Source organism: Microbulbifer echini (assembly GCF_041447225.1).
Taxonomy (GTDB): Bacteria; Pseudomonadota; Gammaproteobacteria; order Pseudomonadales; family Cellvibrionaceae; genus Microbulbifer; species Microbulbifer echini.
The window spans coordinates 57,672-115,342 of record NZ_JBGMEL010000008.1 but is presented as its reverse complement, the minus strand read 5'-3'; the positions used below and the strand labels follow the sequence as shown (position 1 = coordinate 115,342).

Here is a 57,671-nt window from a genome sequence, read left to right as displayed (position 1 = left end):
ATTTTTTTAAAGCCCGATGACGGAGAGTATTTGGTAGAACCAAATGGCAGATAACAGTTTTCCCTTAAACAGAGATCGGTTTCTGGCGCTGACTGCCCTGAGCTTCGCTGTGTTTTTGGTGGCAAACGACCTTACAGTTTTTCCTGCTGCCATTCCTACCATTGAGCTGGAATTCAACTCCACTATCACAAGAGTCCAGTGGATTATCAACGGATACATACTGGTTTTTGGCGTTTTGATTATCATGGGCGGGCGCCTGGCGGATATCTATGGACGTCGACGTATTTTTTTCATTGGCGCGGTAATTTTTGCCTTCTTTTCTTTGCTTGCTGCACTGGCCATTGATCTGTGGATGCTGTTAGTGGCCCGGGCTTTGATGGGAGTCGGTGGGGCTCTGATGTGGCCGGCGATACTGGGAATGGTTTATGGCCTGATACCAAAAGAGCAGTCCGGACTTGCCGGTGGTCTGATTTTAGGTGTCTGTGGAGTCTCGGATGCCATTGGTCCGATACTTGGGGGATTCTTAACCGAGTATGCAAGTTGGCGATGGATATTCCTGCTCGATGTCGTGGTCGCCGCTCTCGTGTGTTTCGCGTGCTGGGGAGCCGTCGCTGATGATCGGCCTGAGAATATTAGCGAGCATATTGATTACTTAGGGGTGACAACACTGGCCATATCTCTATTTAGCTTGTTAGTGGCCTTAGATCTTGCTGTCGAGATTGGCTTTAAAAGCCCCCTAGTCGTTATCTTGTTTATTGTGACTCTGCTTTTTTTAGGCGGATTTCTTATGGTTGAGCGGAACGTTGGCAGTGATGCATTAATTCCCGAAGATGTTGCGAAAAATAGATGGCTCATTGCCGCGTGCATAGTGACCCTGCTGCTCTCTGTAGTCTACTTTTCCATGCTTTTATATATTCCTGTATTTCTTTATAAGGTACGTGGATATTCTCCGACATTTGCCGGTATAGGGTTAATGCCAATGATGATTACCTATGGTCTGGTTTCCTACATTTCTGGCAGGCTCTATGAGAAGCTGGGAGCCAAGGTGATTATTGCTGCAGGTTCGCTTTGTATCTGTGTAGGAATGTTTATGCTGTCTCATATCAATGAAAATACGAGTTTCCAGGAATTGATACCGGGGCTGTTAGTGGTTGGAGCTGGAATTGGGTTTGCCTTCTCCACAGTGACCACCGCTGCAATTACAAATGTAGCTTCAGCTAGATCGAGTCTGGCTGGCGGTATTATCTATATGTTCCAGATTGCCGGTGGCGCACTGGGTCTTGGAATGAATACCACAGTAATAGCGATGTCTCCGGACCTTTCAGTCGGGATAGATCGCGCATTTACGATTAATGCCTACCTGGCTTTGATTGCATTGGTGATATCTGTTTTTTTCGATGACAGGAAGGTATCTAATGCTCAATCTTAGGTCTACATCATTTAGTGAATAGATTGTTGGCCGTGGGTTTTTATGCAATCAATAGATTTTTTTTCAGTATGGTTATATTAAACGGCGGCACTAATATAAACTGAGGCTGGCCAACACTATAGTTATGAGAATGATCATTTTTCCTTTTGGCAAGTGGTGGGGAGAGAAGGATAGATTGGCCTATGAGTATAAGTATGCTGGCAAATTATTCCCTCGAAACGCTAGGGGCTAAGTTTTGCATTGATAATAGCTGGCCCCTTATGGTTAGCGCTTTGGATTCTATGCCAGACAAAAAATATTATAACACCATGGATTATGGTGCTGCAGACGGTGGCACTTCTCTGGAGCTATGGCGGCGAGTATTTCAAAAACTGGGACATAAAGATATATATCATATAGCTAATGATTTGCCAGCTAGTGATTTAATGATGTTGTCTAAAAATTTAAATCGATTGAGTTCAGAATTTGAAAGCCTGGTGGTATTTATGCAGCCAGGAAGTTTTTATAAGCACGTAGCCCCGCGTGCGTCCCTTAATCTTGGGCTGGCTGCCACCACGATGCACTGGCTATCCAGGATGCCAGGAAAGCTTACGGAGCATATACAGGCAAACAAGGTTGATGGCATACAGCGTAAAGCCTTCAGGAAGCAATCGCTCAATGATTTTAATCGTTTGCTTGACCTAAGAGCCTGGGAGTTTGAGGTGGGCGGCCAATTTATTCTAGTGGACCTGGCACAGGATGAGGCTGGTCATTTACTTGGGAATAATGATAAAGATCGAGACATGTTTGATACCTTGTTTGATATTTGGACAGAGCTTTATAAAGCTGGGGAAATATCAAAAGGGGTATTTGATAACGCAGCTTTTCAAAACTACTACCGTACAGAGGAGGATGTTTGGCAGGTATTGAATATGCCACATCACAGGGAATCCTGGACCGTGCAAGAAATGTCAACAAAGATAACCTCATGTCCATATCGTAGTAAATTTGATTTGGATGGTAATGCCTCTGAGTTTTCTGAGGGTCTCATGAAAACCATACGGAGTTGGAGTGAGCAGACATTCCGAACATCAATCATTGAACATGGTGAAAATCTTGCTGCGATTAATAGACTATTTGAAGAGTTACAAAAGCGTATTTTAGGCGACCCTTATAAATACAGTATGGATTACGTGCACCACTATATTCGTTTGATACGCCGCTAACGTGATAGGGCTAACATGAGTATAGATTTATTGTCGATTGATATGTCTTGTGGAACAATCCACTTTGCTTGCACTAAAAAAAGTTCACTTCCAGCCAATGGTGGCTTGAGAGTATTAACGTACCAAAAAGATACATATGCTGCAGAGGAAGCTTGTCAATTAGCCGAGCAAATGCAGATTAAGCATAAAACTTACCATACGGGATTTCGCGGCGGAAAAATTGTTGCAAATGTCAGCAGCTTATCTCAAGCGGCTTTTGATGAAGTGATTACTACGGCGGCAGTAGAACTTAATAAGAGAAAAGGGGATTTTTTTACTGGCGCAGACCTCAATTTTGGTGATGTTCAAGTTATGCAGCTTGAAGAAAAAACGCAGTATGTTTTAGCGGCATTGGGTTCAAAGGTGCATTATGCGGAAGCAACTGCATCCGGTGTTATAGGTGCTATTGCTGCTGGAAAGTCTGCGCTTAATATTCAAAGTGCAAAAGTTTTAGTACATGGTGCAGGTGCCGTTGGGAGTAGAGTAGTTAAGAGATTGATTAAGATGGGGGAGGGAGTATCTGTATTTGATGTTGTGGTGGAAAAGGCAGATATTCCAGGCGCTGTCAATACCAGAAGTAAAGAAAATTGGATGTCCGAGGATTGGGATATCGTTGTTTTTGCGTCGGTTTCGCGAGTGATTGATGTGGTTTTAGCAAGAAAACTGAAGGCGAAGGTATTAGTTTGTGCAGCTAACTTGCCTTTTACATCAAAGGCGCAACACATAATGGAAGCAAAAGGTACCATAGTATTTGATGAGGGAATTTCCAGCGCTGGTGCCGTGATTGCGGACTCTATCGAATTTTACAACCCAATAGTTTGGAAATCTGTGAATCCACAGCAGGTATATAATTTTATATTTTGCCGAATTTCGGAAGCCTGCTTTAAAAGGCTGGCTGCCCGATATCCACACCTAAGTTATTTGGGAAGACAATTCACAATCTACGATTAAAATTTTACTATGGAAAAATATTATGACGTGATTGTCGTTGGTGGCGGTATGGCTGGGCTTAGTTCAGCTTATGCTTTACGTAATTCAGTGGATTCAATTCTGGTTTGTGATCAATATGGGGTTGGTAATACCTTTGGTAGTAGCTCCGGTCGTACAAGAATGTTCAGAGAGATGTATTCGAGCGCTTACTATAGCCAAGCTGCAAAATTTTCTAATGTGCTTTGGAAATCTCAAGAGCGATTGTGTGGGAAAAGGCTTAGAGTACCCCATGGCTTATTATTTTATGGTGAAGACTGGGGTGAGGAAACGATAGAAGGGAGTATCTGTGCAGCAAAAGAAGTTATGCAGAAGCATTTGATACCTTTTGAATCGCTAACAGCAAAGGAAATTAGTGCGCGTTGGCCATTACGCACCGAGCCCAGATGGCAGGGTTTATTTGAGCCCGCTGCAGGGGCCGTCTTAGCCAGTGAAGCCTTAAAATTTTGGTCAGATGAGATTGTACGTTGTGGTCATGAAATACGTACAGAGACTAAAGTTATTTCAGTTTGTGATGGTGCTGATGTTAAAGTTACTTTTGAAAATGGTCTTAAGGCTCTCTCCAAGCGCTGCATCTTAGCAGCAGGCCCGTGGTCAAAATATTTCCTTAAGGCATTGGGATATAAGGTCCACTTGCAAGTATGGCAAATGTTATGGGCGTATTATTCGGTTGAAACCAATCAGCTTGAGCGTTATCCCCAGTGGTTTTGTTTTCAAGAAAAATTGAAGGGTGATCCAGATCAAGGGCTTTATTACGGGTTTCCCTATATGGGTGACAGGAAGAGTGACCGAGGGCTAATAAAAATTGGGATAGATTGGGCGCCAGAAAAATTAAAGATGTCGGATTATTATCCATCTAAAAATATAAAGATCCCCAGGAAGCTACTGCAAACTCTCGATAATTTTGTATTTGCATATATAGAAGGAGTAAAGGCCCGTGTAGAGACACATTTGTGTCCATATACGATGAGCCCAGATGCCGGATTTGTGTTGGATCGCTTGAGTAATAATATCTGTATTTTTAGTCATGATTCTGGACAGGCCTTTAAATTTGCACCTGTGATTGGTGAGAATCTAAAACGACTGGTGTTGGATGAGCCCACTCTATTTGATGTGTCGCCCTGGTCTGTGAGTAGGTCCTCTCTGTCGCTTTAAGAGGCTGTAAAACTGGTACTAAGTATTACATTTAGAATACACTTTTAGACTTCATTATCTCTTTTGATGATATGATTTTTAGCGCATTCTAATGGTCGTAAATCTTTACAGAGATTGAATCTCTTAATACAAAGATAGAAGTTAAAAGATTAGTAATTTGGGCCTTTTATATTCAGCAATAGCTACGGCGGTATTTGTCGAAGCCGATACCTCTAGCACTAGTCTGACTCGTAGGGCTCGATCTGTTTTTAAAGTTTCCGGAAGTTCAATTTTATTCGATATAAATACCACCATTATGGCAATAACATCGGATATTTTTGGGGTTGATTCCGCACTCATGGAGCATGTCTGGCTAGCATTTACGTCAGTACGGGTCTAATTTCTGATTGAGAGTGGAAAGCGATTCGATGCAGGCGTTGAGGAAGAAAAGGCTTCTTATGAAAATATTAGCACAATTTTCAGCTTGGATATCGTCAGGTATTACGAAGAAACGTGGTGGATTCTCCCAATTAAATATTAGCCGGCCGCCTTGCTGGCCAGAATTCTCGCGTTGAAATCCAGAACCATCTGTGGCTTATCGGTAAACACTCCATCTATGCCTTGTTCCGCTAATAATATTAAATCATCGGGTTCATTGACGGTAAAAATATAGTTTTTTAGTCCTCGCTGCTTGGCATCGGCCAGTAGATCTGTATTGAGGAAGTCCAGAGCTGTGTGTAGAGAGTAGGCTTTTAGAGGGGTAGCGCAGGTGGCAAGATCGAGGGGCACTCCAAGTATTATTACGCCGCGGCGCACCTCTGGTAGTAGGCATAGGCACTCGTACAGTTGACGTTGATCAAATGAAGAAACGATATACTGATCAAAAGTGGCGCCCTTATCGATGACAAATGCGCGAACCTCCTGCGCGAACAAGTTTGCACAATTGGGACCTTTAAGTTCTATATTTAGCTGTGCTCTGTCACCAACAAGCTCCAAGACTTCTTGTAATATAGGAATGGTATTACCGCAGGGTAGAGGCCTCTTTCTAAGAGCTTCAGCACACATATCCGTAATCAGCTCTCTTCCTGGCTGTAAACGTCCCAGGCGTCTGTCGTGTGTGACTAGAAGTTGACCACCGATATTCCATATATCGATTTCAATACCGACAACCGCCAGTTCCATAGCGTGCTCAATGGCTTGTAGGGTATTTTCGCTGGCTGATCGTTGGTAGCCGCGGTGGGCGAAACAGAAGAGGGTGCCTGATGTCATTAGCTGAGAATCCAATCAATAGAGATTTTGCTAATCTGTCATGAAATTGTTACGACAGAATTATACTATTACTAAAATTAAGAATTCATAGTGTAGAACGTTTAATCAGTAAAGTTAGTAACACATAATATACTGATTACTTTAGGGGATTATACCGGCTATCTATGAAGGATATGTCTCGATATCTAGCTGGCCAACAAATATTGCTGCTTGGGTGGAAATATGCGAACAAACGAATTTGTTAGAAATGAAATCTGTATTTGAGTATAAACTATAATTTTAAATTATTTTCCATGATTGTCTATGTCTTTTTATGATGAGGCCAAAATAGTATCAGTTATTTTTTGATGGGATATGGACTTATTCTAATCCACAGAAACAAATTAATTCCAATAGGTAATTGGCGTAAATTTAGATGATAGGTGGATTTTTGTGGTCACAATTTAAAGGGCGGTTTTGGTTGCCCTTTTTGAGGCGGTTGATTCCATGTAAGTTTGATCATGTGCCTATGTTTTTAATTTCTATCCTGTTTGTGTAAGTAATAATGATTCTGGTGATTTAATGTCACGTATATTGGTTACTGGTGGTGCTGGGTTTTTAGGATCCCACTTATGCGAAAGGTTGTTAAACGCTGGACATGAAGTGTATTGCGCAGATAACTTTTGTACCGGGACGAAATACAACATTCAACACTTATTGAATAATACTTGTTTTGAACTGATTCGGCATGATGTAACACTCCCGTTATACCTAGAAGTTGATGAAATCTATAATCTAGCTTGCCCAGCTTCGCCCGTTCATTACCAACTTGATCCGGTACAGACACTAAAGACCAGTGTAGAAGGCGCTATTAACATGCTGGGTCTTGCTAAACGTACTAAGGCTAAAATATTTCAGGCTTCGTCAAGTGAAGTTTACGGGGATCCCGAAGTCCATCCTCAGCCTGAGAGTTACTGGGGCAAGGTTAACCCTGTTTGTATGCGAGCATGTTATATGGAGGGGAAACGTTGCGCGGAAACATTATTTTTCAGTTATTACCGACAGCATGGATTACAAATCAAGGTTGCGAGAATTTTTAATACTTACGGGCCCCGAATGCATCCAAATGACGGTCGTGTTATCAGTAATTTCATCGTTCAGGCCTTGAAAGGCGATGACATTACCATCTATGGAACAGGACAACAGACAAGAAGCTTTTGCTACATAGAAGACTTGATTGAAGGATTAATTTGTCTGATGGGAACATCGACAGAATTTACTGGGCCCATTAACCTGGGTAGCCCATATGAGATAACGATTGCCCATCTGGCGAAGCGTGTGCTTGCATTAACAGGATCTTCATCAAAACTGGTCTTCCTACCAATGCCTAAAGATGATCCTCAGCAGCGCCAGCCAGAGATAAGCCAGGCAAGGAGGCTGCTTGATTGGCAGCCAAGTGTAATGCTCGACCACGGGCTTAGCCAAACCATCACCTACTTTGAGCATCTCCTTTGTATGGGAAATGATAGTAGCCAATAGGGAAACAATTACCAAGGCTATGATTTTAGCTATTGGGTATACTTTATACCGATTTTTGCATCCACTAAGTATTTAACTGGCCTGTTTCGGTACCTCTCAATATCGTTAAACCCAAGAGAATAATGCATCGGTCAAGATGAACCCTACATATTCAATAGTGTATTAAAAAGTTACTGGCGTCGGAGATAAAGTGCTTGAGCATTTTTCCAGAGAACCTTACTGGCCCCCGGTTCACCTAAAGTGTCTTTGATCAGAGTGACATCTTCATTACAAAAGGGGCGCGGCGCCCTTGTCGAGGGAAGGTCAGAGCCAAACATAAGGCAGTCTGAGTTTGCCTGGTATAAATTGTTGATAGCTACCGCTGGGTCGAAATCAACGCGACCGAATCCCGAGGCTTTCACTTTGACGCCTTTCTCTGCAAGTGAGAGTAAGTATTTCAAACCAGATGAGCTGAGTCCGAGATGATCAATAGATACTCGTGGGAGAGTGACTAAGGTAGTCATGAGAGGCTCCAGCCGAGCGGCGTCTACATAAAGCTCTACATGCCAGCTAGCGAGGTCATAGACTCTCTGGGAAAAACTTTTGATTTTTGTTATATCCTCAGAACCGCCACGCTTTAGGTTGAACCTGACAGCTCGAACCCCCTGATTATTTAGCGCCAAAATAGTTTCGTCACTGCTGTCGGATAGAATTTGGGTAACGCCCACAAACCCTTTGCCCAGTATATTCAGTGCGTCTTTTAGATAGGTTTGGTCCTGCTTTTGGAACGATCCTGAAACGACAGCGCCGCCAACTAAGTTAAACTCTTTTAAAGATGATAAGTAGTCATTAATAGTAAAGCTGTTAGGAGTAAATCCCTGGTTAGGATAGATTGGATATCCGGGAGCAATAATATGAAAATGACTATCAAATACTGTGGTTTTTACGGTTGACATAATAAACGACTCATAAGATATACTGGGTAGGTCATTGATTTCTACCAAAATACTCCGTCACAAAAAAAACCATGTTAGAGGAATAGATGGGCCAGACTTACTAGATCAAATTTTAAGTTTGCGCTGCCATAGGAAGTGCTAGGAAGGAGAAAATGACGAAGGCTAAGCCTCCTCTAACGAAAACACAATTTCTTGGGTTATTTGCCCTAAGCCTAGCGGTTTTCCTGATTGCCAATGACTTTACTGCTTTTTCTGTGGCAATTCCAGCTATGGAAAAGGAATTTAACTCCAATATCACCACAGCTCAGTGGGTTATTAATGGGTATACCCTGGTCTTCGGAGTTCTTATCATCTCTGGTGGACGTCTGGCAGATATGCTTGGACGTCGTCGCATCTTTTTTATCGGCACCGCGATCTTTGTTTTTTTCTCCCTGCTCGGTGGACTTGCGGTTGATATGTGGATGCTCTTGGTGTCAAGGGCATTGATGGGTATTGGCGGAGCGTTGATGTGGCCGGCGATACTGGGGATGATCTATGGATTGATGCCGGAGGATCGTTCCGGTCTAGCTGGTGGCTTAATTATGACGGTCTGCGGCGCATCCAATGCGATAGGACCAATGCTCGGAGGAGTGTTAACTGATTTAGCGAGTTGGCGTTGGATATTCTTTATTAATCTCCCAATAGCCCTTTTGGCGTGTCTAGTCTGTTGGAAGGTGGTGGCAGATGACAGCCCAGAAGATGTGAAGGAGAAGATTGATTACGCAGGTGTAACAACCCTATCTATCTCCCTGTTTGGTTTATTGGTTGCATTAGATTTTGCTGTAGATTTTGGTTTTAAAAGTCCAATCATTATTTCCCTATTTTCAATATTTCTGGTTTTTATGGGTCTGTTTATTATCGTTGAGCGCAATGCGGGGATGAATGCTTTGATTCCCGAGGACGTAGCCAGAAATAGTAAATTTTTTGCTGCAGGTATTGCAACCCTTTTATTATCAGTAGTTTTCTTTGCTGCTTTGTTATATGTCCCCCAGTTTTTGACAAAAGTTCGAGGATATTCCGCTGCATTTTCCGGTATTGGTTTATTACCCATGATGATGGTATTTGGTATTGTTTCTTATATATCAGGTAGTCTTTATGAGAGGTTGGGAGCAAAAGTTATCGTATGTGCCGGTACTATATGCATGTGCGTAGGAATGTTTATGCTTTCCCACTTGACTAAAGATACTACCTACCCGGTATTGATTCCCGGATTAATGATACTGGGTGCTGGGGTTGGGCTCTTTTACTCCACGATCACCACAGCAGCTATCACCGTGGTGGACCCCTCAAGATCTAGTTTGGCAGGGGCCATTCTGTATATGTTCCAAATTGCTGGGGGAGCTATCGGGCTGGGCATGAATACGACGATAGTGGCTATGGCTCCAGACTTACCGACTGGAATAGATAGAGCGTTTACTGTGAATGCTTACCTGGCCCTCGCTGGATTAGTAGTCTGTATATTATTTGTTAGTGGTAAGGATGTAAAAGTGGACTATGAAGAGGAGGGTATCTTATAAAAGAGTTAACTATAGATGTGAGGATGAATCGGATAAAAAATTATTCTCTCTTAAAATAGCTTTGTATCCACTATCGATTAGTTCTAATAAATGAAAGGTTCTTTTATAGAGTTACTGCCAATGGTTCGTGCTGCTACGAGTTTTTTACTGTTTCCGACTTATAATTTTCATGCTATTTAAGGGGGTTGTCGAAATATTTTATCAGGAATTTAATTGACCTCTGGTTTCCCTAGGTGTATGAGGTGAATCATTATTTATTTTTTTGAATGAAACATTGGTTATGAAGGTGGGGGTAAAAATTACAAGGTATAAACCATTCATAAAAAAAATCACGTAGTGCTTAAGAGGTTGACAGGTCAAATTTTCTAGAATCAGCTGTGTTTCTCAAGTGGAAAAGCTATTTGAAAGATAAAATGACAAAATCCAATACACCACTGAATAAAGATCAAATTCTAGGGTTGGTCGCATTAGGTCTGGCGATATTTTTATTTGGGAATGATTTTACGGCCTTCTCCGTAGCTATCCCCGCGATGGAAAAAGAGTTCAACTCAAACATCACTACGGCCCAATGGGTCATCAATGGATACACTCTTTTGTTCGGTGTTCTGATAATCTGAGGTGGCCGTTTGGCAGATATGTTTGGACGCCGCCGTATCTTCTTTATAGGCAGTGTTTTCTTTGTACTATTTTCCTTTCTCGGTGGCCTTGCGGTTGATATGTCCATGCTATTGGTGTCGAGGGCGTTGATGGGTATTGGCGGCGCCATGATGTGGCCAGCAATCCTGGGGATGATTTATAGGTTGATGCCTGAAGATCGATCAGGTCTGGCAGGGGGCCTAATTATGATGATAGGTGGTGCATCAAATTCAATGGGGCCGATGCTGGGTGGGATGTTAACTGACTTTGCCAGTTGGCGCTGGATCTTCTTTATCAATATACCAATTGCTGCTCTGGCGTGTTTTGTTTGCTGGGAGGTAGTTGCAGACGATAGCCCGGATAATTTGGAGGAAAAGATAGATTATGCAGGTGTAACAACCCTGTCTGTATCCTTGTTTGGCTTGCTGATTGCTCTGGATCTTGCGGTAGACTTTGGTTTCAAAAGCCCGTGGATTGTATCCTTATTCTCTGCTTTTTTGATATTTATAGGGCTTTTTATTATTGTGGAAGGTAGTGCTGGGAGCAATGCTCTGATACCTAAAGATGTAGTCAAAAATAATAAGTTTATTGCTGCTGGAATTGCAACCCTTTCTCTATCCGCGATTTTTTTCAGTGTTGATGTATATTCCTCAGTTTCTTACCAAAGTCCATGGTTATTCCGCTATATTTTCCGGTATTGGATTACTCCCAATGATGCTCATCTTTAGCATTGTTTCATATATTTCTGGCAGCTTATATGAACGGCTGGGGGCCAAAGCTATCGTTTCGGCCGGTACCGTATGTATGTGTGTTGGAATGTTTATGCTTTCCCATTTAACTGAGCATACAACATATCCTTCTCTAGTTTCCGGTTTGATGATTCTGGGCGCAGGAGTAGGCCTTTTCTATTCTACAATTACTACGATAGCAATAATGGTTGTCGCTCTCTCCCGCGCAAGTTTAGCTGGCGCCATATTTTATATGTGCCAAATCGCCGGTGGTGCCATTGGGTTGGGAATGAATACAATTATTGTTACAATGGCCCCGAATTTGCCCTCAGGTATAGATAGAGCTTTCACTGTGAACGCCTATTTAGCACTGGCTGGATTGGTGGTCTGTCTATTGTTTGTTAACGGTAAAGATGTCGAGGTGGATTATACAGAGGAAGGAATAATGTAATGATATTTTTAATTAGGTTTTAAGAGTTATGCTAATTGTAACCTTTTTTAGTTTGCAGAGAGCCCTAGTGAACTTGCCCCTGTTTAGGCCCAATATTCTGATGGGCTCCGCACAGGTTCTATTAGGGGCCAGAATGCTAAGAGCGGCCATCATTCCATGAAAAAATTAAATAGATGGCGGCAATTAAAGATAAAATTATTGTAAGCTTTACAGGTAGGTTGGATTCTCTGTGTAAGCAGATTTTTTTCCTTTAAAGGAATTATAAAATCTCAGGTGCGCTTGATGCGAAAAGGTGTTGGCTCTAGAGTAATAATCTCTGATCCAGTTCACTAGCATATTAAGATTTGCATCTTGCGCTTCTTTAGAATCATACTTGTGCGGTTCCCAGGGGCGATTTTTGGCATTATCTAGGCACTGTTTTACATTAAGATCCATAAATATGATCTCGGTGGCTTGGGCAATCAGAAGCTCAAGCAAATCGGTATAGCACCCCTCCACAACCCAGCTTACCTGCTCTTTAAGGAAAGTCTTCATTTGAACTCTAGACTCTTCTATAGGCATTCTCTGGGGAGGTGTAGTTGGCAGCCATGCTAGGGAGTCTAAATCTAAGTGATACAATCCTGATTTTCTGGAAAGATGTTTCGCTAATGTGGATTTCCCAGAACCTGAATTACCGAATATCAGTATCTTATCCAATTAAAAACCTCTTTGAAAAATACAATGCTAGCGTTTTGTATGTAAACTTCCAGCATTATCCGAGTTGTAGTTGAATTACAAGTGCAGGCATAACAACAGTAAATAACTAGGTTGTACTATAGACACGTTCAATAATATCGTATCTACTAATCCTGCACAAAATATATCACCTTTTATTATAGCGTGATACTAACCAGAGGAAAGTTCTACCCTAAAATACCCTTGACCGTGCTTAGATGTTCGTGTTGAGGAGTATACCTGATTCCGTTGTTGGGTGAAAAACCATAGTGCTCAGCAAGTGCAGTCACCAGTACGTAGGTGTAGAAGTCACCAATCGAGGTATCGCCACTAAATTTATCTGCCGCCTTTAACAGCTTTTGTTTGTTTTCTGATAATTGCTGTCCTGTTTTTTCAAAATTTAAATAATCGCGTGTATCGCTATACATCCAGGCAACGATAATGGTATTCCCCATTGCTGTAGGTGCAAAAATGCCTACCACATTTGAGGCGACAGCCAGGAAATCTCGGCGGATTGTTTTATAGTATTCACTCCAAGAAGCATCGAATGAAGTAAGGTTCTTTCTCATCCCCTTAAGTGCAATAATTGTCGCTACAACACCATTAATTTTAGACGAAATGTCATTGATAGAGGCTACCAATGAGAGTGAAGAAATTGCAAAGTTCTCACGTCTGTCTTCTTTGAGGGCTTCATTTTTACTAATTTTCTTGTCTATTTCTTTTGTGAGGTGTGCGGTGGAGCATCGTCTTTGATAGTCAACAGCTGCATGTCTGAAGCTTTCTCGCAGTTTATCCAGTCGCACAATTTCAATCGTAGGTACTTTTGAAGTTAAGTATTCTTTGAGAAAGGAATGAATGGCCAGAATACAGCTCACTTCACTGTTGAGATTGTTCCAATAAACCTGTCCTTTAGCAGAACGGTCACGACCGGCAATATAGTTGTTGGTGACATCCTTATTTATAATTTTGCTCCAAGCATCATAGCCTGTAGAGCAAAACTTAACCATCTCTTGTATTTTCGTATCAGTAAAAACATCTGCACTCATATTCAGTCCCTTTATGAGGTGGAATTTATAAAATGTAAAATCAATGTCGCTTTTGTATTGAATTCAGAAAAAACAGTTATAACGAGCGGCATAAGAATAAAGATAAGGATCCATAACCTTGAGTATAATAATTATAGAGCTGCCATGCGGAGTAAGGTATGCCAAAACCCAACAGGTGCAGCTGCCACTCGATAAACGCAGAGAACATTAGCATATTTACTGCTCAAATAAATTACTTGTTGGCACACCGCATTGGTGATGAAAAATGAGCATGTACTTTGGCTGAGGTTAAGAAAACTGAGGAGCTGTGGTGTTGCTGAGTAGCGTGCAAAATGGCACTAGAGTACGTAAATGTAAGTGGCTGGTTTGTTTTTATACATACATTACAAGCTGAAATAGTGCAAAAACTTTCAAGAGTGAACAAGAAGAAAGGGATGTAACCTTCTAGCGAAGGTTTGTTATGGAGGCTGTAAACCTAATTGTGTAACTGATTATGATTTCTTCCGTACTCTGCATCGGAGGAAATTATGAGCAGAATAGTGAATAACAAAGCACTTGAACGGCAGCTTCAATATCAGGTCATAGAGTTAGCCTGGGGGGGGAATCTGAAACCAACCTCTACGATTTCACCGAGAAACTGGTCAAGATGACCGTGGAGGCCGCACTTGGTGTAGAGCTGGATGAGCACCTTGGCTACCCCAAGAATGACCCAATTGAGCACAACTCTGTCAACAGTCCCAATGCACTAGCTCCAAGCGCCCCAAAGACCGGCTTAGAGTGGTTGATATCAGTGTTCCCCGCGATATAACTGGCACCTTCAAGCCGCATTGTGTTCGCAGGGCGCAGGCTCGCCTTACCGGAATGGTCGATCAAATGCAATCCCTATACGCGAAGGGATGAGTACCCGCGATATCGCCGATGCCTTCAACGAATGTGCGATGCCGAAGTCTCAGCAGCCCTGTTATCTAAGGTTACAGAGCTGGTGCACAGTGCTGTGGCAGAGTCGCCCATTAGACCGGGTTTATCCTATTGTTTACCTTGACTGCATTGCTTAAAAAATCACACCATAATAAGCGGGTAATTAATATAGCTGTGTATGTGGCCCTGGGTATAAACATGGAGGGCCAGAAAGAGCTATTGGGCCTAAGGTTTGCTGAAACGGAAGGTGCCAAATTTTGGCCATCTGTGCTTACTGAGCTGAATAATCTTGGTTTGGAAGAGTTATTGATTGTATGCGTTGACGGTCTGAAGGGCTTCCCAGAGGCTACTGTGACAGAATACCCCCAGGCCAAAGTTCAGCTCTGTACCGTGCACATGGTACGTAACTCGCTAAAATACGTCCCCTGGAAGGATTACAAGGCCGTTACGGCCAATCTAGACCTCTGCCACAGAACCGGCAGCACAGATGGCGCGGGAGCGGTTTGTATCGGGGTGGGATGATAGCTACCCCCAGATTAGCAAGTCCTGGACGACCACTGGGTAAGCCTAACCACTCTATTTGAATATCCGTCTGAGATCCGCAGAGTGATCTATACAACCAACTCAATAGAGTCTCTCAACAGGGTTATTCGTAAAGCCACCAATCAACGCAAGGTGTTCCTTTCGGATGACTCCGCGATAAAAGCGGTGTATTCAGCTATGCAGAGCGCCGCCAAAAAATGGGCTATGCCGATCCGTAACTGGAAGTCGACTTTAACCCGATTTATGATCGAGTTCGGTGAACGACTCACCGATTATCAATAAACAACTGGAAGAGGCGGTTCGACAGAATTATTTACATTCTCGAAACGTACACTATTCTAAATATTTTACGCAATAAGAATCTCTATCTATTTAATAGATTACTTCCAAAGACCGGCTAACGACCCAATATCCACTTGCTATCCCCACTAGATATATTGCATATTTTGACTGCGTAAGGATGTGATTAGTAATTTCGGAAAACTTCCACTTGGAAACTGCCAGTTTAGCCATATAAGCTAAAAAAAGTAAAAGCAAGACAAATATTAACTGTCCTAGTTCAACGCCTATATTAAAGCTGATTAAAGCCGTTATTTTCTGGTTGTGAGGAAGGCCCAACTCGGCCAACGCACTGGCAAACCCAAATCCATGTAATAACCCAAAACCACTAGCGACAATGGCTGGAAATCGCCAGGCTAAAGTTTCTTTGTGTCGATGGTTACCAGCGTTTACAATCTCAGCAGCTAATACCATAATACTCAGCGGAATTAATACCTCTACAATATCCACCCTTACACTGAATACGTTCAAGCTTGCGAGCCCGAGAGTGAGTGAGTGCCCTAAGGTAAATCCGGTAACTGCTATTGTAATCCCTTTTAGATTACGGGCAATATAGACCAGACAAAATACAAAAAGCAGATGATCATAGCCTTCCAGTATATGTAGGAATCCAGCTTCAATGTATTGTCTGACATATTGCCAGATAGACAACTCGGAAGGTAAATGTATCTCTATGGCCTCTGGGCCATTAAAGAGATTAATGATGCCGCCATTCATTTGCTCAAAGCGGATTAGAGTAGATAATGCTGGATTAGCAACTGGATATCCGATCTTTATTATCAAGCGTTCATCTGGCTGGGTATTTGTTTGTGAAAGGGAAGGCTGACACTGATATTTTTTGGTGTTGTAACGAGAAAAAAATTGTGTCTCTGGTAGTATTTGGCAATAATCACCTGTTAGGTATACTTCTGGTTCTGTTCCAGGTTGCATAACCGGTGGGATTTTCCAACGCAATATATATTGGTTTTCTGGGCGTTCTTGTAACTCTATATAAACTGGTCTTCCGTCATGGGTAAAACCAAGGTTGCTAAATGCAACACCGAGTAAGGTAGCGAGAAAAATTAGTGAGTTTTGGTAGAGATGTCTATTTGGCATAGGTAACTTCCGTAGATACATTCGGCATAGGAGAGCTCCATACAACCTGGTATCTGTTCATCAATTCTTCTATCTTACGCCGCTTTTTTTCTTCCATTTTTTCGTGACGATAATCTGCTCGCACTAATGGGGCAGCTTCTCTAAAGTTAGGCAGGCGGCTGCTTTTGTTACTAATGGCAAGTACAAGATGTAGGCCATAAGGGGATTCAAAGGGACCCGACCAGGTGTTTAAGGGCAGTTGAAAAGCCCATTTTGCAAAAGCATCCCCAAAATGACTAGCCACTAACTGGGGGGTACGCTCTACATAGTTTCGATGAAATACAAACCGATCCCCATAAAGAGAGGATTTCTCAAAGGCTTCTGATTTTTTTAAAAGATGGTCCAATGTTCGTTTTGCTGTTTCCTTTAGTTTTATCTTTGAGTGGATTTTATGATCGAAAAAAACATGAGTGAAAGTAATGGAGGCGTCAATGCGATATTTTTCCTGGTGAAGTCGAAAGTAAGCCTCCAAATTATCTTCGTTAATATTGATATCTTCGAAGAAACCTTCAGTCACATATTCCAGCTTCTGAATAAGCCGCCGTCGTATAATCTGATCATTTTCTTGCAAACCAAGATTAATCGCCTCACGGTATAGTATCTCTTCCTGAATGTAGTCGGCAATCAGGTTGGCCCTTTCTATGTCTGTTAGATTTTGCCAATAACGTCTGGAATAAATTGGGTTAAAAGTCTTTTTTTGGTACTGAATATATTCAATTAAGTTGTCTTTATTTAGGAGTATGATGTGCTCTTGGTCAGAGCCATCACCTTTCTTTTCTATTAATTCGGCACCAACAAATAGAAGCAATGCAATAATCAAGAAGTGTATTAACGGATCCCTGCCCAATCGACTAAAGCTCCAGTACATACAATATCCCCCGAAAATATCTAAAGATCATTCACTCGAATATATAAACTGTTTTCTGGACTAGACTATTTACCTGCTTTACAGCATTGGTTCATCAATATGCTATGGTGTATACCAAATGGGAGAGGTATAAGCACGTTCCTGGATAACTGCGGGCCCTTCAGAGGGTATCTGAATGCTACCATTGTTGATTTCTTTTGTAGCCACGGCATCGTAAAGTGAATGGCGTGGTGTCGGGATCTGTAATACACGCACATAGTAAAATGCTCTTTGATCAGCATCAAAACTCGGATCTTGCCACAAGGTAGATAACTCAAGAGAGCCCAAGGTGTTGGTATATAGACCTGTTTCCCGGTCAACGGTATCGCCCACAGGAATTAATTGTCCTCGATCACTCGAGGAACGTTCCCCAGACCAGGCAACATTAAAGATCTTCTCATAGCTTCGCCCCGACTCATCCAGCCACGATTTTACGACTTGGATTCGATCCAGATTTGCTCCTTTCGGGTCTTTAACCGCGCGTATTAACAGCTGAATTGGTTGCTCTGTCGCCTGTGGTCTAGTTAGCTCTCCACCCATTGGCACTCCGTAGATGTAGCCCAATTCAGCGATATTTTCAGCATCTATTGCGTGCTTTGGAAAATCCCACCCGGCAAATACACGCACCTGTATTCTTGGTCCTGTAGTTGCATAGACCTCGCGACGCTTAAACGCGGCGAAAAGGCTTTCGCGTGTGTTTTCACCTGCCCAAACTGCGGCGAGTCCAGAAGCAGACATATTCCAGCCAGTTGCTTTTGTTCCACCAATCACCGTGTGGGCGCGCTTACTCGCGGGTGTCGAGTCATGGGCAAATTTACCCCAGAAGTTATTCTCCTCTGCAGTCGATAGACCAGTATGAGAATCGGTGGAACCTATGAAGCCAAACTTATAGGGATTTACGCCAATTTTCTCTTCCACCTCCAAGCCAGTACGTAAGGCGGATCGAGCATAATCACCCTTAGCGACTCGATAGGACTCGGGATCGGCTTGTAGGTAAAATGGATAATTTTCGAAATCGGCGAAAGGATCTAGAGGTGAAAGCTGTGAATGCGTTTCGGAATCGCCCTTAATTTGTGTTACCTCTACTAAAGGCTCCCAGCGCATACGTGTACGGGCATATTGTGTATCAATTGGCTCACCACGTAGTGTAGTTTCTGCGAACATGTAACCCTTTGATACGTTAGAATTATGCGGAATAGCAATGAATTCACTGCCAGTTCGCTCAGAAGTCTCATCCAGCCAGCGCCATAAATCTTCAGGGTACTGACTTTGGTCTGACCCAAAAGGCAGATACTGCCTGGCCTGTTTTGACCCATTCGGGGATACCACCACCCTGTGTAAGTTAGCTCCAGTTGGCGTTGAACTCCACTCCCAGCCGATAAAGCTTGTAAAGGTGCCGGGGTTGTAGTGGCGCTCTGCGGCATCGATTATCTCGTTCCAGGCACTTGCTCGGGTTTTATTTAGATCTCCCAGCACTGGTTCTGGGGGCGTATTAGCAGGATCCCGAACAGGATCTACGAAGACTTCGGTGTTAAGTGCCTTAGTTGGCAGTAGCTCATTGAAAATATCCATACCCTCATTCACTGAGACTTTATAGCGAATATGCTGCTTGGCAAACCAGCGCATTATCGACTGGTGAAAGGGCATTTCAGTATCGAGTTGATCTGTTTTATTGACCACTGCTCTCATAACCCCCAATCCCTCCGCGTGATCTGAAACCACAAGAAAATCCAGTGGCGTATTTATACGTACCTTTGCATGAGTATAAGGATGAATAACTGGCTGTCCTTTGGCCCAACGATAAGCTGTGTCTGGTGTTGCCGAATAATTTTGACTTAGGAAGGCGTCGAATGAGTAAGAAGTGTGAAGATGCATATCTCCCCAGAAAAGCTGAGTAGGTTCATTCGCCTCAGTACCTACGCATACAGTACTTAGCGTCACCCAGGTAAGCACGGTTGCCTTCTTCATTAGATATTTCATAATTTAATCGTTTAAGTAGCCTGGTATACTTTGAAAACACTAGATTTCCTTAACATACAAAGCGCCTTAGGTTAATCTTGATAAAGGGAAAAATATTAGATTTCATGCTACTCGCCTGGGTTATAGGCTTCTTTGCCTATCCAGACAATCTGTTGACTAATTAGGACACATTTGCAAATGGCTGAGAATGGACACACAACCATTGCAACCTGGGTACTACCCATTATTGAGGCTCTAAAATCCTATTGTTCTACCCAAGAAATCTTGCAACGAGCAGGAATTGACCCTAGCTGCATAGGAGATGCCAATCAAAGAATCCCTGTAGAGAACATGAAAAAATTATGGATCCTTGCTGAAACTATATCTGGCAATGATTGTATTGGCTTGCAAGTTACTAAATATGTCAACCACACAAACCTTCACGCCCTAAGCTATGCCCATTTAGCGAGCAGTTCTATCAGAGAAAGCCTATTGCGATCAGCTCGATTCTCAGAGGTGGTTAGTACTGCCATGAGAATGCATGTTCGCGAAGAGCGGCAACATGTCGTAGTATCCTGGGAAAAAGCAGAGGGTTTATCATATGAACCTAGTATTCATGCTATAGATGCCTTTATGGGCCTACTAATAAAATCTATTAGCAAGATATGCCCAGATGTTTATCATCACTTAATTGCAATTTATCTAGAGCGATCAAGGCCTGCCATTCCTAAATATCACCAAATGATGTATGGATGCCCTATCAAATTTTCAGCAAATATTTGTGAGATTAGGCTTAGGCGTGATTTTGTAGATCGACAACTCACTTCGGGCAATAATGAATTAGCCAAAATTAATGAGATGGCACTTATAGATTATCTGGATCGTTTAAAGAAAAATGACATGGTTAGTATGACAACTAGGGTTCTTATAAATCTGATGCCTTCAGGAAATTTTTCGCAAGAAGTGGTGGCTGGAGAGCTTGGCGTTAGCTGCCGTAGCCTACATAGAAAACTAAAAGAAAATGGTTCCAGTTATCAGTCCATACTTAATAAAGTTCGTGAATATCAAGCTATGCAATATCTCAAACAAAAAGAATTGCCAATTACATCCATCACTTATTTGCTCGGATTTTGTGATACCAGCAGTTTCTCAAGAAGGTTTAAACAATGGACTGGGCAATCCCCGCGGGATTTTCGTAATAAGCATGTTAAATATAAAAAAGACTAGATATTCGCATAATAAAAAGAAAAACACTTTATATAAAGTGAAGGCTGTTTCATTAACCTTGCAGAGCTGCTCGCGCACTTAATTTCTAAAAAGAGTAATATTTATTAATTGCTTTAATAGTCTAGGTCTACCTTTTGCTGATATGTCTATAAAGGTTGCTCCATCCATTAAGCACAGGACATGCGTTTAACCTATTTTTTTTTGATATTTACATTCAGAGTGCTCGTTGAAAAATCTTTTCCTGGTTATTCGTCACGGATGGCTAGCTATACGAGGTATTAATTTAGAGAGCGCAGCGGGACTATCTTCAAGATAAGATAGAATTCCTGGGTTTTCAGTATCGATACTATATGCTTAATTGTAAGAATTTTTCTCTGCTGGTGCCTTGTATCAAGAAGTAAAGGGGAGAGTGTATCGAAAAATTAAGCTGGTCAAGGCTTCATGGCGAAAGGTGGTTGTCAAAGAAGGAGATATCTATATTTTAATTAAGACACCCCAATGACTTGGGTTGGGATGCCTTAATCGTGTTACTAATTAATAGTCAAGTTCTCAATTGTAAATTTTTCCCATGGACCTAGAACCTTGCGGTTTGCATTCGCACCACCGTCGTGCTCAGCAACAATATAGTTCCTGTGGCGGACATTGAATAAGGAAATTTGATCACCATTCTGTAAACATCCTGTATTATTTGTATGATTTATTAATTCAAATGTCTCCCAGCTATACCTATCAGTGACAGTGACATCAAGCGCCCCCCATTCTTGGGCACCGTAATAATAACCGTCGGTAGTTTGCAGCCATACATCATCACCGTGAACAAAACAGCCCTGCTGAGCGCTGTTACCGCTGAGAATAATTGTCTCTTGGCTTCCGATTGTTGAAGCATTTGCGTTGACAGTTTGACCGTTACCTCCATTACCGGTTGCAGTCAAATATTTACCGTGGGCGCTCTTAAGGGCTATTTTCTTAGACTGAACCGCGGGTTTACCAATAGCTATATAGCCCACTACGGCTTGTAGTTTTTCTCCTTTTTCTCTGTGGGCTTCTTGCACCATTAGGCTGATCTCAAAAGAGCCTGTTTGTTTATCCCTAATTCGAGTACCAAGAGTTTCACTCATATTCTTTCCTTGTACCTGGCTCACCAGGAGGTAATCCTGAAGGTCAATACCAACGGTTTGGAATTCAGGGGAACCAGTTAAGTTATCTTCCAATAATATGGCATTCACATGAATTTCAGCTCCGTTGGCCGCCGTATAAGTACCGGCTTCCATCACAACATAATGCAGAATTTCAGGCAATTGAACACGATCATTCGAAGCAAACTCTGCTATCCGAACCTCAAAACTATTGGAGGTGATATTACGAATTTCAGCGGTGATGGAATTGGGGTTGGCAACGCCAATGACAGAAGTAAACACCACTGGGTTGGTATAACTGAAATCCAATTGAACAGTAATCCAATCGTGATCTACACCATAGAGTTTATCCGCCTCCCCACCAACAAAACGACGGTTCTGGAAATGTATGACATCGACTTGCTCACCGCCGTGATAAGTTTCAGAATCCAATGACTGCTCCTCTACATTTACCAGGAAGCACTTACCGTTAGTATCTTCCGATATACGTGAAACAATTGGATCCGTACCATGAAAGCTAACAGTTTGGTGTAGTAGAATATCATCGGAACTTTCACAGTTATCTTGACCCGTACCAACAGGGTTGTCGGTCACATCGTTGACTTGGTAACCACGCACAAATGCGGTTTCTATGGTGGACGTATTGTTGACGCCCGCGAGTTCCCACATTTCCTGATCCGTTAAATCATCGACATTTGCTTCCCAGCTATAGCCGAGTATTTTCCCATCTACTTCAAGTGTGGTTTCCCAGACATGTCGCTTTTCGGCCCAGCTCCAACGCCACTTACTCTGGATCTTGGCTTGCGAAATGGTGAATATGAAGTTGCTGAAATCTCCATGGGTCTGAGCATTGCCGACAACCGTTGCCCAAATCTGTTCATCGCCATTACAGCTGTAGAGCTCTATAGCCTTTTCATTGCGTATAAAGGATTTTGTATCCTGGCAATGGCGATAGACAGCCACATACCCTTCACCTTCTCTTGCAAATAGCCAGTTATTGAAGCTGGAAGTTTCATCAAACTTATCAGCCGGCCAAATTAAGTTGACTGATTCCGTCGCAAAGTCATCTATTGGCAGAAAATCAGTGGCATTACCCACCCCTTCCATAAATCGCAGTTCCATAGCCGGCTTGTATAGAACCAGAGCTACATTCTTATTTTGCTTAATATAAGGTAAATTTGTATTCATTTGCTCCTGACCACCAGCCTTCCAACCACCATATTCCGCTCCTGAGCGTGTGGTAATCTGGAGTGTCCCCGTTGTGGCAACCCAGGGCTGCTGCTGCCAACCAGCATTACCCGCGTGGTAGTTTTGATAAGAGCTCAACTGCACTACACCATGGCGATAGAGGTCCAAGGTTTTTTCTGAAATAAGAGAGCTGGTTGTAAAGGGCGCGCTGGTTTCCGTAAGTAGAACACCAGACATGTCAACCATATCGTCTGCCAGATTGGACTCCACGATGATGTCTTCAAAGAAAAAATTTAATCCGGCGAGAGGTGTCAGATAGTATTCCAGCATCTCGTCCGCCAGTTCGGGGTGAGCGTAAGCTCCAGCGGATTGAGAAAAAATAAGTTTGTCTTGTAAATCCAGACCTGCCCATATGGAATCCACATCCGAGATGGGATGACCAGAGGAATAGCTGATATTGACTTCACCATTGAGTTTTTCCAGGCGATTATAGGCAACACTACTGACATCCAAGCTGGTCATGGAAAAAATATCCATATGTGATCCACCACTGGTAAATACCTGAGGACCCATGCCGGTTATTAGAGCAATAAAGCGTGAGAAGTTATTACCCAGGTCGTTCACTCCCTGATAACTACCCTCATAAGCCCGCGAATCTGCAGCCGTTGCAGCGCCAAGGTCATTAGTGACCATAGCTATATCGTTGAGAAATATTAGTGCGACCTGTCCGGCGAGTGTCTTTATTTCCTGATCTTTTGCATAGTCATAGAGGTTTAATAAAGCAGATAGCGAAAAACCACTATAAATATTTGAGGTAGACTCATAGACGCCATATTGTTTTTTAACTTCTAAATAACGCACCAAGCGCTCTTTAATTTTTTCTGGACCGCCTCCGATATGCCAGCCCTCCATTTCCCATAGTAACCAGCTACTAGAGAGCCACATAAGTACGTGGTTCTCAGAAGTGTAGACACGTACCCGCTCGGTATCTTCGTCTTGCCAATATGGGAGCTTGATGATCTCATTTAGAATTAGATCATCGTAGTCATTACTCTCCGCCAATACACGAATATATTCCAACAGTGGCATATCTGGATTTTTGTAGGCGTGCTTGCCTGGGGTGAAAAGTTCGGTTAACCGTTGGGCCAATGCTTCCCTGTCCAGCGGAAGACCAAGATGGGCTCTGAGAATCATGTGGTTATTATTTGGCTCCTCTCTTGCAGCGTCGAAAGCCCGCTCGATATAGGCGGCTTGACGTTCACGAAAGGCTGCTAGGTAGTCTGGATGTGACCCAGTATCATAGTTCGCCAAAGTCCACAGCTGAGCGCTATCTTCAGAGTTTCGGGCCCCTGTGCTAAACCAATCTGATATATCGACATCAAGACCAAAATAGTTTAATGCGGTAACCGAGTCATCAGCCACCCCAAAGAAAAAATCAAGTGTGCCTTCAACAGAATTTGTCAGGCCATCAAATAGCCATTCACCAGTGTCTACTAAAAATCCTACTGAGGTTGTTGCAGCATCCTCTACCGTAGTGACAACGTCTTCGACAGCTTCTTCAGTTTTTGCTTCAACTTTCTTCCAGCTTTCGGTAATCCAGCTTGTAAAATTATCCCATATCCCTGCATGTGCATAGACTGGCATAATCAAACTAAACAATAGCGCGATATACACGATATACACGCCTGCTCTTTTAAAATTCATGGCAAAATCCTATATTATTATTTTTTCTAAAAAATATACCGGATAAGATCTCCTGCCCTTAACGCTAAAGATTAGCCAGTTGGAAATTAGTCATCAAACGGAGCATTAAAACATTATTGAAAAAATTCAACTTCCAGCATGGGAATGGTTAACTTTAAGTGACCTTAATGGCGCAGGAATGGTATTAATTTATATTGCTTAATTCAAACATCACAAGCATGCAAATAACTACACCTAAGTGTCCTATTGTTAACCATTAAATTAGTATAAGGTGGATGATCCGATTGAAAATATAAGATCGATATCTTCCGCCTTCGAGAACTTTGGATGTGAGAAATTGTTTCAAAATTGACGCCATATTATTTCTAATTGTTGAACAATAAGGTGGGCTGGTGGGCTAGCGATTAGCAGTAAACAACGAAGACATTACTGCAATCTCATATTTTAGAGGTAGAGGTAGAGGTAGAGGTAGAGGTAGAGGTAGAAAAACTGAAGCGAATGGATTTGCTCAAACGAATATGTGCTGACCTATGATGGGTAACGCTATAGAGCTATTACCTATCGATTTAAGTTAGCATTTTAGATTCCTGCTAATAGCAATTTAAATTAACTGTGATTTTGGTGTCTTATTTTTATTGTTCATCTTCTGAGTTTAAGTTTTGAATCTATATAAAAATCAAAAATTTAACAAATTTTAAGTGTTAATTAAAAAGCCAGCTATTGATAAGCATCCAGGCACGTTGAGATCAGGTTAAAGCTAACTCTGCTATTTCAATGAGAAAATGTTAATCAGATATAGGGTTGGTCATCCTCTACTTGATTTATTCTTCCTCTCTCAACATTCTCTAGAATGCATCGGTCTAAAGTTATTTGTGGCGTTTACGCTGCTTTGGTACATCCTTGTTCCACGTAAAAGCAATAATTACATCTACTAGATGAGTAACTATCTATTGTTCAATTTAGCCACGAATCTATTTGCCAAAGTATAAACCGAGGAGGGGTTCGCTCCGGTCATCAACTCCCTATCTTCAATAACTTGTGACATCGAAGGTACACGTAAGTTATTAACTTTAAGGCCAGCCTCTTTTGCCTTCTCTGCAACATAATACTCTAGGCGGCTACCTTTTAGGTAAAGGAAGTTTTCAAGGATTAGTTCTTCTGACTTGTTGCCCAGTGTGATGTTATATCCTTTGTAAATAAAGCTGTTCTTTTGCTCTTCTGTTGGGGGAGTAAATGGATCATAAGTACCTTCCATTGCTGTCAACAATACTATTGGAGCATGACAAATAATAGCGGTTGGTTTTTTTTCCTCATGAAAATAGGTTAGAATATTCCCTAACTCTTTATTAAACAGTAGATCGGTTTTTGGAGCATGACCTCCTGGAATATATATCCCATCATATTTTTTTAAGTGTTTTGATTGTGCGAGTGATTCGAGTGAAAGCAAGGGCTTTTCAGTAATTTGCTGTTGCTCCATTTTATATTCAATATCATCTAGAAAGGCAGATACTTCGTCATTGGCATAGCGATTAGTGAATTTGAGTCTACCAAAATACTTCATAGCTGTAGTAATATCTTTTGAGCGCTCTTCCTGGGCTTTGGCCTTAGGGTATAAACTGTATTGGGGCCAGTTCGATACTACTGACGCTTTATAGAAATACATTTGCAGGCCATAACCGTCAATTACCGGAGTTTTTCCTTTTGGTGTGGCAATATCAACTTCATATCCATTGTCTTCCAGTTGTCTCAGGGTTTCAGATAATTCACTGACAAAATAACCAGATTCGACTACCCCACCGTTTTTTAAGATCAGCTGGTCAGCTGCAGAAACGACAACAAGTACCTTTCCATTGTTGGCATATACATTAAAGCTAAGAAATATTGCCATACAGAGACATACAATTTTTTTCAAAATAAAACCTTTTTTATTGCTAGTAAAGTGATGAATGTTATTTTCTACCGTGTGATTTCAATGAGTTATCGCATCCACCAGTAGTACCAATTGGAAAAAATGAACTATAGTACTTAGTACCAAGTGAGCCCATAGCCTGTGAATTGTCAAGGCCAGTCTGCTTGGCTATCGATCATAAAAAATCGAGAATGCGCGAGATTTTTCAATCTCTTTGATATTTCACGGATCTTTTAAAGAATTTGTCTCACCAAGCATTCTTTTCTTAAACTAATCCCTTATAAGCGCCCACTCAATCGTATACATGTAAAGGCGGTGCTGTCTGTGATGTTTAAACCGGATGAGATCGGATTTTATCTGAACTCATCCGGTTTATTTGTTTGGAGGAATTTTGGATCTCACCCAAAATTATGATCTTCTGTTCTCTTGTGTGAACTACCCGTACTTCCGCTCGTGTTTGGTCTGATGCGCTCCAAATAGTCTTTGTATAACTCTAATTTCTTATTATTGTAACATCCAGGGACGCAGGTTCTTTGCTTTCTTTACCTGCATGATCAACTGCGATTATTTTATAGTGGTAGCTTTTGCCTTGCTCTATTTTAGAATCTTGATATGACAGCTCTCGAGTCTTCAAGATCAACTCATCATCACGAAACAATTTGTAATGAAGCACACCACCATTTTTGATAGTTTCATTCCAAGACAAATGTAGTTGCTTGTCGATCATTCTATACTTAAAGCCGCTAACCTTAGCGGGTTGCGGATGAACTTCGTCCCTGGGGGCATGGGCGCAGGGCACAATATCTCTACCTAAACCGTCAGTACACTGATCAACGCTTTTATGTGTTTTTCCTGAAGCATTCCAACTTTTGGAGATTCCTCCAGAGCACATATTATCAGCGCAAAAAGGGTAGTCATAATTGAGGCAAGTTCTACAGTTATCGAATCCAAAATTATCTACAAAAGGCATCTCAGATTTATTGACTGCGGGATAATAATTGCAAACTGTGACATGCGCACCATCGTTATAGGCTGGATTATCAACGCCAATGATACTATCGCACTCAGCTACCGCACATCCGACATAGCGAGTTTCTCCATAGCATACTTGAGCCCAGTGCCCACAAGTCTCATCGTGACATTGCCCGTCCTCCCAATTATACGCATAACTTTCATCGTACCAGGCCTGAACAGCTCCAGCCCATTGCTCGCTACCATACTGAGATGCTGGAGGGTTCGTAAAATGAATTGCTACATTTTCGCCAATTTCCACATAACCAGAAGGCAGTACAAAAGAAACTTCATCCTTCACTTTATCAAAAGACTTCCTAATACCTGTAGATTCACCTAAATGGCCATAATAACAGGCCGACGCCCTCTCTTTTGCCATCTTAGCTAAAGCATCATCCCAAAAAAGGGTTTGCATATTTCCGGCACTTTCTGGACCGCGTCCTTCGCCAGATTGCCCACTGGCACACCGCTGTCGAAAATGATTGTGTTTGTCGAGCATTATCCGCTTTTGTTTCAGAGACAGCTCAAAAGAGCCAGCCCCATTTGTATCTGCGTTTACTACCGAAAATGTAACGGATAGTTGAGCGCCATTTGTTAACCGAAAACTGACAGTATCAGTTACAGACTCACCTTCTTTTAGGTTATTCGCATTGCCATTGAGGATATACTCCCAATCCCCATTACCGACGATCTTAAAATCACCGTAACTACCAGCTATATTGTTCTGAGAAAAACTCGGCGTATTACCATCTACATCTTGTAAGGTCAAAGTGCCATTAGCACTTTCCCTACTTTCTAGAACCAAAGTGGCTAGTGGGGATTCGGGTTCAAAAGTATAGGCATCGTCTGCACCTGTTATTTCGATCACTATCGTAGCGACGTAATCATCTCCGGTTCCCACAGCAACTTTGAATTCATCAGTGACAAGTTCACTAGCGCTGAGAGGATCAGACAAATTGTTATCCAAATTATAATTCCAGCTGCCATCGGAGAGAACGTGCAAGCGACCGTATTTACCCCACTCAAGAATTTCTTGAAAGGTTCTATTTTGGTCCGCAGTGTCAACTAGTCGGCCAGAAGTGGATACGACATTATCCTCGCTAACACTACCTTCTCCGCCACTAATTTTTCCTGGAGCGTTCGGATCGGGATTAGTACCAGTGTCGGTACCTGTACCTGTGCCTGTGCCTGTGCCTGTACCTGTGCCTGTGCCAGTGTCATTATTAGTGGTCCCAGGATTATTGTTTTTGTCATCACCGGAACCGCCTCCACCACCTCCACAGGCAGTTAGGAAAACGGATAAAAAAATTGCCAGTAGCAGCTTAGACGGATCATTCATATTAGTCTCTGCGGGTTCAATGTTGCTTGGGTCAAAAAATTTTAATTATATGCGCAACTTTCTTATATTTTGTGAACTTGGTTGTACATTATTGTTTCCATATTGAGCTTTAATAATTTCCAATTTGTGAACAATGAACACCCGGATCTCTATTTTCTATAAAAGGTTGTTGTTTTTATAAGCGGGTAAACATTGAATATACCCAGCTTCCCTTACCTATGTGTTTACAAAATGTACGATTGATTTGATTGAATTTCTAAGCAATGTGTAATGGGAGACTTAATCTGGCCACTTTACTTTGAGTGATACTGCGGCGCTCACTGAAAATCGGGCAAAATAGTAATCAATACCAAGAAGACTAAATTCGACCCAGAGCCCAGGCAGGAAGTAGTGCAGCTGATCATTGACCAGGATTACTCAGTGAAAGGGGGTATGTGAATCCATGGGTATTATCAAATCTATGACAGAGTCACGGGGGGAGATCTGTGCAGAACGAATAGGTCAGTATCTAGAGGTGACAACATGGTAAGCTGGGAAAATGGATAGGAGCTGATGTATTTGAGTTGTCAGTACGACAGTTCAAAAGGTATTTGGCATACATAGCCATCCTTAGGGTCACAGTAAGGCTAGTTATAAATCATAATGGAAGATAGGGAGGGCTAGATAACTTAGTAACACCCTGTAGAATTAGGATTGTTGCTACAACTACAACTACAACTACAACTACAACTACAACTACAACTACAACTACAGCCGCAGTACCGAGACCTTTAAAGAGCGCAAAACTGAAGAAGGCCCCATTGTGCCAGTTGTAAATTGATAGGAATAATGTGACGACTTTAAGAGTCCAGAAATAATTAAACCTAGGCTTAAAGCCATTCCTCTGCGGTGCATTATTAGTTATTACCGGGGATCAACTTCTGTACATATTAAAAACAAGATTTTGGCTGGGATTCATAATTAATACTCCTGTTCTGTCGTAAGTAGAATAGCTGCCTTCACGATAAATAATGTTGTTTCCCTTTTTTTACAATTTCAGGATCAATATTTATGTAAAAGCCATATTTACAGGCGTTGTTATAAATATTTAGTTCTCCTTGCTCACCTTTCCTCCTGCCGATGTATTCTTTTACTGGGGTTCTGTTTCGAGAGTCGTAGATTTCCTGCTGTTTTCTGGTCCTTGGGTTAAAGTTATCAGGGGTGTTATTAAAGAATGCACGCCCTTATCTAATTTTTCTGCGATATCTTCCGATAACGGATAAACCCTAATTCCCACTTTGTTCCGAACCGGGCCGAAACCCCAAGATTTCTTTTCTTTTTAAGATACAGGTCGTACTTTTAATGCATAAGGAACAAAGCTTAACCTGAGGGTATCCTCATGATTCCTGAAATTTGTGAAAGGGATTGTGATATTTACAGAAATCAAGAGCATAAAATCTGAGGAATAATTGAGTTAAGGTAAAAACAACCCCTAATACTATCAATGAAATTACGAAAAGCTGAAAAGCGAACTCGAAGAGAACTATTTGATTCCTAATGTTCACGTCACTGGGTAAGCCGCGTAGCGATTTACCCAGTGACGCGCTTGTTATGTAGCCTAATTAATTCGAATAACGGTACCTTTCAGATACTGGCCAATACCATTTGCTTCCCACAAGAGCAAAGCATTGCCGCCATTTGCGCACGCAAATGGACTTGCTTGAGATTTAGCGGATGAAATAGAGCCTGGATAGCCAATAAATGGCATAGGTTTGAATTCAACCACACCCAGTTCATCGAAGTCTTTTTTAGGTGGTGTTGTGTAAACAGCGATCTCACAATCCGGACTCAATGCATGATGAGATACATCGCCGGTTTTAGTGAATGTACTACTACATGATGCAATAAAAACGGTAATTGCTGGGACTAATAATTTGTTCATAGACTCTCCTTGTAGAATAGTTAGGGTTTAACTCGGCGTTTCATGTGCGTAACGTTCGGCGTACAGGCGAACGACACATAGATTGGTCAGTGCAGCCCGCATTTTTTTGGACCATTCTGTCGTTACTGGCTAAATATTGGGCACTACTCTGAAACTGGATTGCGCACCACAAAATTTGCATTGTTCTTTTCTATATTTTCATTGTTGGGTAAGAAATGTTCATTATTCCACTCCCGTCATCTCGCTCATTGCCGCGAAACACTTATTTAGAAATAGTAGTTTCGTAAAGCTTTAGCAGCTTGTTCCTGGTTCTATGTGAGCATTCATAAATTCTCCTAAAGATATAAGACCTTTAACCGCGTATTTAAAATCGGCCACTCTATATCCATTTTCATATATCCCAGCCCCGCCCGCTGGAGTCTGGTGAATGAGTCCTGAAAATTCTGCGTCCCTGGTTTAATGGGTACAAAATTTAGGGTATAGATATAAGAAGCGGCTTATGTGTCTTGTTGTTTCCTGGCTCATGATCTTATTGGGAAAATATTAAAAGTCAACGAGTAGGCAATCTTGGGGCTGGTTATCCCGGTGGATATGTGAAGGTGCTTTTGATCTCTGAGATACCTAGCGAACAGTGCCACAGTGCCAATATTTTTTAATCACTGCTGCCCATACAAGATTTACTTTTACTCGTTTGGTTGAATAGGGTGGGGCTATTACGGGGAAGGGCGGTTTTATGGAGTGAGTACGATTTTGCAGTAAAAAAAGCGGGCTTTGCCCGCTCTTTCAACTCTTAAGGTCTACTGTCCCAAACTAAACAGTTGTGTATTACCACCAGTGGCAACCGTATTAATCGTTTTGGTTTTCTCGGTGGCGAAGCGGAACAGGTAGTGGGGACCACCGGCTTTGAAACCGGTGCCAGAGAGGCCCTGGCCGCCGAAGGGGTTTACGCCCACTACTGCGCCCACCATATCTCGGTTTACGTAGTAGTTGCCCACGTTTACGCGTTTGAATATTGCGTCTGCGCGGCCTTCAATACGGGAGTGCAGGCCGAAGGTGAGACCGTAGCCGGTGGCGTTGATACGGCGGATCACGTCTTCCAGTTCTTCGGCTTTAAAGCGCACTACGTGCAGGAATGGGCCGAAGACCTCGCGTTTGAGCAGGGAGAAATCTTCAATCTCCACCACCTGTGGTCCGAAGAAAGTCCCTATGTTGGGCATTTTGTCTTCATCGAAGGCAAACAGTGGCTTGGCCTCACTGGCCATGCGTTCGCGGTGCGCTTCCAACAGGTCCAGGGCCTTTTCGTCGATCACCGGGCCGATATCGGTTTCCAGCTTGCTGGGATCGCCCAGGTTTAATTCTTCGCAGGCGCCCTGCAGCATATTGAGCAGGTTGTCGGCGATCACATCCTGTACACACAGGATGCGCAGTGCGGAGCAGCGCTGACCGGCACTTAAGAAGGCGGATTGAATGACATCGTCCACCACCTGCTCGGGCAGGGCGGTGGAGTCTACGATCATCACATTCTGACCGCCGGTCTCGGCGATTAGCGGCACGATTGGCCCTTCTTTGGCGGCCAGTTGCTGGTTGATTAGACGTGCCGTTTCGGTGGAGCCGGTAAAGGCCACGCCGCCCAGGCGAGGATCTTCGATCAGCAGTTTGCCCACGGCGGCGCCGGTGCCGGTAATCAGGTGCAATACCTTGGGCGGGACGCCGGCATCGAGCATGATGCGCACGGCGTGGGCGGCGATAATCGGGGTTTGCTCGGCGGGTTTGGCCAGCACCGCATTGCCGGCAGCGAGGGCGGCAACGACTTGGCCGGTAAAGATGGCCAGGGGGAAGTTCCAGGGGCTGATGGCGACAAATACACCGCGGCCACCCAGGAATAACTGGTTCTTTTCGCCGGTGGGGCCGGGCAGTTCGGTGGCTTCGCTGAAGTGTTGGCGCGCGGCGTTGGCGTAGTAGCGGCAGAAATCTACGGCTTCGCGCACTTCGCTGATGCCATCGTTGAGAGTGCGGCCGGCTTCGAGGCAGATGATCGCAGTCAGTTCGTTGATTTTCTTTTCGTAAAAATCGGCGATGCGATCGAGAATCACGGCGCGGCTGTTGCCGCCCTGGCGATCCCAGTCGATCTGCGCTTCGGTGGCTGAGGCATAGGCTCGCTCGATCAAGTGTTTGTCGGTGTTGGCGGTATGGCCGATCACTGCACCGGTGGCCGGGTTGTAAACCGGCTCTTCGGCCTTGCCCATGACACCGTCGACAATGGGACCACCGAGGAAGTGTTTGCCCTGTTGTTTTTGCAGTTCTTCCAGCATTGGTTCAACGGCCAGTGGGTCGGTCAGCTCAATGCCGTGCGAGTTTTTCCGTGGCAGGGCTTCTGCGCCCATATAAATACTCTCCGGTACAGGAATTTGTGGGTGGCGGAAGGGATTACAGGCCTCACTCAATTCGAGGGTGTCCTGCACCAGCGCTTCAATGGGTGTGTCCTCATCCATAAAACGGTTTACGAAGGAGCTGTTGGCGCCGTTCTCCAACAGGCGTCGCACCAAGTAGGGCAGCAGGTCGCGGTGGGCGCCCACCGGGGCGTAAACCCGCACGGGCACACGCTTGCCGTGTACGGCTTCGATCTGTGCGTAGAGCAGGTGGCCCATCCCGTGCAGGCGCTGGAATTCAAAATTAGTGCGCTCGCCGGCCATTTCCAGAATCTGACCCACGGTGTAGGCATTGTGGGTGGCGAACTGGGGGTAGATCGCTTCCTCCGCATCGAGCAGCTTCTTCGCACATACCTGGTAGGAGAGGTCGGTGTGACATTTGCGTGTGTACACCGGGTAATCGCTGAGGCCCATCTGCTGGGCATGCTTGATTTCGCTATCCCAATAGGCGCCCTTGACCAGGCGTACCATCAGTTTGCGGCCGGTGTCGCGGCCTAGGGCAACCAGCCAGTCGGCCACATGGGGAGCGCGTTTTTGATAGGCCTGTAATACAAAACCGAGGCCCTGCCAATCTTTCAGTTCGGGATCGCGGGCTAGGGCTTCGAAAATATCCAGGGAGATATCCAGGCGCTCCGCTTCTTCCGCATCGATATTCAAGCCCATGTCGTATTTGGCAGCGGCGGCACACAGACGTTTTACTTGGGGTAGCAGCTCGCCCATCACACGCTCGCGCTGCAGCACGCTGTAGCGTGGGTGCAGGGCCGAGAGCTTGATGGATATGCCGTTGGCCTCGACCACATCGCGCTTGGTGTTGTGTTTACCGATGGCTTCGATGGCCATCATGTAAGCATCAAAATAGCGCTCGGCATCGGTCATGGTGCGTGCGCCTTCGCCAAGCATGTCGAAGGAGAAGCGGGTGCCAGGCAGATTTTCTTTGGGGCCGCGTTTAAGCGCTTCCTCAATCGTTCGGCCCAAAACGTACTGGCCGCCCATAATTTTCATTGCCTGCATCATGGAGGTGCGCACCATGGGCTCGCCGATGCGGCTGATCAGGCGTCTCATCCAATGGGAGGGGCGCTCGGTAATATCCGGGTCTAGCTCAACCACGCTGCCAGTGAGCATCAAGCCCCAGGTGGAGGCGTTCACGAACAGGGAATCCGACTGGCCACGATGGCTGGACCAGTTGCCGGAATGCACTTTCTCGGCGATCAGTTTGTCGGCAGTATCAGCATCCGGAACCCGGAGGAGAGATTCCGCCAGACACATGAGAGCCACCCCTTCCTTATTGGAGAGGCCAAACTGTTGTAGGAAGGCATCGAGCGTGCCGCGCTTACTGCGCTGCTGCCGCGAGTGGCGTACCAGCTCGCGCGAGGTGCTCAAAATTTTCTTGCGCAGGGCGTCGCTGGGGCGGGGGGCGGCCAGGAGCTCATTAACGCACTGGTTTTCGTCGGCGTGCAGATACTTGTGTGCTCGTTCTCGGGCACTTTGTAGGTCTCCGGCGAAGTTTGTCGACATATCGTCTCCCAAGCTCTATATCTAGGGTCAGAATAAAAGACCGGATTATGTGCGAAAGTGCTTAGAATTAATCGCCATTTTGGCGACTGTTGTGGTTAAATATCACGCCTAAATGCGTGATTGCCAGTAGGGTATTTTGTAATGTCTCGACAGTTGGAAGATCTAGATCGTATCGATCGCCAAATACTGCGAATCCTGCAACGACATGGCCGCCTGCCGAATGTGGAGTTGGCACGCCGTGTAAATCTCAGTCCCACCCCCTGCCTAGAGCGGGTGAAGCGCCTCGAACGCGAGGGCTTTATCCGCGACTATGTGGCGCTGCTGGACCCACTCAAGGTTCATGCCGGCTTGGTGGTCTATATTCAGGTGACGCTAAACAACACTGCTACCGAGGCCCTGGAGGCCTTCAACCAGCATGTGGCGGGCCTGGAAGAGGTGCAGGAATGTCATATGGTGGCCGGCGGCTTTGACTATCTTGTGAAAATTCGCATCAAGGATATGCTCGGTTATCGCCGGTTTCTCGGTGAGAAACTGGCTTCGGTGCCGGGGGTGCGCGAAACCCATACCTATGTGGTGATGGAGGAAGTGAAAACCGACACCGCCGTGGCGGTGCCCGATCCGGAACCCAAGAGCAAAGTCACCCGGCGATAAGCCCGGCATTCGATCGGTCAGGGATGGCCGAAACGCTCACCACTTGGCAGATAATAAACAGACAAGGTTGCCGGGGCGGAGGAAGAATGACTGTTCCATTTGTGCCATTTCCGGCACAGGCTCGGTCCGAGCCACACACTTAAGTGACTTCTCTACACCGTGATCTTTGCCATTGATTGCAGATTTTGTCGAGGAAAACGGCGAATTGGCAATCATTGTTGGTCTGGATTTTATTATCCTCGACATAATTTGTGAGCGGCGCCCTGTGCCGCCTGATCCAACCGCGATAACTATAAAGTAGGTACTGTATGGATTTCTCACTGAGCGAAGAGCAGCAGATGATTGAGGATGCGGCGCGACAATTTGCCGAGAGCGAATTGAAGCCCATAGCCGCAGAACTCGATAAAACCGGTAACCGCGAGTTGATGCTGGCAAAATTGAAAGAGCTGGCTGAACTCGGTTTTATGGGGATCAATATAGATCCCAATTACGGCGGCACCGGTGCCGGCACTGTGGCATTCAGCCTGGCTATAACTGAGCTCGCTCGAGGCTGCGCCTCCACTGCAACCACCACCTCCGTCACCAATATGGTGGCTGAGGTAATTCAGGCCGTGGGTAATGAAGAGCAGCGGCAAAAATACCTTCCCAAAATCTGTAGCGGAGAATATGCGGCTGGCTCGTTCTGTTTGACCGAGCCGGGCTCCGGTTCCGATGCTGCCGCCATGCGCACCCGCGCGGTAAAGGATGGTGACGACTACCTGCTGAATGGCAGCAAGTTATTTATCAGCAGTGCCGAATTTGCCGGTATTTTTGTGGTTTGGGCGGTAACGGACCCCGAAGCGGCCAAGGGCAAAGGGATTACCTGTTTTCTGGTGGAGGCGGGTACACCGGGCCTGATTATCGGCAAGGCGGAAGAGAAAATGGGGCAGAAGGCCTCAGTCACCAACGAGGTCTCTTTTGATAACTGCCGCGTTCCCGCCGGCAATATGCTGGGTGAGGAAAATCGCGGCTTCCGTATAGCTGCCGGCGAATTGGCCGGAGGACGCATCGGTATAGGCTCCCTGGCTCTGGGTATTGGTCTCGAGGCGCTGGATTGTGCCCGTAGCTATATGCATGAGCGCGAGCAGTTCGGTAAAAAACTGGCACAGTTCCAGGGGTTGCAGTGGCAGCTTGCCGATAAGTACACCGAGATGGAAGGCGCTCGCTTGATGTTGTTGCAGGCTGCCTGGCAAAAAGATGCCGGTATGGCTTTTGGCCCCGCGGCTTCTATGGGAAAACTGTTTGCCAGTGAAAAAGCCAATGAAGCTTGCTATCTGGCTCTGCAGATTCACGGTGGGGTGGGTTATACCCGTGAGTATCCTTTGGAGCGCATGAGTCGCGATGTGCGTATCACCACCATCTATGAGGGCACCAGTGAAATTCAGCGTCTGATTATTGCGCGGCATTTACTCGATGTGCGTTGATCCCACACTTTAAAGAGCCTGTTCATGGGTAAGGCGGCACCCACAGAGCGCTGTGCTGGTGGTGAGCCGATTGAAATTCAACCGCTCTAGTACATGGTCCCGCTTACGTTGCGGGACCATTCTGAGTACTATCCCATAATCAACCAATCCCGCGCCCAACTAGGCGCTGACATCAGTCTTCTTGTTATCAGCGTTCATCCCCTCCGATCTATATCCCTCCTATCCTTTACATGGAAATTCCTTTCCGCCGTAGCCAGTAATGTCCTGCTGGTACCCGTTGACTCGGGATTGTGTACGGGGTGACTCAAGGTCAGGAGAAATAATGAGTAATAAGCGGAGTATGTTTGCGAGGGTGTATCCCTATATTTTTATACTGTTGCCGTATGTCCCAAACCATGTATTTGCCCAGGACTCTGGGCCAGCTAGTGTGATTACGGCAAAAGAGAATCAAGCCGTATTAAAAGCGCTGCCATTTGCCAATCAGCAAGACTTTGAAAATGTAAAGCGTGGATTTATTGCTCCGTTACCTGATGAGGGCGTGATCAAGAACAAGGAAGGAGAACCCGTCTGGAATCTTGAGGCCTTTCAGTTTGCGCGGGACAAGCCAGCACCAGACACCGCCAATCCAAGCCTGTGGCGCCAACTTCAGTTAAATTCGGAGGGGGGGCTTTATGAGGTCATTCCGAGAATTTATCAGGTGCGCAGTGCTGATCTCTCCAATATCACGTTTATTGAGGGGGATAGCGGGGTCATAGTAATGGACCCACTGATCTCTGCCGAGACAGCCAGGGTGGCACTGGACCTATACCGAGAACACCGGGGGAGTAAGCCGGTGGTTGCCGTGATCTATACCCACAGTCACGTGGATCATTATGGCGGTGTGCGCGGTGTGGTAAATGAGGAGGATGTAAAGTCTGGCAAGGTAAAAGTCATTGCGCCAAAGGATTTTTTAGTTGAGGCAGTGAGTGAGAATGTCTTTGCGGGTAACCATATGGCGCGACGCGCCAGTTTTATGTATGGGAATCTGATTCCCAAAGACCCAAAGGGTACTCTAGGTGCAGGACTCGGCCTGGAAACCTCCACGGGGACCGTTACCCTCATTGAGCCAACCGATACAATTATTAGAACAGGTGACAAGAGAAATATTGATGGCCTGTCATTTGAATTTTTAATGGCGCCTGGCTCCGAAGCCCCCGCAGAAATGCATTTTTATATTCCCGAGCTAAAGGCGCTGACCGCAGCCGAAAACGCGACGCACACTCTGCACAATCTTTATACTTTACGGGGCGCCAAGGTGCGCAACGCGCGGGACTGGTCCCGCTATCTTCATGAAACACTACAGCGCTGGGGAGATAAAGTAGAGGTGCTTTTTGCACCACACCACTGGCCCACTTGGGGGCAGGCTAACGTGATCAATCACCTAAAAAAGCAGCGCGATTTGTATAAATATCTGAACGATCAAACCTTGCGCCTGGCCAACCATGGTTACAACATGGTACAGACTGCTGAGCTCATGCAATTACCACCTGAGCTTTCACAATATTGGGCCAACCGTGGCTATTACGGCAGTGTTAATCATGATACCCGCGCGGTATGGAATTACTACCTTGGTTTTTTTGATGGAAATCCGGCGCGCCTATATCCGATGCCGCCCACAGCAGCCGGCAAGAAATACGTGGCGTATATGGGTGGTGCCGCAAACATCATTAAACAGGCTAAAAAAGATTTCGATGCTGGAGAGTACCGCTGGGTGGCGGAGGTATTGGATAAGCTGGTTTCCGCTGAACCCAATAACCGTGCGGCGCGGAATTTATTAGCGAATACCCTGGAGCAGCTGGGCTACCAGCAGGAAAATGGCACCTGGCGAAATTTTTTCTTAAGTGGTGCGATGGAATTACGCCATGGTATACAGCGATTACCCGTTCCCTTAACGGCCAGTGCCGATACTATCCGCAGTATGCCTATAACGTTAATTTTTGATTATCTGGGTATCCGCCTGAATGGGCCAAAAGCAACGGGTAGAAAAATCTCGATCAACATTACCTTGCCAGATATTGAGGAAGAATATGCCCTGACATTGGAAAATGCGGTTCTTAACTATGGCCCTCCCATTGATGATCCGCAAAGTAGTGTCACCATCAATCGCAGTGATCTTAACGATATCATTCTTGGCGTCGATAGTATTCAGGAAAAATTAGAGGCCGGCGCGGTGAAAATCTCAGGTGATGTTGGACAGCTGAAAACATTGCTCTCCTTAATGGATCATTTCGATTTTTGGTGGAATCTGGTTACCCCGCAGCCAATGGTTATAGACCCCAATGGAGGCGATTGATGATTACCATATCGTCAGAATTACGGATTGTGGTGGTGATCTAATCGGATATGCTTGATCAGCTATATACACGGATTATTACCATGGCAACAAAACAGTTAACCGAATTCCGTTAGTTCTTCAGCGTAATGCGGGAGTTCGATCATCAAAGTGACGCTGGCTCTTCGGTTTTATTTGGTGCTTTTTGATCCGGGAAGATATCTTGGGTCTTGCTGGAAGAAAATTTTAGTATCCCATCATTTATAGGCGTTTTTAATAAAATTTTGAAATCCTGTTCATAATTATTTAACAGGCGCCATGGGTATTTTTTTCCCTGGCGAGGTAGTACGCTATTTCCTCTTTTTACATAGCCGGAGTTCAGGCTGCCCATTACGGAGTTATCTTCACTACAGTCTTCATTATCTTCCGCCAGGCAAATATTGCAATGATGGTTGTCCATATGATTGAGCAAGCGACAAATATAGCGTGCGGAGATATCGGCTTTTAGGGTCCAGGGGGCATTGGTGTAACCAAATACCCAAGACATATTGGGGACCCCCTCCAGCAGAACGGCCTTATAAGTTAGCTTTTCACTGATATGAATTTTTTCGCCATCAACACAGAGCTGGATACCGCCAAGCACCTGTAAATTCAACCCCGTGGCAGTGATTATGATGTCTGCGTCGATTTTTTGACCGGATTTTAGATGGATTTCATTATGCCCAATAGTTTCAATCTCTGCCGTTTCTACTGAGGCTTTGCCCGATTTTATAGCTTTGAAAAGGTCGTTATTGGGGACTGCGCAAATACGTTGATCCCAGGGGTTATAGCTCGGGGTAAAATGGCTCATGTCAAAATCACGGGGCAAGCTCTTGCGAACTCCTCGTATGAATAACCTTCGCATAAATTTGGGCCAGCGCTGAGAGGCTTTAAAAAGCCAGCGTTGTATTTTAACGTTGCGCCAGCGAGCCAGTTTAAAGACCCAAGATTTTGGTAGGAACTTCAAAAGCCAGGCGGAGAGGTTGTCGAATGCTGGCACGGATATGACATAACTGGGCGAGCGCTGCAGCATTGTGACATGTGCGGCCCGGGTGGCCAGGGCAGGCACCAGGGTTACGGCAGTGGCACCACTGCCGATTACTACAATTTTCTTGTTTTGGTAATTCAGGTTTTCAGGCCAGTGCTGGGGATGAATGTAACTACCGCGGAACTGGCTTGCCCCAGGAAGTTTGGGCAGGTATCCCCGGTGATGATCGTAGTATCCCGTACAGGAAATCAGGAAGGTACAGCTATAACGGCGGGGCTCCCCAGTAACGGTATTACTTCCCTCTAGAACCCAATGAGATTTATGACTATTCCAGTTGGCCTTGTAGAGGTCGATGTTAAAGTGAATATCGTCGGTGATAGCGTACTCTTCCGCGGTATCATGGATATATTGGCGAATGGAGGGGCCATCCGCCAAAAGTTTGAGTCCTGGCCAGGGGCGAAAATCAAAACCAAAGCTGAACATATCCGAATCAGAACGTATACCGGGGTAGCGGAACAAATCCCAGGTGCCACCGATTTGAGTGCGACGTTCAAGGATGGCAATTTTCTTTGTTGGGCACTCGCGACGAAGGTGACAGGCCGCGCCGATTCCGGAGAGCCCGGCACCAATAATCAATACATCAAAGTGGAGCGGTTGCACAGTCATTACCCTCTTGGCATTTTCAGGGTTACTAGACTGCGTAGAAGCGCAGGCTTTTTATTGCTACATTGCGACAAAAAATTATCTTGAGGCGTCATTGGGCGCTCTGGAGGAGCAGTGGGTAGTGTTATACGAGCCAGTGTACTTACGGGGTATGGAGCACTGACCACAGAGTTGGGGGGGCATACCGCTAACTTCCTCTCTGAATTTAATATCCCAGGGGATATTGTCGTCTCAGATACCCGTCTGCTCCCCCATGTCGATGTGGCTCGCCTGTTGGAAGTTTCTGCCCAGCGGTTACAGTGCCCCGATTTCGCCCTTCGCCTCGCTGCGCGACAAGGAGTTGACCGGCTTGGGGGTATCGCTGTGATTGCTTGCAATTCTGCTTCCGCGCGGGAAGCGGTCGAGGCGGTGGCCCGGTTTATGTCGCTGCACAGCCCGGCGATACAGTTGCGTATTGAGCCCGTGTGTAACGGCCCCTATGAGCGGCTGGTTTTTGACCAGCTCGATCCGGCACTATCGCGCTTCTGCCAAATCCATGAGCAAACCCTGGGGAACACGCTGGCCATGCTACGTATGTTAATGGGGGAAAACGCCGCCCCGCAGAGGGTTTTAATACCCCATGCGGCTCTGGCTGAGCGCTCGGGTTACAGAGATTACTTTACCTGCCCAGTGGAATTTCTCTCTGGCTACTGTGCTATGGAGTTTCTCGCTGAGCATTTGGATGCCCGGCTCACCTCAGCTGACCCGGTAACTAAGCGGCTGGCTACAAATTACCTGGAGCAGCAATTGGTTTCGGCGGCGGTTTCCCTGAGCGCGCGGGTACGAGAGCTCATGCGGCAATTACTGCCGACTGGTCAATACCAAGTTGCAGTTATTGCCGCTCACCTGAGCTTGCATCCGCGCACTCTGCAGAGACGTTTGGCGTTGGAAGGGCTGCGCTTTGACACCTTATTGGATTGGGTGCGCAGGGAACTAGCAGCAGAATATTTATCGAACACAGGCCTAGCCCTGGGGCAGATAACCGGTCTGTTGGGCTATGCCGAGCAGAGTACCTTTCAGCGTGCTTGCAGACGTTGGTTTGCAGATACCCCGCGCAATTATCGGCGCCGGTTGGCACGAATTGAAAGTGTCGCGCAGCGGGGGGCGGTGCGCGCTGGTCAATAGTCTGTGGGTTCTACCTCCCCCGGTCGCCAGGTTTTTTTCAGCCAGGGCCCGAGGGGTCCGTAAAGACGCAGAATAACAAAAAAACCTTTATCGGGGATTGTCTCAAGCCAGTTGTGTTCCAAACCTTTAGGGGCCTTGGGGCCAAAAAAGATGTCATAGGAGCCATCGGGATTTTGCTTGATGCCCTTGCTTTGGCTACTGACAGAGGGGAACTTTTGGCTTGTCTTTAGTTGAGAGCGGGTTTGGCTGTCGTAGATATTGACGGCCCAGAACGCATTGACCGGTACTTCTGGTGGTAAGTGCAATTTGTACTTTTTAGATCCATCGAAAGGCTCTTTATTCTCATCGACAAAGGCGATGGCATAGTCGGACCCCTTGCCGGGTTCTATTGCGGTCATCGCCGGGCTAACACCGGTGTAGGGGTAGAAATAGCTGACGCGCGCATCGCTATTGATTGTCTTGCCATCGGCGCCATTGAAGAAAATATTCTTGCCGGGAAATGCCATTACCCAAGCACTGTCGGTACCGGGGTAGATCTTAATATCTGAGAGAGATTTGTCGGTGCGCGGATACCAGACAATCGAGCGAGCGATGCCGTTGCCGATGGCCACAGCGTCGGTAAGGATTTTGGTCATGCGTTCATCCGGGCTAAACGCCTTGCCTTTCTCAATCCCGATAGAGGCAAAAAGGCCGCGAGTTTCCGGGTTTAGCATGCCTATCCACTCATACTGAATGACTTCATTAAGATGTTTGTAGAACTCATAATTGTTGGGGTGAATGGTGTTGAATGCTTTTCCCGAGGCGCTAATAAAGACCATTCTGGGCGGATTCCCTTTTCTAGAAAGGGGGTAGATTCTGAGGTGGTCTTTTACGTTTTGAGCTGCGGCATCCAGAGGTTGATGACTCGGTGAGCGCATAAATACCCAGACGCGGTAGGAGCGGGGGTAGACCGGGAAATAACCAAAGGGCAGGTTGCCTTTATAGTCTGGGGGCAAAACCAGATATTTCCCTCCTCGTCCCTTGTCTGGACCGGGGTGGCCTATATCCTCCACATAGCGGAACCAGGCGTCGTTAAAGGCTCCGCTGACCTCTGGTGGCGCATGTAAGACTGTGGGGCCATCGCGCTTTAGGTCTAGGAAAGCAAGCGTGTAAATGGTGGAGGTGTTGCCGGTGAGAAATAGTGACTCTGCGCTCATTAATCGGTCAAAAATCAAAACCTCATTGACCGCTTTGGCACCTAATTCGCGCCCCCCTTTCATCAAGCCATGAACCGAAGCACCTTGGATGCCTTTTAAAAAACTATCAACCGCGCGCATCTGATCCAGATAGTCGTAGAGCTTTTCTGCGGTTTCTGGGTAGGGCGCGCCATCACGGAATTTCAGCAAACCGATACTGCTTTTCACCTCATCGGGTGTTTTTATAGATTCCACTGTTTTCTTACTCACATCAGCGCTTGAGCTAGGATGAGATAGTGCGAGAAAGAGTAAAATGATGAGAAAAATCAACCTCCAAAAATTACCGGGTACCGGAGGCTGTTGTAGTGGCGGTGATGGCCTGCTGTTCAACCTTAATTCCTCTCTATTAGGCCTTGCTTGCTGTCAATGGACCTTCAGGAAGGTTCCGATTTAGCCGGGTTTCAGTTTAGGGGTTCGCATGGCTAAGGATGAGCCTGCGTTGGTTAGTGATCAGTATAATAACGCGGCAAAAAGCGCCATTATTACCCTCGGTTGTGTAAGACCATGGTGTGTCGTTAGCCTTTACACTCTCTAAAGAAACTCGATGGTGACACTATTCCCTAGTTGGATTTATTCAGTTCAGTAGCCACCCAATATAGTTGCGGATGAAACTTTCTGAGTTGAGTCCGCAAGCTGCAAAATGAATTTTTCCGATACCTCTCAGGCCAAAAAATAATGGGGGTGTAAATATATTAGACCCCTTCCGCTGGCGCCTATCAGGGCGCCTATTTCCGCACCTTCCATAAGGCTATTAAAAGAAAATAGAGCAAATTGGGAGAGTGGCACTGTTGCATGAATCCTATCTACCAAGTTTCGCCTGTTATTCGCGAGAGAGTCCTGTGTAAATGGCAATAAATTTTCAAGGTGAGTACCAAGACAGCGATTTATTTTTATTAGTCAGTTGCGTAGCAAAATGTCAATTACAAATATGCTTTGTGTCAATTTTTCTTGGTGTGAGATAGTGCGCATAGTGACTGAGAACTGATGCCGCTCATGAAATAAGTTGCCTTAGTATTGAAAATAATTTGCAAAAGAATAATCAATTTGCTGTTTTCTGAGCGCTTTTAAAAATATGTTTCTCTCTGGTGCGCTCTAGTGAAATTATTTTCTCATGGTATGTCTTGTTCATTAATAATCAAAAGTCAACAATAAAAAATTATAGAAAATTATGACTTTTGTGAACTACAAGTACACGAATGAAAACTCCATCACAGGATTTTAAGATAATGCTTGTCATTATGGAGAGCTGACTTTATAAAATGATCGTGCCATGTAGGTGGCTCTTGTCACTTTTGAAGGGGGTGGATGAGAGTCACAGGATAAGTTTTAAAAAAAATAATTGGACTAACAATGTTCTCGCTTGCCGACCTGTTCGATGGGGTTGTTACTGGTTCTTGGCTTGGAAGCCTGGAAAATCTGACTGGGGAAAAATTGACGGCACAATGTTGTGGGAGGGCTCTATCACTCCTACAGCAGACCGATATTCAATTGGCCCATGGGGATAAAATTGTCATTAGAGCCCAGAACGATTTTTTTACTGTGGCGACAATGTTGTCCGCCTGGCACCTCGGTCTGGTGGTGGTCCCCATTAAGGGGGATGCTGGACAGGCGGCAGTGGAATCCATTGCCGCTGACTGCAATGCGAAGGCAATTGTGGAAGGTGAAAGTATTGCTTTACTGGAAACCTATCGCCCGCAGCAAAAATTGTTTGAGCTGCATACCGCATCCAGAGTGACTGGCGTTGATCTGGCCCTGATTATTTATACCTCGGGGAGTACCGGCAAGCCAAAGGGCATAATGCTCACACATCAAAACGTTCTTACCTCTCTGCAGTCGACCTCCGATTATTTGCGTCTGGATAGTGAGGACCGCATACTTTGCCTCTCACCTCTATCCTTTGATTACGGCCTGTATCAGGTCTTGTTTGCCCTTTTCAAGGATTGCACAACAATTCTTTACGATAAAACATTCAATCCTCTACATGTTTTAAAAGTAATATCTGAAATGAAAATTTCAGTACTGCCCATAGTCCCGGCAATGGGAGCTGCACTATCCAAGTTGCTATCGCTGGTAAAACCTGATCTTTCTCACTTACGGGCAATCACCAACACCGGCGGTCACTTGCCGGAGTACGTTATTCGCGCCTGGAAGCAGTACTGTCCCGCACTCAATGTCTTTGCAATGTATGGCCTTACCGAGTGTAAAAGGGCCCTTTATCTTGAGCCGGAGCTTTGGGAGCAGAAAATGGGTTCGGTGGGTAAGCCAATACCGGGATTGGATGTCCGCATTTTCCTATTAGACGAGTTGCAAAATACTTACCATGAGGCAAAAGCTAATGAAGTTGGTGAGCTTTTTGTACGTGGTTCAGGGGTTATGCAAGCTTATTATGACCCCAGTGCGAAAGGTGGTGCACAGATTATCAGCGGCCTTTATCGCGATGATAACTGGCTGGCGACTGGTGATTTATTCAGCCGAGATGATGAGGGCTTTTACTATTTCAAAGGTCGCTCTAAAGACCTGATTAAGCAAGCCGGTTTTTGCTTGTTCCCAAAAGACCTGGAAGGGGTGATTGATGCATGCCCTCTGGTTCATCTCAGTGCAGTTTTGGCGTCCAGTGACAGATATCAAAATGAAATTGCGGTATGTGTATTAGAGCTTCATGAAAATACGCCCGAGCATCAGCAGCAATTCAAAGCATGGCTGAAAGACAACCTGGATGCTGACTATACGCCGCGTGAAGTCAGGTTTGTCGAGGCGATAAAGTTGACAGCCAACAGTAAGATTGATAGGCAAAAGCTGCAGCAAGAGCTGGAGTTTTGAGCTGGTTGCGATAGGAAGTGTCGAGGTTCCTCGGTGAGTCGGCAACGCCAGGCCGGCTTTAAATAAAAAAAAGTGAGACCGGAAAGTCGTAAATACGGCTGAAATATTTGTGCCCTATAAGAATGATTATAAATTTCTCCAGGTGATACCATGAAAGCTTCCTTGGAAAAGCTTGTTGCCCAGCTTAATGAGCAAAGGCGACACTTTTCAACACCTTGTTATATTTACTCCCTAAAGGATGTAGCCAACAACTACCGAAAACTCAAGGATAGCTTGGGGACATCCCTGATTTATTCTCTCAAGGCTAATAGCTGCCTCGATCTTATTGTGCGTAGTGGCCATGTATTTGAAGACGGCATTGAAATCGCTTCTATTGGTGAGTTGAATCTTCTCCCCAGAGGAGAGAGTCCTCGCTATATCAACAATCCATCTGCCGATAAGAGTTTTTTGCGGGCAGCGATTGCCAGTAAATGTACCTTGGTCATCGATAACCTTTCCCAGCTGGAAATTGTGAAAGAATTCCAGGGGAAACGCCCCATTAATCCTCTGATACTTCGTCTTAATCCCAGTACTCTGGATCAATTTGAAGAATCCACGACAGTGACGAAAAAAGACCACTTTGGCTTGGGGTGGGGTGATGTGGAATCTGCTTTGGCATTTTGCAAAGAGAACGATTTGAAGGTCGGCGGATTTCATGTGTTCCGCGGATCATATAATTTTAGCAAGCTAGCCAACAGCACAGCGCAAGCTGCTCTACAAATAGTTCATAAGTTTGAAAGCGCACTTGGATACCCAATCGGATTAGTTAATCTGGGTGGCGGCTTTGATCTGAATTGGGAAAGTCATGAGTTTGACTTTGAGCATTATCGGAATCTACTCGGTGAATTCCCTTCGCATATACAGATTGCCCATGAAAGTGGCCGAGCTCTCATGGCAAGTGCTGGATATTTTGTGACCGAAGTTCGCTATGTGAAATCCATTGAGGGGCAGCAGTATGGGGTTTGTGATGGTGGCATGGCTCAAAATTTCCTCTTGGCAAAAACAGAAAGTACATTTAAACGCTACAGCCAGCCTTTGATTTTACGTGAAGGTAGAGTGCTGGAAGGTGATAGCAAGCCACAAAATTGCTTACTGGTGGGAACTTCCTGCAACAAGGAAGATATTATTGGTGAGACAAAAGGCGTGGCCTTACAGCCTGGTGATCTCGTTATATTTAGTAATTGCGGAGCCTACAATGCGAGCTATACCGTTGCTCCATTTTTGAGTTTGCCTTCTGCCAAATCTTATCTAATGGAGTAGCTTATGGAACTGCAAACTATTGCTGGCGGCTTTGTCGTCAGCCAGCTTTCTTCACTTTCGCCTGTGCCGGCTTCTCTGAAGACTCTATTGGAGAGAGCCTGTGTACGTCTGTTTGATGCATCAATGATTATTGAGGATCCCTTGACAAAGTTGGCTCCTCTTCGGGAACCATCGGTTAAGCAGCCTCTAGAGCAATTTGAGCAGACATTTGTTATCGATCAAATCATTGACCAGGTACGTGATCATGGGCTGGCGGATCACTTCCATGAAATGATCGGGCTCTTTGGTTCTATCATGATGAGCCTGACTGCAACTGAAACACAGTTGGCACAGGTGAATGACTGGGTGGAGCAGGGAATTTTTGGCCATTTCCTAATGACCGATCCTGGTGGCCCCAGCTTGCAGAGTTGGAAGACCGAGCTGCAAGGTAGTGATGAAGAGATGCAGCTTGTTGTTAATAAAGTCCATGGTATTGAGGCACATAAACTGGGATTTGCCATGGTGGTTGCCAAACAGGCGGCGCGTCCATTTCCAATGACCATAATGTTGCCCCCAGAGCTTTGTACCGAGTTAAAACAGACTCCCGTCGGTGAGTCTTTCTTGGATGGCAAGCTGCAACTTGGTAATTGCCGTGGCAGTGTCACTGTGAGCAAAGACATGCTATTGAGTAAGGGCGGTCTTGGGAGTGTCAATCGATTCCTGACACTAGTTCGTCCCCGCTTCGTGAAATCCCTGATGCACTTTGTGCTCTGGTTGAAGGATCGGGGTGAAGTAGAGCTATCCATTACCGATCAGGAGCATATCGAGTATCTGATTTGCCTATGCAACGAGCAGGCGTCAGCAACAGTCTTTTCTATGCATAGTGTAAATAGGGTTTTGGCAACGAAGTTTGCCAGTAATGAACTGCTTTTAGATTTAGTATCATCAGGAAAGGTTAAAAATACAGCGTGTCAGCGTGATTTACTGGCATTCACTAAAATGGAGGGAAGCTCCTACCGCTGCTTATTCGAGATCTACAGTAAGGCGAAAGGGCATCGGGTATGAGTTTGTATTTAAAATCTGCAGCCTTTACGCCGATCGAAAATATTAACATCATAAGGAATGTGAATCTTCAATATGCCTTTGCTCAAATTGGCAAGATCATATCTGATCAGAGCCATAGAGTCCTTGAAGGTATTTCGTTGGAATCAAAGAATAAGATTAGCCGACACTTTCTCTGCTCCACAATGATTGAGTTACCTTTCACGACTGGAGCAATCACCGTGCGTGATTTGAATCCGGTTGAAAAGGGGCGGGGCGTTCCCGTTACTAGCTTTATTAACACCTATGAATGTGCCTCATGGGGTTATAGTCTTCGTTATTACTTAAAGCAAAATCCCGGTGCCCGCTATGTAATGGTTAGCATACTGGATGCCAATGTGCTCGATTTAAGCTTTTGGCAACGCAATGAAAACTGGGGGAAAAGCGGCTTTGGCCTTTGCACTTTACTTCTGGAGGTGGAGTCATTTCAATCAAGTGATATCAGCGCAGGTTGTACCGTTACCTATAACACTACCCCTGAGTTTGCGACGATTATTCGCAAAATGGCCAGTAGTAGGGAAGATCTCACTTTGTCGCTACCCTTCTTTCCAGAAAATATTCGGCAGATATTCACCAAGCTACTCAAGGGCTTTGACCAGCTTCCTGATCTCCATGATAGATGGGGACATTGTTTCGGTAGCGACCCCTGGTTGAATATTATTCAACACGGTGTTGATGGAAGATTTGATCGGCGTGAGAAGTTATTGGCATGTTCAATCGCTCTAAATGGCTATTACTGTACTGCAGAAGTAAATATTGACCGGGACAGCGTCTTTTATTTGGCGGAGGCGGCATGAGTAAAGTGATTGAACTTTCTACAAGACTGCTTCGTAACCCCTATCCCAAGCAGCCCAAGCCTTGTGTCGCACAAATACTACCGCTGGAAGGTGAATCTGACTTCCTAGCTATCTCTCAATTGCCAGTGGGTAAAACACCGGTACTCTTGAGCTTTTCTGAGCATTATCAGCTTTTGGTTGAGTTATTGGAGTGTGTTGATAGCGCTGGCCTGGAGATTGATACGATCTTATTGCGAATGCAGATGCCTGCTGGTGGAAGAATGCCAAAGCAGTTTTTACAGGATCGGGTTTTAATGTTGCAGGGTGTACACGAGGAAGAGTTGATCTTGCATCAGCAAGGAACTTCCTATTTGGTGATCGAAGACACCCTGATCCGCCATCCGCTGGAGTCTGGTTCCAATAGCCTGCGGCTGCGAATATGCTGTGCTGCAGACTGTAATTATTTTATTTCACGGATTTCTGAAAAATTACTGCAGTTGGGTTTTGATTCTATTGAAAAAATGGTCAGGGAAAGGACCGCATAGCCATGTATATTAGAAGCCTCTGGGTAGATCATAATGGTGAGACAAAGCAATTATTGCGCGCCCTAAATCAATATTTGTTGGGGTTAATTCAACTTCCTGAGCTTGTCTACGTAGTTTCTGCCGGGGAGGCTAATGTACTTCTGGAAAGACCGGTTGTTGAGTTCCTCGCTCAGTTGGAACAGGCCGGACACAATATTCAATTTGTCGGTAGTGCCTGTACCAGTTTTCATGCGGCAATTCTCAGTTATTCCATGCAGCCGGAAGATGATGCTCTCGTCATTAATCTGGAGCTTGGCAAAGATCGGCAGCAGGAGTGCCTGGATGCTTTGGGTATTGGTGTAAAGTCGGGGCAAGATGGATTGGATGTGATCACAGGCGTGGCAGTCACCTGGTTGAGCAAACAATACCATGCGCAAAGTCTCTGCCAAATTTCTAGCTGCGACATTTTATCTCAGGCGCCTTCGCTCAGTGGGGCCCATGAGTTAGTTCAAAATCTTAAGAAATTAATTTCCACCAATTCTAGTCGTACATCTAAGGTTGCCTCTTTTGATATTAAGTCTCGGTGGGCTAAGGGATTGCTAAAGGGATTTTCCCAAGAAGAAAAATCTCAGTGGCTACCCAGTATTGAGAATGATGGATTTCACTACCTCAGTATAAAACCTCTTGGTGAGATTCAGGCCTATTGTCTCAATCTTGGCGTAGAGGATCTCTGGCTTCTTACACTGGGCGGCGGTGGTCGGGCGGGGTGCATTAGGGTTCAAAAAGCGTTGAAACCTGAAGAGCAGCTGCTCTCTCGGTTAGTTCATACGGAGACTCTCTCTCTTGAAAATGCGTACAATAAATTTACCGCTGCGCAACATATCGGCGATGCGCTTGGTCAGGATTACCTCCCCCATGTGCGCAATGCGCTGATCTATCCCCAGAAAAAATATAGGGGAAGACACAATCAAACATTTCACTGGGTGCTGGGTTCCGGCAGCTGGCGATCACTCTTGGAAAATCAAGGAGCCAAGCATGGGTAGAAATATTTATAAGTCAGACCTACGGGAATTTAAATTCCTGATTGAAGACCAGTTCTATCAAACCAAGGCACTTTTTGAGCATTCTCTTTATAGCGAGCATTCTGCAGAAAACTTGAGTGATTTACTTCAAAAAGCGAAAAAATTTGCCTGTGAGGTACTTGGACCAGGTTATCAAGAAGCTGATGAGCAAGGCTGTCAACTGGTGGATGGCAAAGTGCAGTTGCCGGCATCTTTCCCTGAGATGTGGAGCCGCTTTAAGGAAGAGTGGGGGGATTTGGCCTCTACTGACGGTGAGCAACACTCTGAGCTGCCTCCGTTCATAATGCAGATGCTTCTGGAAATGTTTATGGGAGCTAATCCCAGCTTTATGACTTATGGTGGCTTTTGTCTACCCTCATCCACTTTAGTGGAGAAGTATGGTAGCGAAATACAAAAGTTTCTGTTTAAAGAGAAGTTGGCCCGGTCGGAATGGACCTCATGCCTGTGTTTGACTGAGCCGCAGGCAGGAAGTGATGTTTCCCTAGTTGATACCAAGGCTTCCAGGCAAGAAGATGGCACCTACCTACTTACTGGCGAGAAATACCTGATCAGTGCTGGAATGCACGATCTCACCGAAAACACCTTATATTTTGTCATGGGAAGGGGGGAGAAAAGTGGATCGGGTACTTACGGTTTGTCCTGTTTCATAGTACCCAAATATTGGGTTGAGGAAGATGGCAGCCTTGGCGAATTTAACCAGGTCGAATGTCTTTCTCTCGCCGATAAGATGGGCTTTAAGGGGTGTGCTAATACCCACCTGAGTTTCGGTAAGAATGGTCCGTGCCGGGCTTACTTATTAGGGGATCGGGAAAATGTGGGCCTATTGCAGTTCTTAACACTAATGAACCAAGCGCGAATTAGCACCGGAGTTTACGCGTTAGGAATGGCTTCTTCCGCTTACTACAACGCACTTGCCTACGCTAGTAAGCGTTTGCAAGGGAAGCGTTTTCACGAGAGTTTCAGTGCGACTGCCAGCAGGGTCAATATTGTTGAACACGTGGATGTTCAACGTATGTTGCTGGAGATGAAATCCAAAGTTGAGGGTTGTCGCGCATTGATCGCAAAATTGACTCTCTCGGAGAGCTTTCTCAAAACTTTTGAAGGGCAGGCGGACAAGAAAGCTGAGGCTACCCATCATCAGGGTCTGGTTAACCTGCTGACTCCGGTGGTTAAGGCGTATGTTAGTGATCAGGCTTGGAGAGTTTGTGAGTTGGCTATTCAGACCTGTGGTGGCCAGGGGTATCTGAAAGAACTGGGTATTGAGCAGTATGCTCGGGATGTTAAGGTTCTTGCGATTTGGGAGGGAACCAATTATATCCAGAGTCAAGACCTTATTCGAGATAAGCTGGGACTTGGGAATTCCAGTAAACTATTCCAGATTTATAAAAATGAAATCGAAGCATTTATTGCTAAGGCTGCGGACTACCCAACATTCAAAGGCGAATTCAAGGGTTTGCAAGAATCTTTTGAGCATCTAGAAATTGTTCTGAAAGCTGTGCATGTTTGGGTAAGAACAAAGGAAATGTTCAAGATACCTGCCTATAGCACCCGCATACTGCATATGATGGGCGATATTACTCTTGCCTGGCTATTATTGGAGGCGGCCTGTAGCGCTTCCAATCGATTGAGTCAAGGTGAGGCTGATACTGATTTCTTTGAGTCGAAAATTTTGAGTGCCAAGTTCTTTATCCGTAATGAGCTGCCTCGGACCAGAATGGTAATGGAAATTATCCAGGATCCTGATTCATTCTGTTCGGTGGATTCTTCTGTTTGGAATTCTCTTCTCAACGAGGTTGAATCATTGTGATGGGGGCAATAGAAGAAATACAACAAGAGTATGATGTTGTCATTATTGGTGGTGGTTGGGCCGGATTGACGCTAGCCCGGCAGATTAGGCGCGGTAGTCAGGCGGTTTCAATCCTTGTTGTGGAAGCTAGCGAGAGCTTTCGGGGAAAAGTGGGAGAAGCTACCGTCGAGATGACTGGCCATTACTTTATGAAGCAGCTTGGCCTGGTTAATTACCTATACAGAAACCACCTTCCCAAAAATGGTTTGCGCTTTTTCTATGATACGCCCGATCACAGCCTGTCGCTCGCAGAGATGAGTGAGCATGGAACAACCAGTATTCCGCCTCATCCCGCATTCCAGTTGGATAGGGCGCGTCTGGAGGCGGATCTGGTTGAAATGAACCGTGAAGACGGTATCGAAGTTGTAATGGGGGTAAAAGCAAAGTCCCTAAAGATCGGCTCTGCTGATCATCACCACACCATTCAGCTGTCTGCCGGTGAGCGCAATACGGAAATCAGTGCGCGTTGGTTGGTTGACTGTAGTGGACGTAACCGGTTTGCTAAGAAGCACAAGAAGCTAACTCGTCAGGAAAATGTGCCTGAGCACTTCTCTGCCTGGGGCCGCTTTAAAAATATCCAGGATATCGACGCCATGGGCGATGAGGCCTGGAGAAGTCGCGCCTTTGGACGCTTCCTATCTACGAATCACTTCTCTGGTGAAGGGTATTGGGTTTGGTTTATCCCCTTGAGTGGTGGCTATACCAGTGTGGGTATCGTGGGTGAAAAAGACAAATTTGAGAAACTGCCCACCAAACGCGATAGTTTTCTGAATTTCCTGATGGAATATCGGGCAATTGCAGAGTTGCTGGAGGGTGCGGAGCTTGTCGATTTTGAAGCTTGGGGCCAGCTTGCCTACCGGGCGGACGAATTTATATTCCCTGATCGCTGGGCTACCTCGGGCTTTGCCTCTATGTTTCTTGATCCGCTTTTTAGTGGCGGTGGCGATATGATCGCTCTTTTTAATGATCATATTAGCAAGTATATTCTCGCGGATCTAAAGGCATCTGATCGAGCCTGTGCACAGCAAATGCTGGATCAGCAATTACCAGTTGCAAACCAGACAGTAAAAGAGTTTTACCAAGGCCTCTATGCGCATGTGGCCAATGTGTATCCTGTTATCGATTGCGGAGAACTCTGCTCGCCTTTGCTCGCTTATAATACAGCCGCTTATTTCTTGGAAATTGCTTGGGACTATATGTCTGGCAATTACCTGAATCAGGATTATTGGTTACGTAAAAGCTACCTGCGCCGGGGCTATATGGCGCTTGAACTTATACTGCAAAAACAATTGATAGACACCGCGGAAGTACTCAAATCAGAGGGCCGCTACTTTCGCCGAAATGCTGAAGGATTTTTCGAGTCCGGAGCGGATCATTACAAATATTTTGTGTACTTAATGGGAACCGCTGGCAAGGATGGATGGCGTATTGATTTAAGGGTCAAGCTCTGGGTTGAGATGTTCCTTAAAGTGATAGAAGCTAAGTTAGACCTGCCAATGCTCGCTAATAGAATGGTAGTACAGCAGAGTATTTTATTACCGGATCTCCTTGAGAAACCCAATTTTAATAGTGAGGATAAAGATTGGCTTCTGAATAAAATCTCGGCCAAATTATCCGAACTGCTCTCTGATGAAACTGAATCGCCAGTGCAGGTCACGGTAACTGAAGATTCCTTCCGAACCGACCTGGTAGAAGTGATAAATCCGTCCGGTGACCTTACTCACACTGAGCTTGAAAAACTGGCGAAGAAAGCCAAGTCTCTTTGGAGTCAAACCCAGGAGTACATTGCTATGCCAAGCATGGTGCCGGTATTTTTGGCATTTGCGCGCAATCAGCCCGATAGCATTATGGACTCCGTGATCGACCAAAGAAAGCTACAGAGCAGGGAACATCAAGTCTCTGAAAATCGTGTTGTGGAGGCTGTGTGATTCAGGAATTCTTCAAGGCTCGGGATGGTAAGAGTCTGGCGTTTCGCTGGATGCCGGCTGATGATACTGAGACTGCACTTATTTGTATGCACGGCAGTACTTTTAGTAGCCAGTGGTATTTAATGTTTGGACGAATGCTACACAGACAGGGTGTGACTATCTGCTTGCCCGATTGGCGTGGGCACGGCAAGAGTGAGGGGCGCCCCGGAGACCTGGACTACCCCGATCAATTACAGGACGACCTACACGATTTGATTAGGCATCTCAAGGAGAGGGGTGTGTGCCGCTTTGTGCTTGGCGGTCACAGTGCGGGCTCTCTAGCATCTCTGCGATATCTTGGGATTTACGGTACTACGGACATTGTAGGTTTTTTTGCGATTGCTCCGCCATTGACCCAAGCCGAAGAAACTCGGAAGTACGATATTGCTACCTCTGGGATTGAGTACTTTATTCGCTATTTTCGTAAAAGGCGGCACACCCGACCGATGGCTGGGCCCGAGCAACAAAACCTGCCTAAGATAAACCTTTGGAAGTATTGGTTAGCAATGCTTTTTCCTGTTTTCAGGCGAATGCCAGTGCTGAGTTTCCCTCCTGTTGGGTCGGCTGCGGGCAATCAGGGTCGGGTTTTGGACTGCAGTTTTAATCTGCTCAGTGCTTATACTATCAAGCGATATACCGACTTGTTTGCCAGCCTCGACATCCCATGTCATATCACAGTAGGTGAGCATGACGAAGTGGTCGATGCACATATTTTGTATACAGTGATGAATTGGTATGTCTCTCCACGGGTAGAGTCCTATTTAACAGAAATTCCGAAAGCTACACATATGTCGGCTATTTCGGCATCGGTGAAGCCAATTTCCGGTTGGTTAGAGAAGGTGGTAGTACGCCAGTTGGAGGTGACCCCGTGAAAAAAATGGTTTACCAAATCCCGGGCGTGAAGCCGATGCCGTTAGCAGTAGGTGCGGAATTATACCTAGAAGAGCTTTACCGCTTCGAAAATAAGAAGTCGATGGTTTCTTCGAGTGAGACACCTTCAAGTGTTATCCAGCGAATAGATCGCAATAGTTTTCATATTCGGCTCGACGATTCATTTAGGTTGCCTCTTTACCATTTCTTGGTGAACGATCGGCTTTTTATTGGAAAAAATTTACCTCCTTTCTTGGCAGTGGGCGCTGATAAAATTGACCCTCACTATTTAATTGAGTTGGAATATTTCGGCTTCTCTATTGAGAGAAAAAGCCTATTGAAAGACGTGAAGATGCTTTTTCCGGCTGATGACGTAGTGATTTCAGCGCAAGAGTTGATATGGCTGGATGATGATTTGCTAAAGCATCCAGGTTTAAAGGCGTCTTTGGTGAAGCCGCAAAGCCAGGGAGAATCTCTCTACAATCTTCTGCCCGCAGTGGCTACAAGCCTATTTTCTCCTTTCGATCATGTATTTTACGCTCAGTTTTCTCAGCAAATTATAGCGTGTGAAGACCCTATTCTTGAGGTGGGCAAACAGAGCCTGCCAAAGAATTTTGGATTTGGCCTGAACAGAGCGGATGTCTTCAATGGTGCGCATAAGTCAGGAGTGGTTGAAGGCATTAACCTGAAAACCCATGTGAGTAAGATAAAAAGGGAGCTTGAGACTGGTTGGGAGGCTACAGGGCGCGAGCAAAGCCTGGAGACCTATCTGGCGGAAGGCTTCTATTACCCGTTTACTCTGTTTCAACTGAATATTTTAGCGGCTGAAGCAGGTAAGGAAGTCAGACTTGTTGATTCTGAAGTTCAGAGGGATACAGCTGATGCGATTTTTACTATGGATGATGATCCCATAGTCAATGTTTATGAGTCTTTTCAGAGGGTGTTTTTTTATGGAAACCAGTGGCTTTCACGGGTCTGGTTTTTTATTCCACCCATGATTAGCGCCAAGATCATTAAACGGCAATATAAGTATTCCTCAGGTGAGCAGCATATTTGTATCTATGCTTTGACCCTGGATTATTTGTTGCGATTTTATCCTTTAAAAGTTGGTAATGTTACTGGAGATTAGGTATGTCTACAGCAGTCGTAGAGAGCAAAATACAGGAACTCTGTGAGCAGATAGCTCTTATGCTGAATGTTGATTCTGTCGATGCGGATACTCCCATCGCCGAGCTGGGTGTGGATTCACTCAATATTGTGGAAGTGATATTGATTTGTGAGCAACTCTATCCCGGTGTAATGAGCCCCGAAAATTTGGTGTTTGATGAGCACACCACCCTCGGGGAAATGGATAATCAATTGCTTGAGAATTCAGCTGAGATGTAAATCTCTTGAGGGAGTAGCCCATGTTTAAGAAAGTGCTAACAATTTTAATAAGCAGCCTTTTAATCGGTAATGTCATTGCCTGGTTTTCCGGGGCTGCTCCCATTGATTTCAAAAAAATCGCCTATAGTGATTCTGAAGCTGAGCAATTGAGATTTCTCAAGAGTGAACTAGATCAAAATCAACCCGATCCTGAACTGATGCTTCAGCTGGGGCAGTTGTACAGTTATCACAATGAGATCGAGAGAGCAGGCGATCTATTGGGGAACGCTTTTCAGCAGGACCCCAATAATATGTTGATCAAGGCGGTATATTTCTCTAACGAGGGGAAACTGGCAGGTGCCATGTTTGACCCTGTTATGGGCATCTATAAACTGTATCGTCTACGCCACGCAATGAATCAAGTAGATGAGGCGGCTTCTCAGGCTGACAACGATTTAAACGTTCGTTTGGTTCGTCTGCTGACCTTTTCTTTTGTCGGTGAAATTAGCGGCCATTTTGATCGAGTTTTTGAAGACGAAGACTGGTTTAAGGACTTAATTGACGAAGATCCCCAAGCATTGCCCGCTGAAGTCAAACAGCTGGTGTATCTCGCTCTTGCTAATGCTTATAGGGTTAAGGGACTGGAGAATAGTGCCGAGCTCAACGTCGCTGCCGATTACTACCAAAAGGCCGAAAGGCTTG

41 protein-coding genes and 1 pseudogene (1 of these 42 only partly in view) are annotated in these 57,671 nt (G+C 45.1%); 27 read left to right on the top strand and 15 right to left on the bottom strand.

Features of this window, described 5'->3' with window-relative positions:
* Positions 1-43 precede the first annotated feature (43 nt).
* The 4 genes from ACCI51_RS09815 (at position 44) to ACCI51_RS09800 (ending at position 4,815) form a co-directional block, all read left to right on the top strand.
* On the top strand, positions 44-1,429 hold the full coding sequence (locus tag ACCI51_RS09815) for an MFS transporter (protein ID WP_299588199.1): 1,386 nt from the start codon (positions 44-46) through the stop codon (positions 1,427-1,429).
* A gap of 182 nt (positions 1,430-1,611) precedes the next feature.
* Positions 1,612-2,634 (top strand): class I SAM-dependent methyltransferase, encoded by a 1,023-nt coding sequence (locus tag ACCI51_RS09810; RefSeq protein WP_371843436.1) that lies wholly within the window; start codon positions 1,612-1,614, stop codon positions 2,632-2,634.
* 15 nt (positions 2,635-2,649) lie between these two features.
* Positions 2,650-3,624: a Rossmann-fold NAD(P)-binding domain-containing protein gene (locus tag ACCI51_RS09805; RefSeq protein WP_371843435.1), complete on the top strand. Its 975-nt coding sequence runs from the start codon at positions 2,650-2,652 to the stop codon at positions 3,622-3,624.
* Between the two features lie 9 nt (positions 3,625-3,633).
* A complete protein-coding gene (locus tag ACCI51_RS09800; protein ID WP_371843434.1) occupies positions 3,634-4,815 on the top strand; it encodes an FAD-dependent oxidoreductase in 1,182 nt (393 codons plus the stop codon).
* A 516-nt stretch (positions 4,816-5,331) separates the two neighbouring features.
* Here ACCI51_RS09800 and ACCI51_RS09795 read toward each other — a convergent pair.
* Positions 5,332-6,063: a glycerophosphodiester phosphodiesterase gene (locus ACCI51_RS09795; protein ID WP_299588189.1), complete on the bottom strand. Its 732-nt coding sequence runs from the start codon at positions 6,061-6,063 to the stop codon at positions 5,332-5,334.
* Positions 6,064-6,624: 561 nt separating this feature from the next.
* On the opposite strand from ACCI51_RS09795, the gene ACCI51_RS09790 reads away from it, so the two are divergent.
* The gene (locus ACCI51_RS09790; RefSeq protein WP_371843433.1) at positions 6,625-7,581 is read left to right on the top strand and encodes a UDP-glucuronic acid decarboxylase family protein; all 957 of its coding nucleotides are present in this window, start codon (positions 6,625-6,627) and stop codon (positions 7,579-7,581) included.
* Between the two features lie 170 nt (positions 7,582-7,751).
* Here the strand turns inward: ACCI51_RS09790 and ACCI51_RS09785 are convergent, their stop codons facing one another.
* Positions 7,752-8,516, bottom strand: coding sequence for an amidohydrolase family protein (locus ACCI51_RS09785; RefSeq protein WP_371843432.1), 765 nt, complete (start codon positions 8,514-8,516; stop codon positions 7,752-7,754).
* A gap of 152 nt (positions 8,517-8,668) precedes the next feature.
* Here ACCI51_RS09785 and ACCI51_RS09780 point away from each other — a divergent pair, with 152 nt between their 5' ends.
* The 4 genes from ACCI51_RS09780 to ACCI51_RS09765 all read left to right on the top strand — a co-directional run bounded on the left by ACCI51_RS09780 (position 8,669) and on the right by ACCI51_RS09765 (position 11,887).
* A complete protein-coding gene (locus ACCI51_RS09780) occupies positions 8,669-10,072 on the top strand; it encodes an MFS transporter (protein ID WP_371843431.1) in 1,404 nt (467 codons plus the stop codon).
* A 401-nt stretch (positions 10,073-10,473) separates the two neighbouring features.
* Complete coding sequence (locus ACCI51_RS09775; protein WP_371843430.1) at positions 10,474-10,689, top strand: MFS transporter; 216 nt, start codon at positions 10,474-10,476, stop codon at positions 10,687-10,689.
* A gap of 18 nt (positions 10,690-10,707) precedes the next feature.
* On the top strand, positions 10,708-11,436 hold the full coding sequence (locus ACCI51_RS09770) for an MFS transporter (protein WP_299588215.1): 729 nt from the start codon (positions 10,708-10,710) through the stop codon (positions 11,434-11,436).
* The gene (locus ACCI51_RS09765; protein ID WP_371843429.1) at positions 11,348-11,887 is read left to right on the top strand and encodes an MFS transporter; all 540 of its coding nucleotides are present in this window, start codon (positions 11,348-11,350) and stop codon (positions 11,885-11,887) included. The genes ACCI51_RS09770 and ACCI51_RS09765 overlap by 89 nt, the downstream gene beginning before the upstream one ends.
* Before the next feature lie 207 nt (positions 11,888-12,094).
* Here ACCI51_RS09765 and ACCI51_RS09760 read toward each other — a convergent pair whose 3' ends face one another.
* Together ACCI51_RS09760 and ACCI51_RS09755 are read right to left on the bottom strand one after the other, a co-directional pair.
* Positions 12,095-12,583: an AAA family ATPase gene (locus tag ACCI51_RS09760; RefSeq protein ID WP_371843428.1), complete on the bottom strand. Its 489-nt coding sequence runs from the start codon at positions 12,581-12,583 to the stop codon at positions 12,095-12,097.
* Positions 12,584-12,789: 206 nt separating this feature from the next.
* Entirely contained in the window at positions 12,790-13,647 is an 858-nt protein-coding gene (locus ACCI51_RS09755) for a hypothetical protein (protein ID WP_299588168.1), read from the bottom strand.
* A 1,092-nt stretch (positions 13,648-14,739) separates the two neighbouring features.
* Here ACCI51_RS09755 and ACCI51_RS09750 point away from each other — a divergent pair.
* Positions 14,740-15,390, top strand: a pseudogene (locus ACCI51_RS09750) (IS256 family transposase).
* Positions 15,391-15,480: 90 nt separating this feature from the next.
* Here ACCI51_RS09750 and ACCI51_RS09745 read toward each other — a convergent pair.
* The 3 genes from ACCI51_RS09745 to ACCI51_RS09735 form a co-directional block, all read right to left on the bottom strand.
* Positions 15,481-16,542 (bottom strand): HupE/UreJ family protein, encoded by a 1,062-nt coding sequence (locus ACCI51_RS09745; RefSeq protein WP_299588165.1) that lies wholly within the window; start codon positions 16,540-16,542, stop codon positions 15,481-15,483.
* Positions 16,532-17,449, bottom strand: coding sequence for a peptidylprolyl isomerase (locus ACCI51_RS09740; protein ID WP_299588163.1), 918 nt, complete (start codon positions 17,447-17,449; stop codon positions 16,532-16,534). The genes ACCI51_RS09745 and ACCI51_RS09740 overlap by 11 nt, the downstream gene beginning before the upstream one ends.
* 102 nt (positions 17,450-17,551) lie before the next feature.
* Positions 17,552-19,456 (bottom strand): DUF3604 domain-containing protein, encoded by a 1,905-nt coding sequence (locus ACCI51_RS09735; RefSeq protein WP_371843427.1) that lies wholly within the window; start codon positions 19,454-19,456, stop codon positions 17,552-17,554.
* 189 nt (positions 19,457-19,645) lie between these two features.
* On the opposite strand from ACCI51_RS09735, the gene ACCI51_RS09730 reads away from it, so the two are divergent.
* On the top strand, positions 19,646-20,674 hold the full coding sequence (locus tag ACCI51_RS09730; protein ID WP_371843426.1) for an AraC family transcriptional regulator: 1,029 nt from the start codon (positions 19,646-19,648) through the stop codon (positions 20,672-20,674).
* Positions 20,675-21,204: 530 nt separating this feature from the next.
* Here ACCI51_RS09730 and ACCI51_RS09725 read toward each other — a convergent pair.
* The 5 genes from ACCI51_RS09725 to putA form a co-directional block, all read right to left on the bottom strand.
* Positions 21,205-24,702, bottom strand: coding sequence for a fascin domain-containing protein (locus ACCI51_RS09725; RefSeq protein ID WP_371843425.1), 3,498 nt, complete (start codon positions 24,700-24,702; stop codon positions 21,205-21,207).
* Positions 24,703-25,645: 943 nt separating this feature from the next.
* Positions 25,646-26,614: a DJ-1/PfpI family protein gene (locus tag ACCI51_RS09720; RefSeq protein ID WP_371843424.1), complete on the bottom strand. Its 969-nt coding sequence runs from the start codon at positions 26,612-26,614 to the stop codon at positions 25,646-25,648.
* Between the two features lie 490 nt (positions 26,615-27,104).
* Positions 27,105-28,961 carry a VCBS domain-containing protein gene (locus tag ACCI51_RS09715; RefSeq protein WP_371843423.1) on the bottom strand — a complete coding sequence of 619 codons (1,857 nt, stop codon included), beginning with the start codon at positions 28,959-28,961 and terminating at the stop codon, positions 27,105-27,107.
* A gap of 1,597 nt (positions 28,962-30,558) precedes the next feature.
* Positions 30,559-30,882: a hypothetical protein gene (locus tag ACCI51_RS09710; protein ID WP_371843422.1), complete on the bottom strand. Its 324-nt coding sequence runs from the start codon at positions 30,880-30,882 to the stop codon at positions 30,559-30,561.
* Between the two features lie 797 nt (positions 30,883-31,679).
* Positions 31,680-34,826: a bifunctional proline dehydrogenase/L-glutamate gamma-semialdehyde dehydrogenase PutA gene (putA, locus tag ACCI51_RS09705; RefSeq protein WP_371843421.1), complete on the bottom strand. Its 3,147-nt coding sequence runs from the start codon at positions 34,824-34,826 to the stop codon at positions 31,680-31,682.
* 141 nt (positions 34,827-34,967) lie between these two features.
* Here putA and ACCI51_RS09700 point away from each other — a divergent pair, with 141 nt between their 5' ends.
* The 3 genes from ACCI51_RS09700 (at position 34,968) to ACCI51_RS09690 (ending at position 39,272) form a co-directional block, all read left to right on the top strand.
* On the top strand, positions 34,968-35,477 hold the full coding sequence (locus ACCI51_RS09700) for an Lrp/AsnC ligand binding domain-containing protein (RefSeq protein WP_299587597.1): 510 nt from the start codon (positions 34,968-34,970) through the stop codon (positions 35,475-35,477).
* A gap of 308 nt (positions 35,478-35,785) precedes the next feature.
* The gene (locus tag ACCI51_RS09695) at positions 35,786-36,940 is read left to right on the top strand and encodes an acyl-CoA dehydrogenase family protein (protein ID WP_299587599.1); all 1,155 of its coding nucleotides are present in this window, start codon (positions 35,786-35,788) and stop codon (positions 36,938-36,940) included.
* 322 nt (positions 36,941-37,262) lie between these two features.
* Complete coding sequence (locus ACCI51_RS09690; RefSeq protein WP_371843420.1) at positions 37,263-39,272, top strand: alkyl/aryl-sulfatase; 2,010 nt, start codon at positions 37,263-37,265, stop codon at positions 39,270-39,272.
* 145 nt (positions 39,273-39,417) lie between these two features.
* On the opposite strand, the gene ACCI51_RS09685 is transcribed toward ACCI51_RS09690, so the two are convergent.
* Positions 39,418-40,944 (bottom strand): flavin-containing monooxygenase, encoded by a 1,527-nt coding sequence (locus ACCI51_RS09685; protein ID WP_371843419.1) that lies wholly within the window; start codon positions 40,942-40,944, stop codon positions 39,418-39,420.
* A gap of 111 nt (positions 40,945-41,055) precedes the next feature.
* Here ACCI51_RS09685 and ACCI51_RS09680 point away from each other — a divergent pair, with 111 nt between their 5' ends.
* Positions 41,056-42,105: an AraC family transcriptional regulator gene (locus ACCI51_RS09680; RefSeq protein ID WP_299587606.1), complete on the top strand. Its 1,050-nt coding sequence runs from the start codon at positions 41,056-41,058 to the stop codon at positions 42,103-42,105.
* Here ACCI51_RS09680 and ACCI51_RS09675 read toward each other — a convergent pair.
* A complete protein-coding gene (locus tag ACCI51_RS09675; protein ID WP_299587608.1) occupies positions 42,099-43,550 on the bottom strand; it encodes a DUF1254 domain-containing protein in 1,452 nt (483 codons plus the stop codon). The two genes, ACCI51_RS09680 and ACCI51_RS09675, sit on opposite strands and share 7 nt — an antisense overlap.
* A gap of 1,140 nt (positions 43,551-44,690) precedes the next feature.
* On the opposite strand from ACCI51_RS09675, the gene ACCI51_RS09670 reads away from it, so the two are divergent.
* From ACCI51_RS09670 to ACCI51_RS09650, 5 genes are all read left to right on the top strand, one after another.
* Complete coding sequence (locus tag ACCI51_RS09670) at positions 44,691-46,160, top strand: class I adenylate-forming enzyme family protein (protein WP_299587610.1); 1,470 nt, start codon at positions 44,691-44,693, stop codon at positions 46,158-46,160.
* Positions 46,161-46,310: 150 nt separating this feature from the next.
* Positions 46,311-47,459, top strand: a complete 1,149-nt coding sequence (locus ACCI51_RS09665; protein WP_299587612.1) for a type III PLP-dependent enzyme domain-containing protein — start codon at positions 46,311-46,313, stop codon at positions 47,457-47,459.
* Between the two features lie 3 nt (positions 47,460-47,462).
* Entirely contained in the window at positions 47,463-48,503 is a 1,041-nt protein-coding gene (locus ACCI51_RS09660; protein ID WP_299587614.1) for a hypothetical protein, read from the top strand.
* A complete protein-coding gene (locus ACCI51_RS09655; protein ID WP_299587616.1) occupies positions 48,500-49,336 on the top strand; it encodes a hypothetical protein in 837 nt (278 codons plus the stop codon). The genes ACCI51_RS09660 and ACCI51_RS09655 overlap by 4 nt, the downstream gene beginning before the upstream one ends.
* Positions 49,333-49,860 (top strand): hypothetical protein, encoded by a 528-nt coding sequence (locus ACCI51_RS09650; protein ID WP_371843418.1) that lies wholly within the window; start codon positions 49,333-49,335, stop codon positions 49,858-49,860. The genes ACCI51_RS09655 and ACCI51_RS09650 overlap by 4 nt, the downstream gene beginning before the upstream one ends.
* Positions 49,861-49,943: 83 nt before the next feature.
* Here the strand turns inward: ACCI51_RS09650 and ACCI51_RS09645 are convergent, their stop codons facing one another.
* Positions 49,944-50,090 carry a hypothetical protein gene (locus tag ACCI51_RS09645; protein WP_299587620.1) on the bottom strand — a complete coding sequence of 49 codons (147 nt, stop codon included), beginning with the start codon at positions 50,088-50,090 and terminating at the stop codon, positions 49,944-49,946.
* A 21-nt stretch (positions 50,091-50,111) separates the two neighbouring features.
* Between ACCI51_RS09645 and ACCI51_RS09640 the strand changes: the two genes are divergently transcribed.
* The 7 genes in view from ACCI51_RS09640 to ACCI51_RS09610 are tightly spaced (at most 20 nt apart) and all read left to right on the top strand, a layout consistent with a single transcriptional unit that may run on beyond the window.
* A complete protein-coding gene (locus tag ACCI51_RS09640) occupies positions 50,112-50,882 on the top strand; it encodes a hypothetical protein (RefSeq protein ID WP_299587622.1) in 771 nt (256 codons plus the stop codon).
* On the top strand, positions 50,875-52,728 hold the full coding sequence (locus ACCI51_RS09635; RefSeq protein WP_371843417.1) for an acyl-CoA dehydrogenase: 1,854 nt from the start codon (positions 50,875-50,877) through the stop codon (positions 52,726-52,728). The genes ACCI51_RS09640 and ACCI51_RS09635 overlap by 8 nt, the downstream gene beginning before the upstream one ends.
* On the top strand, positions 52,728-54,695 hold the full coding sequence (locus tag ACCI51_RS09630; RefSeq protein WP_371843493.1) for an NAD(P)/FAD-dependent oxidoreductase: 1,968 nt from the start codon (positions 52,728-52,730) through the stop codon (positions 54,693-54,695). The genes ACCI51_RS09635 and ACCI51_RS09630 overlap by 1 nt, the downstream gene beginning before the upstream one ends.
* A complete protein-coding gene (locus ACCI51_RS09625; protein ID WP_299587628.1) occupies positions 54,692-55,606 on the top strand; it encodes an alpha/beta hydrolase in 915 nt (304 codons plus the stop codon). The genes ACCI51_RS09630 and ACCI51_RS09625 overlap by 4 nt, the downstream gene beginning before the upstream one ends.
* Positions 55,603-56,733, top strand: a complete 1,131-nt coding sequence (locus ACCI51_RS09620) for a hypothetical protein (protein ID WP_371843416.1) — start codon at positions 55,603-55,605, stop codon at positions 56,731-56,733. The genes ACCI51_RS09625 and ACCI51_RS09620 overlap by 4 nt, the downstream gene beginning before the upstream one ends.
* Positions 56,734-56,735: 2 nt before the next feature.
* Positions 56,736-56,990 (top strand): acyl carrier protein, encoded by a 255-nt coding sequence (locus tag ACCI51_RS09615; RefSeq protein WP_299587634.1) that lies wholly within the window; start codon positions 56,736-56,738, stop codon positions 56,988-56,990.
* Between the two features lie 20 nt (positions 56,991-57,010).
* A protein-coding gene (locus tag ACCI51_RS09610; RefSeq protein WP_371843415.1) for a hypothetical protein crosses the window boundary here: on the top strand, positions 57,011-57,671 show its 5' portion. 74 nt of this gene lie beyond the right edge of the window; the window shows 661 of its 735 coding nt (coding positions 1-661); its start codon is at positions 57,011-57,013; its stop codon lies off the right edge, out of view.

What these genes read in the sequence shown, in the direction of transcription:
- ACCI51_RS09745 (WP_299588165.1), bottom strand. Translation starts at nt 16,542, where the DNA reads ATGCCAAATAGACATCTCTACCAAAACTCACTAATTTTTCTCGCTACC.
- ACCI51_RS09805 (WP_371843435.1), top strand. Translation starts at nt 2,650, where the DNA reads ATGAGTATAGATTTATTGTCGATTGATATGTCTTGTGGAACAATCCAC.
- ACCI51_RS09650 (WP_371843418.1), top strand. Translation starts at nt 49,333, where the DNA reads ATGAGTAAAGTGATTGAACTTTCTACAAGACTGCTTCGTAACCCCTAT.
- ACCI51_RS09660 (WP_299587614.1), top strand. Translation starts at nt 47,463, where the DNA reads ATGGAACTGCAAACTATTGCTGGCGGCTTTGTCGTCAGCCAGCTTTCT.
- ACCI51_RS09700 (WP_299587597.1), top strand. Translation starts at nt 34,968, where the DNA reads ATGTCTCGACAGTTGGAAGATCTAGATCGTATCGATCGCCAAATACTG.
- ACCI51_RS09765 (WP_371843429.1), top strand. Translation starts at nt 11,348, where the DNA reads ATGTATATTCCTCAGTTTCTTACCAAAGTCCATGGTTATTCCGCTATA.
- ACCI51_RS09635 (WP_371843417.1), top strand. Translation starts at nt 50,875, where the DNA reads ATGGGTAGAAATATTTATAAGTCAGACCTACGGGAATTTAAATTCCTG.
- ACCI51_RS09815 (WP_299588199.1), top strand. Translation starts at nt 44, where the DNA reads ATGGCAGATAACAGTTTTCCCTTAAACAGAGATCGGTTTCTGGCGCTG.
- ACCI51_RS09615 (WP_299587634.1), top strand. Translation starts at nt 56,736, where the DNA reads ATGTCTACAGCAGTCGTAGAGAGCAAAATACAGGAACTCTGTGAGCAG.
- ACCI51_RS09645 (WP_299587620.1), bottom strand. Translation starts at nt 50,090, where the DNA reads ATGAAAACTGGTACAGGCACTACCGACAAATTGAATATTGTGTCCGGC.
- putA (WP_371843421.1), bottom strand. Translation starts at nt 34,826, where the DNA reads ATGTCGACAAACTTCGCCGGAGACCTACAAAGTGCCCGAGAACGAGCA.
- ACCI51_RS09630 (WP_371843493.1), top strand. Translation starts at nt 52,728, where the DNA reads ATGGGGGCAATAGAAGAAATACAACAAGAGTATGATGTTGTCATTATT.
- ACCI51_RS09690 (WP_371843420.1), top strand. Translation starts at nt 37,263, where the DNA reads ATGAGTAATAAGCGGAGTATGTTTGCGAGGGTGTATCCCTATATTTTT.
- ACCI51_RS09725 (WP_371843425.1), bottom strand. Translation starts at nt 24,702, where the DNA reads ATGAATTTTAAAAGAGCAGGCGTGTATATCGTGTATATCGCGCTATTG.
- ACCI51_RS09715 (WP_371843423.1), bottom strand. Translation starts at nt 28,961, where the DNA reads ATGAATGATCCGTCTAAGCTGCTACTGGCAATTTTTTTATCCGTTTTC.
- ACCI51_RS09800 (WP_371843434.1), top strand. Translation starts at nt 3,634, where the DNA reads ATGGAAAAATATTATGACGTGATTGTCGTTGGTGGCGGTATGGCTGGG.
- ACCI51_RS09640 (WP_299587622.1), top strand. Translation starts at nt 50,112, where the DNA reads ATGCAGCCGGAAGATGATGCTCTCGTCATTAATCTGGAGCTTGGCAAA.
- ACCI51_RS09710 (WP_371843422.1), bottom strand. Translation starts at nt 30,882, where the DNA reads ATGAACAAATTATTAGTCCCAGCAATTACCGTTTTTATTGCATCATGT.
- ACCI51_RS09655 (WP_299587616.1), top strand. Translation starts at nt 48,500, where the DNA reads ATGAGTTTGTATTTAAAATCTGCAGCCTTTACGCCGATCGAAAATATT.
- ACCI51_RS09810 (WP_371843436.1), top strand. Translation starts at nt 1,612, where the DNA reads ATGAGTATAAGTATGCTGGCAAATTATTCCCTCGAAACGCTAGGGGCT.
- ACCI51_RS09665 (WP_299587612.1), top strand. Translation starts at nt 46,311, where the DNA reads ATGAAAGCTTCCTTGGAAAAGCTTGTTGCCCAGCTTAATGAGCAAAGG.
- ACCI51_RS09785 (WP_371843432.1), bottom strand. Translation starts at nt 8,516, where the DNA reads ATGTCAACCGTAAAAACCACAGTATTTGATAGTCATTTTCATATTATT.
- ACCI51_RS09740 (WP_299588163.1), bottom strand. Translation starts at nt 17,449, where the DNA reads ATGTACTGGAGCTTTAGTCGATTGGGCAGGGATCCGTTAATACACTTC.
- ACCI51_RS09790 (WP_371843433.1), top strand. Translation starts at nt 6,625, where the DNA reads ATGTCACGTATATTGGTTACTGGTGGTGCTGGGTTTTTAGGATCCCAC.
- ACCI51_RS09755 (WP_299588168.1), bottom strand. Translation starts at nt 13,647, where the DNA reads ATGAGTGCAGATGTTTTTACTGATACGAAAATACAAGAGATGGTTAAG.
- ACCI51_RS09780 (WP_371843431.1), top strand. Translation starts at nt 8,669, where the DNA reads ATGACGAAGGCTAAGCCTCCTCTAACGAAAACACAATTTCTTGGGTTA.
- ACCI51_RS09795 (WP_299588189.1), bottom strand. Translation starts at nt 6,063, where the DNA reads ATGACATCAGGCACCCTCTTCTGTTTCGCCCACCGCGGCTACCAACGA.
- ACCI51_RS09695 (WP_299587599.1), top strand. Translation starts at nt 35,786, where the DNA reads ATGGATTTCTCACTGAGCGAAGAGCAGCAGATGATTGAGGATGCGGCG.
- ACCI51_RS09735 (WP_371843427.1), bottom strand. Translation starts at nt 19,456, where the DNA reads ATGAAGAAGGCAACCGTGCTTACCTGGGTGACGCTAAGTACTGTATGC.
- ACCI51_RS09770 (WP_299588215.1), top strand. Translation starts at nt 10,708, where the DNA reads ATGTTTGGACGCCGCCGTATCTTCTTTATAGGCAGTGTTTTCTTTGTA.
- ACCI51_RS09730 (WP_371843426.1), top strand. Translation starts at nt 19,646, where the DNA reads ATGGCTGAGAATGGACACACAACCATTGCAACCTGGGTACTACCCATT.
- ACCI51_RS09670 (WP_299587610.1), top strand. Translation starts at nt 44,691, where the DNA reads ATGTTCTCGCTTGCCGACCTGTTCGATGGGGTTGTTACTGGTTCTTGG.
- ACCI51_RS09685 (WP_371843419.1), bottom strand. Translation starts at nt 40,944, where the DNA reads ATGACTGTGCAACCGCTCCACTTTGATGTATTGATTATTGGTGCCGGG.